Annotated in this window: 55 protein-coding genes (1 of these 55 running past the window's edge); 18 read left to right on the top strand and 37 right to left on the bottom strand. The window is 66.0% G+C overall.

Features of this window, described 5'->3' with window-relative positions:
* The 4 genes from ATE64_RS02525 to ATE64_RS02510 form a co-directional block, all read left to right on the top strand.
* Nucleotides 1-551 carry the 3' portion of a hypothetical protein gene (locus ATE64_RS02525; RefSeq protein WP_058454495.1) on the top strand. 10 nt of this gene lie to the left of the window's left edge, so only the last 551 of its 561 coding nucleotides appear in the window; its start codon lies off the left edge, out of view; the stop codon is at nt 549-551.
* A 183-nt stretch (nt 552-734) separates the two neighbouring features.
* A complete protein-coding gene (locus tag ATE64_RS02520; RefSeq protein ID WP_058454496.1) occupies nt 735-1,292 on the top strand; it encodes a hypothetical protein in 558 nt (185 codons plus the stop codon).
* Nucleotides 1,293-1,385: 93 nt separating this feature from the next.
* Nucleotides 1,386-2,705 carry a M28 family metallopeptidase gene (locus ATE64_RS02515; RefSeq protein ID WP_082657545.1) on the top strand — a complete coding sequence of 440 codons (1,320 nt, stop codon included), beginning with the start codon at nt 1,386-1,388 and terminating at the stop codon, nt 2,703-2,705.
* A 106-nt stretch (nt 2,706-2,811) separates the two neighbouring features.
* Nucleotides 2,812-3,246, top strand: a complete 435-nt coding sequence (locus ATE64_RS02510) for a PilZ domain-containing protein (RefSeq protein WP_058454497.1) — start codon at nt 2,812-2,814, stop codon at nt 3,244-3,246.
* 89 nt (nt 3,247-3,335) lie between these two features.
* On the opposite strand, the gene ATE64_RS02505 is transcribed toward ATE64_RS02510, so the two are convergent.
* The 5 genes from ATE64_RS02505 to ATE64_RS02490 form a co-directional block, all read right to left on the bottom strand.
* Entirely contained in the window at nt 3,336-5,150 is a 1,815-nt protein-coding gene (locus tag ATE64_RS02505) for an ABC transporter ATP-binding protein/permease (RefSeq protein ID WP_058454498.1), read from the bottom strand.
* A 394-nt stretch (nt 5,151-5,544) separates the two neighbouring features.
* Nucleotides 5,545-5,694 (bottom strand): hypothetical protein, encoded by a 150-nt coding sequence (locus ATE64_RS21465; protein ID WP_156416423.1) that lies wholly within the window; start codon nt 5,692-5,694, stop codon nt 5,545-5,547.
* A 103-nt stretch (nt 5,695-5,797) separates the two neighbouring features.
* Entirely contained in the window at nt 5,798-6,376 is a 579-nt protein-coding gene (locus tag ATE64_RS02500; protein WP_156416424.1) for an LptA/OstA family protein, read from the bottom strand.
* On the bottom strand, nt 6,373-7,014 hold the full coding sequence (gene lptC, locus ATE64_RS02495; protein ID WP_058454499.1) for an LPS export ABC transporter periplasmic protein LptC: 642 nt from the start codon (nt 7,012-7,014) through the stop codon (nt 6,373-6,375). Before lptC ends, ATE64_RS02500 begins: the two co-directional genes overlap by 4 nt.
* 16 nt (nt 7,015-7,030) lie before the next feature.
* The gene (locus ATE64_RS02490; protein WP_058454500.1) at nt 7,031-7,648 is read right to left on the bottom strand and encodes a ribonuclease H-like domain-containing protein; all 618 of its coding nucleotides are present in this window, start codon (nt 7,646-7,648) and stop codon (nt 7,031-7,033) included.
* A gap of 261 nt (nt 7,649-7,909) precedes the next feature.
* On the opposite strand from ATE64_RS02490, the gene ATE64_RS22310 reads away from it, so the two are divergent.
* Entirely contained in the window at nt 7,910-8,698 is a 789-nt protein-coding gene (locus ATE64_RS22310) for a cold-shock protein (RefSeq protein WP_058454691.1), read from the top strand.
* Between the two features lie 167 nt (nt 8,699-8,865).
* Here the strand turns inward: ATE64_RS22310 and rpsU are convergent, their stop codons facing one another.
* A complete protein-coding gene (rpsU, locus tag ATE64_RS02480; RefSeq protein WP_003047635.1) occupies nt 8,866-9,072 on the bottom strand; it encodes a 30S ribosomal protein S21 in 207 nt (68 codons plus the stop codon).
* 272 nt (nt 9,073-9,344) lie between these two features.
* Between rpsU and ATE64_RS02475 the strand changes: the two genes are divergently transcribed.
* From ATE64_RS02475 to ATE64_RS02460, 4 genes are all read left to right on the top strand, one after another.
* Nucleotides 9,345-10,109 (top strand): class II aldolase/adducin family protein, encoded by a 765-nt coding sequence (locus ATE64_RS02475; protein WP_058454501.1) that lies wholly within the window; start codon nt 9,345-9,347, stop codon nt 10,107-10,109.
* Between the two features lie 27 nt (nt 10,110-10,136).
* Nucleotides 10,137-10,682: a (2Fe-2S)-binding protein gene (locus tag ATE64_RS02470; RefSeq protein WP_058454502.1), complete on the top strand. Its 546-nt coding sequence runs from the start codon at nt 10,137-10,139 to the stop codon at nt 10,680-10,682.
* Nucleotides 10,683-10,814: 132 nt separating this feature from the next.
* Nucleotides 10,815-11,783: an RcnB family protein gene (locus tag ATE64_RS02465; RefSeq protein ID WP_058800237.1), complete on the top strand. Its 969-nt coding sequence runs from the start codon at nt 10,815-10,817 to the stop codon at nt 11,781-11,783.
* Between the two features lie 131 nt (nt 11,784-11,914).
* Nucleotides 11,915-13,186: an amidohydrolase family protein gene (locus ATE64_RS02460; protein WP_058454504.1), complete on the top strand. Its 1,272-nt coding sequence runs from the start codon at nt 11,915-11,917 to the stop codon at nt 13,184-13,186.
* A 7-nt stretch (nt 13,187-13,193) separates the two neighbouring features.
* On the opposite strand, the gene ATE64_RS02455 is transcribed toward ATE64_RS02460, so the two are convergent.
* Nucleotides 13,194-15,794 (bottom strand): EAL domain-containing protein, encoded by a 2,601-nt coding sequence (locus tag ATE64_RS02455; protein ID WP_156416425.1) that lies wholly within the window; start codon nt 15,792-15,794, stop codon nt 13,194-13,196.
* 192 nt (nt 15,795-15,986) lie between these two features.
* On the opposite strand from ATE64_RS02455, the gene ATE64_RS02450 reads away from it, so the two are divergent.
* Complete coding sequence (locus ATE64_RS02450; protein WP_058454506.1) at nt 15,987-17,018, top strand: fatty acid desaturase family protein; 1,032 nt, start codon at nt 15,987-15,989, stop codon at nt 17,016-17,018.
* Here the strand turns inward: ATE64_RS02450 and ATE64_RS02445 are convergent.
* The 9 genes from ATE64_RS02445 to ATE64_RS02405 all read right to left on the bottom strand — a co-directional run bounded on the left by ATE64_RS02445 (nt 17,015) and on the right by ATE64_RS02405 (nt 23,360).
* Nucleotides 17,015-17,785: a DNA-binding domain-containing protein gene (locus ATE64_RS02445; RefSeq protein WP_058454507.1), complete on the bottom strand. Its 771-nt coding sequence runs from the start codon at nt 17,783-17,785 to the stop codon at nt 17,015-17,017. The two genes, ATE64_RS02450 and ATE64_RS02445, sit on opposite strands and share 4 nt — an antisense overlap.
* Nucleotides 17,778-18,629 carry a DUF692 domain-containing protein gene (locus tag ATE64_RS02440; protein WP_058454508.1) on the bottom strand — a complete coding sequence of 284 codons (852 nt, stop codon included), beginning with the start codon at nt 18,627-18,629 and terminating at the stop codon, nt 17,778-17,780. Before ATE64_RS02440 ends, ATE64_RS02445 begins: the two co-directional genes overlap by 8 nt.
* A 60-nt stretch (nt 18,630-18,689) precedes the next feature.
* Complete coding sequence (locus ATE64_RS02435) at nt 18,690-18,998, bottom strand: hypothetical protein (RefSeq protein ID WP_058454509.1); 309 nt, start codon at nt 18,996-18,998, stop codon at nt 18,690-18,692.
* A 171-nt stretch (nt 18,999-19,169) separates the two neighbouring features.
* Entirely contained in the window at nt 19,170-19,454 is a 285-nt protein-coding gene (locus ATE64_RS02430) for a hypothetical protein (protein ID WP_058454510.1), read from the bottom strand.
* A gap of 94 nt (nt 19,455-19,548) precedes the next feature.
* Nucleotides 19,549-20,034 carry an asparaginase domain-containing protein gene (locus tag ATE64_RS02425; protein ID WP_058454692.1) on the bottom strand — a complete coding sequence of 162 codons (486 nt, stop codon included), beginning with the start codon at nt 20,032-20,034 and terminating at the stop codon, nt 19,549-19,551.
* Nucleotides 20,031-20,516 (bottom strand): DUF3291 domain-containing protein, encoded by a 486-nt coding sequence (locus tag ATE64_RS02420; RefSeq protein WP_058454511.1) that lies wholly within the window; start codon nt 20,514-20,516, stop codon nt 20,031-20,033. The genes ATE64_RS02425 and ATE64_RS02420 overlap by 4 nt, the downstream gene beginning before the upstream one ends.
* A gap of 120 nt (nt 20,517-20,636) precedes the next feature.
* Nucleotides 20,637-22,238 carry a lysine--tRNA ligase gene (locus ATE64_RS02415; protein WP_058454512.1) on the bottom strand — a complete coding sequence of 534 codons (1,602 nt, stop codon included), beginning with the start codon at nt 22,236-22,238 and terminating at the stop codon, nt 20,637-20,639.
* 70 nt (nt 22,239-22,308) lie between these two features.
* Nucleotides 22,309-22,845 (bottom strand): DUF4199 domain-containing protein, encoded by a 537-nt coding sequence (locus ATE64_RS02410; protein ID WP_058454513.1) that lies wholly within the window; start codon nt 22,843-22,845, stop codon nt 22,309-22,311.
* 98 nt (nt 22,846-22,943) lie between these two features.
* Entirely contained in the window at nt 22,944-23,360 is a 417-nt protein-coding gene (locus ATE64_RS02405) for a response regulator transcription factor (protein ID WP_197410096.1), read from the bottom strand.
* Nucleotides 23,361-23,454: 94 nt separating this feature from the next.
* Between ATE64_RS02405 and ATE64_RS02400 the strand changes: the two genes are divergently transcribed.
* The 3 genes from ATE64_RS02400 (at nt 23,455) to ATE64_RS02390 (ending at nt 27,349) form a co-directional block, all read left to right on the top strand.
* Nucleotides 23,455-23,823: a PilZ domain-containing protein gene (locus tag ATE64_RS02400; protein WP_082657544.1), complete on the top strand. Its 369-nt coding sequence runs from the start codon at nt 23,455-23,457 to the stop codon at nt 23,821-23,823.
* Nucleotides 23,824-24,000: 177 nt separating this feature from the next.
* Nucleotides 24,001-26,745 (top strand): ATP-dependent DNA helicase, encoded by a 2,745-nt coding sequence (locus ATE64_RS02395; protein WP_058454514.1) that lies wholly within the window; start codon nt 24,001-24,003, stop codon nt 26,743-26,745.
* A gap of 52 nt (nt 26,746-26,797) precedes the next feature.
* Nucleotides 26,798-27,349 (top strand): histidine phosphatase family protein, encoded by a 552-nt coding sequence (locus ATE64_RS02390; protein WP_058454515.1) that lies wholly within the window; start codon nt 26,798-26,800, stop codon nt 27,347-27,349.
* Between the two features lie 173 nt (nt 27,350-27,522).
* Here ATE64_RS02390 and ATE64_RS02385 read toward each other — a convergent pair whose 3' ends face one another.
* Nucleotides 27,523-28,053, bottom strand: coding sequence for a hypothetical protein (locus tag ATE64_RS02385; RefSeq protein ID WP_231728990.1), 531 nt, complete (start codon nt 28,051-28,053; stop codon nt 27,523-27,525).
* Nucleotides 28,054-28,143: 90 nt separating this feature from the next.
* On the opposite strand from ATE64_RS02385, the gene ATE64_RS02380 reads away from it, so the two are divergent.
* Nucleotides 28,144-28,947, top strand: coding sequence for an SDR family oxidoreductase (locus ATE64_RS02380; protein ID WP_058454517.1), 804 nt, complete (start codon nt 28,144-28,146; stop codon nt 28,945-28,947).
* Between the two features lie 180 nt (nt 28,948-29,127).
* On the opposite strand, the gene ATE64_RS02375 is transcribed toward ATE64_RS02380, so the two are convergent.
* The 4 genes from ATE64_RS02375 to argH are packed head-to-tail and all read right to left on the bottom strand — an operon-like array spanning nt 29,128 to nt 32,813.
* A complete protein-coding gene (locus ATE64_RS02375) occupies nt 29,128-29,904 on the bottom strand; it encodes a bifunctional precorrin-2 dehydrogenase/sirohydrochlorin ferrochelatase (RefSeq protein ID WP_058454518.1) in 777 nt (258 codons plus the stop codon).
* Between the two features lie 2 nt (nt 29,905-29,906).
* On the bottom strand, nt 29,907-31,166 hold the full coding sequence (gene lysA, locus ATE64_RS02370) for a diaminopimelate decarboxylase (protein ID WP_058454519.1): 1,260 nt from the start codon (nt 31,164-31,166) through the stop codon (nt 29,907-29,909).
* 19 nt (nt 31,167-31,185) lie between these two features.
* Nucleotides 31,186-31,437, bottom strand: coding sequence for a hypothetical protein (locus ATE64_RS02365; protein ID WP_058454520.1), 252 nt, complete (start codon nt 31,435-31,437; stop codon nt 31,186-31,188).
* Nucleotides 31,437-32,813 (bottom strand): argininosuccinate lyase, encoded by a 1,377-nt coding sequence (argH, locus tag ATE64_RS02360; protein WP_058454521.1) that lies wholly within the window; start codon nt 32,811-32,813, stop codon nt 31,437-31,439. Before argH ends, ATE64_RS02365 begins: the two co-directional genes overlap by 1 nt.
* Between argH and ATE64_RS02355 the strand changes: the two genes are divergently transcribed.
* Nucleotides 32,812-33,438 carry a TlpA disulfide reductase family protein gene (locus tag ATE64_RS02355; RefSeq protein ID WP_231728991.1) on the top strand — a complete coding sequence of 209 codons (627 nt, stop codon included), beginning with the start codon at nt 32,812-32,814 and terminating at the stop codon, nt 33,436-33,438. The genes argH and ATE64_RS02355 overlap by 2 nt on opposite strands.
* 1 nt (nt 33,439) lies before the next feature.
* Here ATE64_RS02355 and ATE64_RS02350 read toward each other — a convergent pair whose 3' ends face one another.
* The 10 genes from ATE64_RS02350 to zwf form a co-directional block, all read right to left on the bottom strand.
* Nucleotides 33,440-34,441, bottom strand: coding sequence for an NAD(P)H-dependent glycerol-3-phosphate dehydrogenase (locus tag ATE64_RS02350; RefSeq protein ID WP_058454522.1), 1,002 nt, complete (start codon nt 34,439-34,441; stop codon nt 33,440-33,442).
* A gap of 69 nt (nt 34,442-34,510) precedes the next feature.
* Entirely contained in the window at nt 34,511-35,446 is a 936-nt protein-coding gene (locus tag ATE64_RS02345) for an alpha/beta fold hydrolase (RefSeq protein ID WP_058454523.1), read from the bottom strand.
* Between the two features lie 116 nt (nt 35,447-35,562).
* Entirely contained in the window at nt 35,563-36,408 is an 846-nt protein-coding gene (locus tag ATE64_RS02340; protein ID WP_058454524.1) for an alpha/beta hydrolase, read from the bottom strand.
* Between the two features lies 1 nt (nt 36,409).
* Nucleotides 36,410-37,858 (bottom strand): DUF3336 domain-containing protein, encoded by a 1,449-nt coding sequence (locus tag ATE64_RS02335; protein WP_058454525.1) that lies wholly within the window; start codon nt 37,856-37,858, stop codon nt 36,410-36,412.
* Between the two features lie 165 nt (nt 37,859-38,023).
* A complete protein-coding gene (locus tag ATE64_RS02330; RefSeq protein WP_058454526.1) occupies nt 38,024-39,628 on the bottom strand; it encodes a wax ester/triacylglycerol synthase family O-acyltransferase in 1,605 nt (534 codons plus the stop codon).
* Nucleotides 39,629-39,750: 122 nt separating this feature from the next.
* Complete coding sequence (locus ATE64_RS02325) at nt 39,751-42,093, bottom strand: glycerol-3-phosphate 1-O-acyltransferase (RefSeq protein ID WP_058454527.1); 2,343 nt, start codon at nt 42,091-42,093, stop codon at nt 39,751-39,753.
* Nucleotides 42,094-42,215: 122 nt separating this feature from the next.
* The gene (locus ATE64_RS02320; protein WP_058454528.1) at nt 42,216-43,784 is read right to left on the bottom strand and encodes an HAD-IB family hydrolase; all 1,569 of its coding nucleotides are present in this window, start codon (nt 43,782-43,784) and stop codon (nt 42,216-42,218) included.
* A 62-nt stretch (nt 43,785-43,846) separates the two neighbouring features.
* On the bottom strand, nt 43,847-44,467 hold the full coding sequence (gene eda / locus ATE64_RS02315) for a bifunctional 4-hydroxy-2-oxoglutarate aldolase/2-dehydro-3-deoxy-phosphogluconate aldolase (protein ID WP_058454529.1): 621 nt from the start codon (nt 44,465-44,467) through the stop codon (nt 43,847-43,849).
* A complete protein-coding gene (gene edd, locus ATE64_RS02310) occupies nt 44,464-46,305 on the bottom strand; it encodes a phosphogluconate dehydratase (protein ID WP_058454530.1) in 1,842 nt (613 codons plus the stop codon). Before edd ends, eda begins: the two co-directional genes overlap by 4 nt.
* 95 nt (nt 46,306-46,400) lie before the next feature.
* Nucleotides 46,401-47,804 (bottom strand): glucose-6-phosphate dehydrogenase, encoded by a 1,404-nt coding sequence (gene zwf, locus ATE64_RS02305; RefSeq protein ID WP_058454696.1) that lies wholly within the window; start codon nt 47,802-47,804, stop codon nt 46,401-46,403.
* Between the two features lie 183 nt (nt 47,805-47,987).
* On the opposite strand from zwf, the gene glpD reads away from it, so the two are divergent.
* Nucleotides 47,988-49,505 (top strand): glycerol-3-phosphate dehydrogenase, encoded by a 1,518-nt coding sequence (gene glpD, locus ATE64_RS02300; protein WP_058454531.1) that lies wholly within the window; start codon nt 47,988-47,990, stop codon nt 49,503-49,505.
* Here the strand turns inward: glpD and ATE64_RS02295 are convergent.
* Nucleotides 49,502-50,242, bottom strand: coding sequence for an SDR family oxidoreductase (locus ATE64_RS02295; protein ID WP_058454532.1), 741 nt, complete (start codon nt 50,240-50,242; stop codon nt 49,502-49,504). The two genes, glpD and ATE64_RS02295, sit on opposite strands and share 4 nt — an antisense overlap.
* Before the next feature lie 96 nt (nt 50,243-50,338).
* Here ATE64_RS02295 and ATE64_RS02290 point away from each other — a divergent pair, with 96 nt between their 5' ends.
* A complete protein-coding gene (locus ATE64_RS02290) occupies nt 50,339-51,238 on the top strand; it encodes an AraC family transcriptional regulator (protein WP_058454533.1) in 900 nt (299 codons plus the stop codon).
* Here the strand turns inward: ATE64_RS02290 and ATE64_RS22305 are convergent.
* The 3 genes from ATE64_RS22305 to ahpC form a co-directional block, all read right to left on the bottom strand.
* Nucleotides 51,235-51,363, bottom strand: a complete 129-nt coding sequence (locus ATE64_RS22305) for a hypothetical protein (protein ID WP_269433189.1) — start codon at nt 51,361-51,363, stop codon at nt 51,235-51,237. The two genes, ATE64_RS02290 and ATE64_RS22305, sit on opposite strands and share 4 nt — an antisense overlap.
* A gap of 251 nt (nt 51,364-51,614) precedes the next feature.
* Nucleotides 51,615-53,198, bottom strand: coding sequence for an alkyl hydroperoxide reductase subunit F (ahpF, locus tag ATE64_RS02285; RefSeq protein WP_058454534.1), 1,584 nt, complete (start codon nt 53,196-53,198; stop codon nt 51,615-51,617).
* A 131-nt stretch (nt 53,199-53,329) separates the two neighbouring features.
* Nucleotides 53,330-53,893 carry an alkyl hydroperoxide reductase subunit C gene (ahpC, locus tag ATE64_RS02280; RefSeq protein WP_058454535.1) on the bottom strand — a complete coding sequence of 188 codons (564 nt, stop codon included), beginning with the start codon at nt 53,891-53,893 and terminating at the stop codon, nt 53,330-53,332.
* Between the two features lie 253 nt (nt 53,894-54,146).
* Here ahpC and ATE64_RS21920 point away from each other — a divergent pair, with 253 nt between their 5' ends.
* Nucleotides 54,147-54,314: a hypothetical protein gene (locus tag ATE64_RS21920; protein WP_167541730.1), complete on the top strand. Its 168-nt coding sequence runs from the start codon at nt 54,147-54,149 to the stop codon at nt 54,312-54,314.
* A gap of 274 nt (nt 54,315-54,588) precedes the next feature.
* Here the strand turns inward: ATE64_RS21920 and ATE64_RS02275 are convergent, their stop codons facing one another.
* Nucleotides 54,589-54,981 carry a MerR family transcriptional regulator gene (locus ATE64_RS02275; RefSeq protein ID WP_058454536.1) on the bottom strand — a complete coding sequence of 131 codons (393 nt, stop codon included), beginning with the start codon at nt 54,979-54,981 and terminating at the stop codon, nt 54,589-54,591.
* A gap of 14 nt (nt 54,982-54,995) precedes the next feature.
* Nucleotides 54,996-55,289, bottom strand: a complete 294-nt coding sequence (locus ATE64_RS02270) for an integration host factor subunit alpha (protein WP_058454537.1) — start codon at nt 55,287-55,289, stop codon at nt 54,996-54,998.
* Between the last annotated feature and the right edge of the window lie 85 nt (nt 55,290-55,374).

Below are 55,374 nucleotides of genomic sequence, written 5' to 3'. Positions count from 1 at the left end.
TCACCGGCCTCGCCACCGCGACCGCGATCATCCTCACCTCGGTCGGCGTCAGCGCCACCCCCGCCGAAGCCCGCGACCGATATGGTCATGGCTATGGCTGGGGCCACCGTCACCGCGACAATATCGATGCCGGCGACGTCATCGGCGGCCTGCTGATCATCGGCACCATCGCCGCGATCGCCAGCGCCGCGAGCAAGGGCAAGGCCGAACGCCGCGACCGCGACGACCGCTATAGCCCGCCCTATCGCGAGCCGCGGCAGGATGCGCCCAACTATGATCCGCCCGCCGACGACGCGCGCCCCTATGGCGACGGCGCCACCCAAGTCCGCCCCTATGGCAATGGCGAGGCCGAAGCCCGCGCCGCCGACGCCTGCAGCTGGGCGGTCGAGGGCGAAATGGGCGATGACGCCCGCGTCGACAGCATCACCAAGACCGAGCCGAACAATGGCGGCTGGTACGTCACCGGCACCGCCTCGCGCCTCGGCGGCGAGGTGCGCAGCTTTGGCTGCAGCTTTCGGGGTGGCCGCGTCGTCGACGTCAGCTTCGGCTGAACCGGCGACGAGCGACGGACCGGGCCCTGTACCGCCGGTACGGGGCCTTTTCTTTATGAACGCCAGCAAAACCAAGGCTTAACGCCAGATAAGCGGCGGGTTCAGGGCCGCGTCACCGCCGACTCGGTAAAAGGATGACAACAGGCCGCACGGGTGCCGCCTGCGCTATCTGGAGACCGAACCATGGCTGTGAATACATCTTGGACCAAGGCCGCGATTGGTGCGGCCACCGCCGGCGCGATGCTGGTGAGCGCTGCCCCCGCCGCTGCGCGCGATCGCCACGACCGCGACGGCATCAGCGCGGGCGAAGTCATCGCGGGCGCCGTCGTCCTCGGCGGACTCGCCGCGATCCTGTCGTCGTCCAACAACGACCGCGACCGTTATGACCGCTACGACGACCGCTACGGCCGTTACGACGGTCGCTACGACCGCGGCCGCTACGACAATGACCCGCGCTACGGCTATGGCTATGACTATAACCGCTATGGCAACAGCCGCGGCGCCGTCAGCCAGTGCGTCAACGCCGTCGAGCGCGGGACGAGCCGCTATGGCCGCACCGACGTCACGCAGGTGACGAGCATCGACCGCAAGCGCGACGGCTATCGCGTCAAGGGCCGCGTCGTCGTCCGCGACGGCTACGGCGGCCGCTGGGGTCGCGGCGGCTCGTACGACAAGGGCAAGTTCAGCTGCGACGTCCGCTATGGCCGCGTCGTCGACGTCGACTATTCGGGCCTCGGTTAAGCCCGAAGCATAGAAGAGAGCCAACTGGCCCGCCGGCATCCAGGTGCCGGCGGGCCCTCTTGCGTCGGCGCGGGGCAGGCCGCATGAAGCATCATGCTCAAAGCCACTTTCGCCGCCGCGCTGCTCCTCGCCGCCCCCGTCGCCGCTTCCGCCGAGGACACCGCGCCCGCCCCCGATCCCGCGCGCCTGAAAGCGCTGGTCGAAAAACTCGTCTCGTTCGGCACCCGCCATACGCTGTCGTCGACGACCGATCCCAGGCGCGGCATCGGCGCCGCGCGCAACTGGGGCGCTGCCGAATTCCAGCGCATTTCAAAAGCGTGCGGCGGCTGCCTGACGATCGAGCGGATCAGCGACCGTTTCGAAGGACCGCGCGCGCCGTCGGGCGTGATCGTGCAGAATGTCCTCGCCATTCAGAAGGGCAGCGACCCCGACCGCGTGATCATGATCGCCGGCCATATCGACAGCCGCGTCAGCGACCCGATGAACTTTACCGCCGACGCCCCCGGTGCGAACGACGACGGCTCGGGCACCGCGCTGGTCCTCGAGGCAGCACGCCTGCTCTCGAAGGACAAGCATCGCGCGACGATCGTCTATGCGCTGCTCTCGGGCGAGGAACAGGGGCTCTGGGGCGGCAAGCTGCTCGCCGCCCATGCGAAGGAAAAGGGCTGGCAGGTCGCCGCGATGCTCAACAACGACATCGTCGGCGGCACCCGCGGCACCGACGGCACGGTCGTTGCGGACCGGGTCCGCGTGTTCAGCGAAGGCATTCGCGCCTCCGAGGATCTCGCGGCGCAGCTCGCGCGCCGCGGTATCGGCGGCGAGGATGACGGGCCGTCGCGCGCGCTCGCCAAGGCGGCGGTGCGCGCAGCCGCGGCCAATCCGGCAATCGGGCTCGACGTCCTCGCGGTGCGCCGCCCCGACCGCTTCCGCCGCGGCGGCGATCACCTGCCTTCACTCGAGCTCGGCTATCCCGCGATCCGCTTCACCGTCGGGATCGAGGATTATGATCACCAGCATCAGGATCTGCGGACCGAGAACGGCCGCAAATTTGGCGACACCGTCGACGAGATGGACTTTCCCTATCTGGCGCGCGTCACCGCGCTCAACGTCGCCCTCGCCCGCGAACTCGCGGACGCGCCGGCCGCTCCCGAGAGCGTCAGCATCGACGGCGCGGTCAGCTCCGACACCATCGTTCGCTGGTCGCCCGTTAAGGACGCTGCCACCTATCGCGTCCATTGGCGCCGCGCCGATCGCAACGACTGGTCGGATTCGCGCGTCGTTCCGTCGGACGCCGCTAACGAATTGATTTTGCCCGCGATCATCGTCGACGATAATTTCTTCGGCGTTTCCGCTATTTCGGCCGACGGGCATGAAAGCCTCGTCACTTTCGGCGGTCTGCCGCCGGCGAAATAATTAGAAAACAGCACAAACGAAAATTTACCTTCGCGCGTTATGGCAGCGATGGGACCAAAATGACCGCCTGGCGTGGGTGACGGGCGGTGAAGAATGTTGGTCGCCTATGTCGAGTCCCGAGGCCCCTACGGCCTCATCAGCGCCGGATGAAAAGCGCCAGCCGCGGCAGTCGCGTCTGGTAAAGGCGGCGCTCGGCTGCCAGCGGCTCGGCCGTTTCGATGTCACTATCCGCAATGTTTCCGAGACCGGAATCGGCGGGCAAGGCCCGCACAGCCTCAATATCGGCGAGCGGATGACGGTGTTCCTGCCCGGGCACGAACCGATGCTCGGCACGGTACGCTGGGTCTCGGGCAACCGCTTCGGGCTCGAAACCGACAAGCCGGTCGAGACGATGCGACTGCGCGCTTCGCACGGCGACGACCTGCGCACCGCCGACAGCGTCGCCGACTTCCAGATCGTGCCGGCGCCCAAGCTCGATACCTGGCGACCCGGCCTGACCCGCGCGACGTCGCTGCCCGGGCATTTCGGGCGGAAGCGGTAAAGCGGGCGGAAGGCGCCGTTGCGGGCGGGGAGCAGACGTTCCCGATCGCCCGGAAAACGTCATCACGACCTTTCCTGCGCCGCCGCGGCCTAAACCGTCCCCTCCTCGCGCTCGGCCTGCTGCCGCGCCCACATGTCGGCGTAGAGCCCGCGCATCGCGAGCAGCTGGTCGTGCGTCCCCGTCTCGGCGACTCGGCCTTTCTCGAGCACGACGATCCGGTCGGCATTCACCACCGTCGACAGGCGGTGCGCGATCACCAGCGTCGTCCGCCGCTCGGCGATGCGCTCGAGCGTGTCCTGGATCGCCGCCTCGGTGCGGCTGTCGAGCGCGCTCGTCGCTTCGTCGAGGATCAGGACCGGCGGATTCTTGAGCAGGGTGCGCGCGATCGCGACCCGCTGCTTCTCGCCGCCCGACAGCTTCAGCCCGCGCTCGCCGACCTCGGTCTCATAGCCCTGCGGCAGCAGTGCGATGAAGCCGTCGATCGCCGCGCCCTGTGCCGCCGCCGCGATCTCCTCGACGCTGGCGTCGGCGCGGCCATAGGCGATGTTATAGCCGATCGAATCGTTGAACAGCACCGTGTCCTGCGGGACGATGCCGATCGCGGCGCGCAGGCTTTGCTGCGTCACCGCCTTGATGTCCTGCCCGTCGATCGTCACGCGCCCGCCCTGCGGGTCATAGAAACGGTAGAGCAACCGCGCGATCGTCGACTTGCCCGCGCCCGACGGCCCGACGATCGCCAGCGTCTCGCCCGCGCCGACGGCGAAGCTGACGCCGTTCAGGATCGTGCGGTCGGGCTCGTAACCGAAGACGACATCGTCGAAACTCACCGCGCCGCCATTGACGACGAGCGCGGACGCGCCGGGCGCGTCGCTGATCTCGGGCGGGGTGTCGATCAGGCGGAACATCGCCTCCATGTCGATCAGCCCCTGGCGGATCGTCCGGTACACCATGCCGAGCAGGTCGAGCGGGCGAAAGAGCTGCGCGAGCAAGGTGTTCACCAGCACGACGTCGCCGACCTTGTACTCGCCGACCGACCAGCCCCAGACGGTATAGGCCATCGTCCCCGCCATCGCGGCGTTGGTGATGAAGCTCTGCCCGATGTTGAGCCAGGCGAGGCTGTTCTCGCTCTTCACCGCAGCGCGCGCATATTGGTCGGCGACATCGCGGTAGCGCGCGGCCTCGCGTTCCTCGGCGCCGAAATATTTCACCGTCTCGTAATTGAGCAGGCTGTCGACGCTGCGCCCGATCGTCAGCGTGTCGAGGTCGTTCATCCGCGTACGCAGCGCGTTGCGCCAGTCGGTCACCCGCCGCGTGAAGATGATATAGACGACAACCATCAGCGCGGTCGCACTGGCGAGGCCAAAGCTGAACTTGGTCCAGAAGATGATCAGCACCGCGGCGAGCTCGATGATCGTCGGCGCAATGTTGAACAGCAGGAAATAAAGCATCGTATCGATGCTCTTGGTGCCGCGCTCGATCACCTTGGTCACTTCGCCCGTCCGCCGCGCAAGATGGAAGCGCAGCGACAGCGCGTGCAAATGGGTGAAGGTCGCGATCGCCAGTTCGCGCGTCGCATCCTGCCCGACGCGCTCGAACACGACATTGCGGAGGTTATCGAACAGCACCCCGGCGAAGCGCGCGCCAGCGTACGCCAGCACCAGCCCGATCGCGAGCGCGACGCCGTCTTCCATCCCCGGCGCCATCCGGTCGATCGCGGCGCCATAAAGGAAGCCCATCGACAGCTGCACGCCCTTCGACGCGAGCACGATCAGCGCGGCAAGGACGATGCGGACCTTGTGCTCGGTCTGCCCCTCAGGCCACAGATAGGGCAGGAAACGCCCGAGTGTCGCAAGCACGGGCGGTTCGCGGTTGCGATCGGCGGAGGTAGCGGTATCGGGCGGCATGGTCGCCCCATGTAGGGACGCACGGGCCATCCGCCAAGCGTCCTGGCGCGGCGGGGGCGAATGACTGGTGTCGGGCTATACCCGCGACTCGTGCCGATCCCGATCGAATGACCGGAATCGACAGGAGGCCGCCCTAACCATCATCGTCATCCCGGACTTGATCCGGGGTCCATGACTTCAGCACTGCGGTGGATCCCGGATCAAGTCCGGGATGACGAATGACCGCATACGACCGGAGGTGGATATTGTGATCCCCGGCGAAAGCCGGGGCCCAGGGAGTTAGAGAGCTAGTGTCGCGTTGTGCCGCTCTGGGCCCCGGCTTTCGCCGGGGTGCACCAGAGCGAAGTCCGCTCGCCACCGCCAAACCGACCCGGGCCGAATCCGCCCCGCGCGCTCAGCGCGGTTTCGCCGACCCCATCAGCCGGACGATGCTTTGCACCAGCCGTCGTTCCTCTCGCGTCGGCTGCGCCGCGACGACCTCGGCTGCTTCGGTGCGGCGTCCGAACATCGGCCGCCGTCGGGGTAGGGAGGTTGCATAACGCATGGGGAACGCCTCGCTCGCGCGGCCGCCCCCCGGCACCGCAATGGGTCTGGTCCCCGCCCGCGATCCTCGCGCGGCGCGCTTGCCCAAATCTTAACGACTAAGGTTATTGCTTCCTTTGCGGCACATTGAAGGTGCCGGTGACGCGCCCGTTCGAGCCGCCCGTAATCGGATTGCCGTCGGGCCCGCGCGCGGCGCCGCGCCCGTCGACCGTCGCACGGCCGCTGGTGAGGTCGATCACCAGCCGCCCGCCCTGCAGGTGATTGGCGCCCTGCTGCAACTGGACGTTGCCGACCATCGTGATCAGCCTTTTGTCGAGGTCATAGATCGCGACATTGCCCTTGGCGGTCTCGTCGCCCTTGTTCACCGTCACGCCGCCGGTGGCGTCGAGCCGGTTGACGTCGGTGCCGCCGTCGCGTGTGTAGGCGACGGTCATCCGCGGCGCGCGCACCGTGAGCCCCGCCTGCGTTACCGTCACCCCGCCCGACAGCACGACGCGGTCGGCGCGATCCTGCACCTCGATGCTGCCGGCATTGAAATCGACCGGCGCGTTGCTGTTGTGATTCGCGAGCGCCTGCGCCTGGGCGGCGCTACCGCCCTGCCCCGTGCTCAGGATCGCAAGGCTGGTGAGTGCGAAGCCCGCGCCCGCGAGCAAGCCGCTCTTCATCGTCCAAAGCCCCTTCATTTACCCAGCGCTCCCTGGTTGATCCGCAGCCGCGCGTTGCCCGTCAGCCGCACGATGCGCTGGTCGAGATCGGCCGACAGCTGGTTGGCCGAAAATTGTCCGATATTCAATGCGCCGTTGACACCGCCGGTCCCTGCGAGGCTCCGGCTCTTGAGGTCGATTGCCACGTTGCTCGCGTCGAGCCGGTATCCGCTCGCGCTGCGTACCCGCACGGTCCCCGGCACCGACACCTTCTCGGTGTCCATATCATATTGCCCCTCGGCCGCGGCGATCGTCGCGGGGCCGTCATTGAGCTTGATTGCGCCCGACAGCTGGCTCATCCGCACGATCGGCTCGGCCGAACTCTTCTGTACGGCGCTCCCGGCGAGCAGCGCGAAGGGCTGGCCCTTCGAATCCTGGCCGCGATATTCGGCACGCGTCACCTTCATCCGCTCGCTCGCCATGTCGACCTTGTCCTTGGCGAGCAGGAAGCTGATTTCGGTGCGCTGGGTGAAGGGCGAAAAGACGAGCACCGCCGCGATCACCCCGATGACGAGCGGCAGACCAAAGCGCAATATGCGCACGACGCGGTCGTGGCTCGACCCGCTTGCGGCCCACATGCGGCGCATGGTGCGATCATGGTCGGCGCGTTCGGACATTCGCGAATCGCTCTTCTTACGTGTGCGCGAAAATGTCGATTTCGGGCCAGCCGGCGAGATCGAGCGCCGCGCGCGTCGGCAGGAAATCGAAACAGGCCTGCGCAAGGTGGGTGCGCCCTTCGCGCGCAAGCCGCACGTCGAGCACGTCCTTCATCGCATGCAGGAAGCGCACGTCGCTCGCCGCATAATCGCGCTGCGCGTCCGAAAGTTCCGCCGCGCCCCAGTCGCTCGATTGCTGCTGCTTCGACACATCCTGTCCCAGCAATTCGCGCACCAGCTCTTTGAGGCCATGGCGGTCGGTATAGGTACGGACCAGCTTCGAGGCGATCTTGGTGCAATAGACGGGCGCCGTCACGATCCCCAGCGCATGCTGGATCGCGGCGATGTCAAACCGCGCAAAATGAAAGATTTTCAGCCGGTTCGGATCGGATAGCACCGCCTTCAGCACCGGGGCGTCATAGGCGCTGCCGGGGCCGAAGCGCACGAGATGCTCGTCGCCCGACCCGTCGCTGATCTGGACGACGCACAGCCGGTCGCGGAGCGGGTTCAAACCCATGGTCTCGGTGTCCACAGCGACCGCGCCGGGTCCCAGCGCGCCTTCGGGCAGATCTTCTTCGTGGAAATGGACAGTCATGGACCCCGCCTTAGGCCAAGCGGCCCCGCCGCTCAATGACTGGTTTCCCCGCACCCACCCCCCTTGCTCAAGCGCGCGGTAAAGCGCGCAAAATTCTGCTTCGGCTTTTTGAATTTTCTGTTCGCAGCCTGTGGATAATTAGGTTATATCTTGCGCTGTGTGTGGCACGGGGCGAGTCTGTGCCTGTGGTGAGTTGCGTCCCCGTCCGGCGCAAGGAGCCGGGTAAATGGGGTGCGGACGACCGAAAGCGACTATCAAGCAATGAGTTTCAACAAGGATCGCCGTGGCCATCGCGGACGCGGCAAGCGCGATGACTTCGGCAATTTCGACAGCTTCGAACCTGCGCCCTATGGCGGCGACAGCTATGGCGGCGGGCGCGGCGGCTTCGGCGACCGCGATCGCGGCGGTTTCGGCGGCGGTGACCGTGGCGGCGGCTTCGGCGGCGGCGATCGCGGCGGCGGCTTCGGCGGTGGGGACCGCGGTGGCTTCGGCGGCGGACGCGGCGGCGGGATGCCTGCGCAGGTCGTCGGTGAAGGTCAGGGCCAGGTGAAGTTCTTCAACCCGTCGAAGGGGTTTGGCTTCATTGCGCGCGACGACGGCGGCGAAGACGTGTTTGTGCACATCAGCGCCGTCGAACAGGCGGGACTTCAGGGTCTCGCTTCGGGCCAGCCGCTCGGCTTCACGCTCGTCGAACGCAACGGCAAAGTGTCGGCAATCGACCTCAAGATCGAGGGCGAGCCGATGCCGGTCGAGGAATTCGCTCCGCGCCGCGACGATCGCGGCCCCAGCGGCGACCGTCCGGGCGGCGCCCGCGGCCGTCGCCAGTTGACCGGAGAGCGCACCTCGGGAACGGTCAAATTCTTCAATACGACGAAGGGCTTCGGCTTCATCGCGCGCGACGATGGACAGGCCGATGCCTTCGTCCACATCAGCGCGGTGCAGCGCGCCGGCATGGCGGGCCTCGAAGAGGGTGACCGCGTCGCCTTCGACATCGAGGTCGACGATCGCGGCAAGTTCGCCGCAGTGAACCTGCAGCCGTCGCAGGACTGATTCCCGATACAATCGATGCAGAAAGGGCGGCCTTCGGGCCGCCCTTTTTGTTTGGGCGCAAGGCCAGCGTCGGCGGGTGGCGGCCATCCGCGCCGCCCAAACGAAAAAGGGCGCCGCGTTGCCGCAGCGCCCTTTTCTCGAATCAGGATCCCGAACGGGAGACGGTCTTACTTGATACCGTCGCGCTCCATCCGCTTGCGCTCCATCTTGCGGGCGCGGCGGACAGCGGCGGCACGCTCGCGGGCGCGCTTTTCGCTGGGCTTTTCGTAGTGACGACGCAGCTTCATTTCGCGATACACACCCTCACGCTGCAGCTTCTTCTTGAGCGCGCGAAGGGCCTGGTCGACATTATTGTCGCGAACGATGATCTGCATACGCCGTGTCGTCTCCTGTTCGTCAAACGGCCTGTGTCCCCGGCTTTGTTCCGGTTCGCCATAGGTCGCCGATATTCGGGCAATAAGAGAAGCGCCGCAAAAGCGCGACGTTCCGATAGAGCGCCACTAGAGAGATTCGCGCCGAAATGCAAGCCCCAACGCGGCAAAGCGCGACAATCATGGCGCGGAAGGCCGTCAGGCGGGATTGTGCGCGCCCCTTTTGCTGTGGCATAGGTAGCAGGACGAAACCGATGGAGGAAGAGGACTGCCCCATGGCCACGCAGCTCAAGCGCAACAGCAAATATAGCGAAGCCGAATGGACCGCGCGACAGGAACTCGCCGCCTGCTATCGCATCTTCGCGATGATGGGCTGGGACGAGATGATCTTCAACCACATCACGGTGAAGCTCGAGGATCAGGAAGGCGCCTTCCTGATCAACCCCTATGGCATGCATTTCAGCGAAGTCACCGCGTCGAGCCTGATCAAGATCGACATCGACGGCAACAAGCTCGACGAGGATAATCCCTGGCACGTCAACAAGGCGGGCTTCGTCCAGCACAGCCTGTTCCACCGCGTGTTGCCCGACGCGCATGCGATCATCCACACCCATACGACCGCGACGATGGCGGTATGCGGGCTCGAAGGCGGGCTGCAGCCGACCAATTTCTATGCCTGCAATTTCATGGGCCAGCTCGCCTATCATGATTTCGAGGGCGTCACGGTGCGCGAAGAAGAAGGCGCGCGGCTGGTCGAGCACCTCGGCGACAAGCGCATCCTGATGCTGCGCAACCATGGCCCTGTCGTGATGGGCAAGTCGCTGACCGACGCCTTCATCAAATATTGGGCGCTCCAGCGCGCTTGCGAGATCCAGCTTGCGACGATGAGCATGGGCAAGCCGATCCTGGTTGGCGACGATGTGATCAAGGTCCACCAGCGCGACCTCTATATGGCGGCGATCCCGGGGCAGTCGGGCAAGGCCGAGTTCGATGCGATGGTGCGCAAGGTCGACAAGATCGACACGAGCTGGCGTGACTAATCGGGCGGGGTCGTTACTAGGGGCCCTATGACGCGCTTCTCGGTCAACGACCGTCCGGTCGAATATCGCATGGATCCCGAAACGCCCCTGCTGTGGGCGCTGCGCGACGCGTCGAACCTGACGGGCACCAAATATGGCTGCGGCACCGGCGACTGCGGCGCCTGCACCGTCGATATCGACGGCGAGGCGATCCGCAGTTGCCTCGTCACGATCGCCGAGTGCGAGGGCCGATTCGTCACCACGATCGAGGCGCTGTCGCGCGACCGCAGCCATCCGGTGCAGCAGGCGTGGGTCGCCGAACAGGTGCCGCAATGCGGCTTCTGCCAGTCGGGGATGATCATGGCCGCCGCCGCGCTGTTGCGGAAGAACAGCAACCCGAGCGATGCCGAGATCGATGCAGCGATGACGAACATCTGCCGCTGCGGCACCTATCCCCGGATTCGCACGGCAATCCGCCGCGCCGGCCGGGTCATGCGCGGCGAGGAACGGATCGCCGCCGCGCCGCCGCCGGGCATCCGCCCCGCCGACGCCGCACGCGCCGTGCCCGCGCTCAAAACCCCGCATGGCAACTAGCGGATTTTCCGTTCATGTAGCTGAACCGCAGGCAACAGCGATGTTCAGCCGCTAATCATCTTGCCTCCGGTAACTTTCGATTCATCTTCCCGATCGGCTGGGTGCCGGATGGGATTCTGGAGTGAAGCCGAGATGAAGAAGATGTTCGGAGGGCTGCTGATCGCAGCGACGATCCTCACCCCGATAGCGCCGGCCGCCGCCCAGGCGAATGGCGAGCGCATCCAGATCGCCCAGCGCGGCGATCGTGGCGGCGAACGCGGGCCGCGCGGCCCCGAAGCGCGCCGCGGCGACTGGAACGGCGGCGGCCAGCGCGTCGAGCGCCAGCGGGGCCAAAACGCACCGCAGACGCAGCAGGTTCAGCAGGCGCCGCGCGGTGACCGCGGCGGCAATGGCTGGAACGGCCAGCGCCAGCGCAGCGAAGGGCAGCGACAGTGGCAGGGCCAGGGCCAGCGCGGCGACGGCCAGCGTCCGAGCCAGCAGTGGCAGGGCCAGCGCGGCGATGCGCAGCGCCCGGTTGCGCAGCAGCAGCGCGTGCAGGGCCAGCGCGGCACCTATGACCGCAACAACAACGGCCGCACCGACCGTCAGTGGGATCGCAATCGCGACGGCCAGGTCGATCGTCAGTGGGACCGCAACGACAACAACCGCGTCGATCGCCGTTATGACCGCAATCGCAACGGCGATCTCGACCGCCGCTGGGATCGCAACAACGACAATCGCGTCGACCGGCGCTGGGACAATAACCGCAACGGATATGTCGACCGGCGCTATCGGGATGGCCGTCCGGGCAACAATTGGAACCGCGGCTGGCGCGACGACCGGCGCTACGACTGGCGAAGCTACCGCGACCGGAACCGCAGCTATTATCGTATGCCGCGCTACTACAACCCCTATCGCGGTTATGGCTACACGCGCTTCAGCATCGGCTTCACGCTCGGGTCGCTGTTCTACGGCCAGCGCTACTGGATCAACGATCCCTGGTATTATCGCCTGCCGCCGGCCTACGGGGACTATCGCTGGGTCCGCTATTATGACGATGCGCTGCTCGTCGACGTCTATAGCGGCCGCGTGGTCGACGTGATCTACGACTTCTTCTGGTAATATCCTTTCGGTTATCAGAGGCAAACTGAGGGGCCGGTCTTCCGGCTCCTCTTTTTATCGACCCGCGTTTACCGGCTTGCCCTCCCCCGCCCGCCGCGCCACGATCGCGTGGCAATATGAGGGGAGATATCATGCGCTCAATCCGACTGGTCGCGGCAGCGACGCTCGCGCTGCTGAGCGGCACCGCGATAGCCAAAACCACCGTCGTCTATGCAGGGCGCGTCATCACCGACGCGAGCAAGCCGGCGCTGGGGCCCTCGACCGTCGTCGTCACCGACGATCGCATCACCTCGATCGCGCCCGGTCGCGGCGAGGCGCCAGCGGGCGCCGAGATCGTCGATCTTGGTGACAAGACGCTACTCCCCGGCCTGATCGACCTCCACGTCCACCTGACCGGCGATCCAGGCGGCGATTATCGCAGCGAAGCAGTGGATCCCGACGAATGGGGCGTCGTCGTCGGCGCCAAGAATGCGCGCCTCACGTTGCGCGCGGGCTTCACTACCGTCCGCGAGGCGGGATCGGCGCAATATACCGCTTTCGCGCTGCGGCGCGGCACTGCCGAGGGGATGATCGAAGGTCCGCGGATCGTCGCGGCCGGCCCCCCGCTGTCGATCATCGGCGGGCATGGCGACGTCACCGGCTTTCGCGAGGACGTCCACGCCGTGCTCGATCAGGGCTATACCTGCACCGGCGCGATCGAATGCGCCGAGAAGGTGCGCAAGGCGTCGCGCGCGGGCGCCGACGTCATCAAGATCACCGCGACCGGCGGCGTGCTGTCGCAGCAGGGGCGCGGGCTCGAAGGGCATTTCTCGAACGCCGAACTCGTCAGCATCGCCGACACCGCGCATTCGCTGGGGCTGAGGGTGATGGCGCACGCACACGGCGCGCGCGGCATCGAGTCGGCCGCAGCAGCGGGGATCGACAGCATCGAGCACGGCACCTTCGCCGACGACGCAGCGCTCAAGGTGATGAAGGCGAAGGGAAGCTATCTGGTCCCCACGCTGATGGCGTTCGAGGGCATCAAGGAGCGCCTCGGCAAGGGCATCTATACGCCGACGGTCGAGGCCAAGGTGCGGATGACGATGAACGATGTCGGCAAAGCGGTAGGGCGCGCCAAGGCGCTGGGCGTCCCGATCGCCTTCGGCACCGACGCTGGCGTGTTCGAGCATGGCCGTAATGCAGGCGAATTCGCCCTGCTGGTGAAATATGGCCTGACCCCGCGCGAGGCGCTGGCGAGCGCAACGACGGTCGCCGCGAAATTGCTGTCGATGGAGGATCAGATCGGACGGATCGCGCCCGGCCTGTCGGCTGACATGATCGCCGTCGCGGGCGATCCGCTGAGCGATGTTGCAGTGCTGGAGAAGGTCGACTGGGTGATGGTGCGCGGCCGCGCGGCCGACTGACCGTCGCTCACGCGGCGCGGTGGACGCGCGGACGAACCGCCTTCGCCTTGACGGGGCGGACGAGCGCTCCCGTATCCACCGCCTCGGCAAACTGCACTCCGACGCGGCTTTCGGTCGACCAGCGGGCCTGACCGTCGACTCGCACCTCTGGCGTGAATTCGAGCGACAATAGCGTTCCCCCGGGCACATGCCACAGGCCTTCGAGCAGCGCGCCGCGCGACGACAGGTTGCGCACGATCGCTTCATAGCGATGTCCGCCGCTTTCGACCTGTATCGTGCGGAAGGTGCGGACGCGCGGCTCACGTGCGCTCTTGAACCCGCGCGCGATTACAAGGCCGCCCTGCTCGGCCAGCAGCGCCTCCACCTCATCGAGATCCATCGGCTTGCCGTAGATATAGCCTTGAACATGGCTGCACCCGAGCCCGCGGATCAGCGCGAGGTCGTCGTGCGTCTCGACCCCTTCCGCCGTGGTTTCCATCCCCAGCGCGTCGGCAAGTCCGACAATCGACGAGATGATCGCGGCGTTCATGCTGTTCCTGTCGGCCGCGCCGAGCACGAAGCTCTGGTCGATCTTGATCTTGTCGAACGGCGCCTTCTTCAGATAGCCGAGCGCCGAATAGCCTGTCCCGAAATCGTCGAGCGCGAGGCGGACGCCAGTGCGTTTCAACTTCTGGAACATCTCCAGATTCGCGGGGCTTTCGTCGAGGAAGACGCCCTCGGTAATCTCAAGCTCGAGCTGGCCGGGCTCGATCCCCGCTGCCGCAACAGCGTTCAGGATCGTCAAGGGCAGCTTCTCGTTCGCGAACTGGCGCGGCGAGACATTGACGGCGACGCGATAGTCGGGCCCCAGCCGCGCGATCGTCGCGCAGGCGGTCCGGATGATCCACTCGCCGATCGGGATGATCAGGTTCGATTCCTCGGCGATCGGGATGAACTTCGACGGACTGACGATCTCCGCCGACTCGCGGCGCCAGCGGATCAGCGCCTCGAAGCCCGAAATCCGCTCGCTCTTCACATCGACGATCGGTTGATAGAGCAACTGCAACTCGTCGTTCGCCAGCGCATCGCGCAGCGAATCCTCGATCGCCTTCCGCTCGCTCGCCTGATTGTGCATCGCGTCGGCATAGAAACGGTGGACGCCGCGCCCGGCGTCCTTCGCGGCATAGAGCGCGAGGTCGGCATTGCGGACCAGGGCCGACGCGGTCACGCCCCCGCCTTCCGACATCGCAATGCCGATCGACGACCCGATCCGCACCTGCTCATTCTCGATCGCGAAGGGCTTGGCGAGGCTGAGGATGATGGCGTTGGCGATTCCGGCCAGCTTCTCGGGCTCGACGATCTGCGGCAGCACGATCTGGAACTCGTCGCCGCCGAGACGGCCGACCTGCCCCTTGTCGCCGATGATCTGCGTGAGCCGGCCCGCGACCTGCTGCAGCAACTGGTCGCCCGCGGGGTGCCCCATCGTATCGTTGACCGCCTTGAAGCGGTCGAGATCCATCAAAAGCAGCGCGCAGGGCTGCACCTGTCCCATATGGTTGCGCAGCGCGCGTTCGAGCAATTCGGTGATATGCAGCCGGTTGGCGAGGCCCGTCAGCGTGTCGTAGCGCGCGAGCTGCTTGATCTCGCGTTCGGATTTCTTCTTGTCGGTGAGGTCGGTTCCCGAACCGCGAAAGCCCTGAAAATTACCGAGCTCGTTGCTGATCGGATGCCCCGAAATCGACCACCAGCGCTCCTCGCCCGGCACCGCCGCCAGCACCGTGAGTTCGTTGAAGGGCGTGCGCGACGACAGGCTGAAGCCCAGCGTCCGCTCCTCGCTCTCGTCATTGCCCAGCCGCTTGCGGATGATCTCGGTGAACGGACGGCCGAGGACGTCGGACAGCGAGAGGCCGAGTTTCGCAACGACCGTCGGGGAAATATAGACGAGGTGACCATTGCGGTCGGTCTCCCAGAACCAGCCACGCCCCGCGCGCTCGAAATCGCGCATCAGGCCGAGCGCGCGTTGCTGTTCACTGATCGTCGTCCTGCTGGCGCGCGTCGCGCGCATTTGCCGGCGGACATCGTGGCGAAGCATCACGATGAGCAGGCCGAGGAAGACGAGCCCGGCGACACCGAAGGGCCAGGACGCGATCCCGATCGCGCCGCCGACCGCGGTCGCGCCGGCGAAGGCGAAAAAGGCGGGGCGCTGGATCGCCGATGCCGCCGCCGCGACGAGGATCACGCCGAGCTGGACCGCCGAGAATGCGTCGAAATAGGGGCGCCCGTCGTGGACGGCGACTGCGGAGAAAGTCGCCGCCGAACCTAGCATCGTTCCCAATGTCACCAGCGAGAAACTAACGGCAAGAATGGCCTGGATGCGGTTCACGGGCAGCTTGCGCCAACCGCGCGACATCTGCCCGATGATCGTCAGCGCCAGGTCGCAGACCAGGCCCGCCCCCATGACGAACCATTGCGAAGGATGGCGGAGAAAACCCTCGACACCGGGGAAAAAGGCGAAGGAGAGGAAGGCGAGCGTGCGCGCGAAAAAGACATAATGCCAAAGCTGCGCGACGCGCAGCAGGCGCATCGCGAATTCGGGTGTCGCGAACGGCGACGCGCCCCCACCGGGCATATCGCGTTCGGCTGGCCGCAGGATATGATGCTTAACCCCCAAAAAAAACGCCCCAATCCGCTCAACTGCCCCCTCCCGTCTCTGTCGGGAAAGGGGTTTCCAAATCCTTACCGCCACCGCCCCCGTTTCCCCCGATCCTGTACCAAAACGGAAGGGGTTGGGTTTCGGATCGCAACGGGTTAGACTGGTCGCATGCCTGCCGTCCGCCTGCTGCCGCCCGACCGTTTTTTCGACCGCGCCGAATGGACCGCGATCACCGCGCCGTCGCGCTGGCGCGGGCCCTGGCTCGTGGCCCACGCATGGATCGTCAGCATCGCCGCGGTCGGCCTCGCCGCATGGAGCGGCAATCCGCTTGCCTGGCTGCTCGCCGTGATCATCGTCGGAGGGCGCCAGCTCGGCCTCGCGATCCTGATGCATGAGGCGGCGCACGGCTTGCTGCACCCCAATCGCAAGGTGAATAACTTCCTTGGTCAGTGGCTTACGGGCGCCGCGATCGGGTCGGACCTGATCGCCTATCGCACCTATCATCTTCAGCATCACAAATTCACGCAGCAACCCGAAGACCCCGACCTGTCGCTGTCAAAGCCTTTCCCCACCACGCGGGCCAGCCTCGGACGCAAGGTGCTGCGCGACCTGACCGGCCAGACCTTTTTCAAGCAGCGCATGGCGCAGTTCGGATTCGCCTTCAAAGGCCTGAAGGCGATGCTGCGCGGCGAAACGATTGAAAACGGCCGTGCGAGTACCAAGGCGGGCACGCCGTTCAACAAGCAGTCGGACGACGGCATGACGTCACCGACGATCGACGTCGCGGGCGCGATGGCGGTGACGCGTGCGGTGGGGCGTTTCCTCGCCGTGCAAGTGGTGCTGCTGACGGCTTCGCTCGCGCTCTATGGCTGGACGCCCTATCTGCTGTGGCTCGCCGGGCTGGCGACGACCTTTCAGCTTTACCTTCGCATTCGCAACATCGCCGAACATGCCTGCACGACCACCGGCAGTCAGGATCCCTTCACCCATGCGCGCACGACCTATGCCGGCTGGATCGCGCGCGCGACGGTCGCTCCATATTGGGTGAATTATCACGCCGAACATCATCTGTTCATGGGTGTGCCCTGCTATCGCCTGCCTGCCGTCCACGCGATGCTGGGGTCGCAGGACAAGCATCGGGCGATGACGATCGCGCCGAACTACCGCGCGGTGCTACGGCAGGTTACGGCAAAGGCCTAGTCGGCCAGGATCAGCACGCCGTCGGCGAGCCAGCGGCCGAGCCAGGCCGCGAGCGATTCCATCGCCCCCGCCTCCCCCATCGCGGCGATGACATGTGCGCTGAGGTCGGTGAAGCTGGAACCGGCTTCGAACTGCGCCAGCGCGTCGGCTTCCGCTTCCGGCAGGCTACGGAAACTCGGCTGCTGGCCGCTCCGCCAGACGAGCAACGCGACAGGCGACGCAAAGGCTACCGGTTCGGGCGGCTCCTGTTCGGCATCGAGCGCGCTCCACAACGCTGCGACGTTGAAGCGCACCCGAAGCAAACGCACAGAGGGATGCAGCACGAGGCGCTGCTCGATCCATGCGTCGCCAAGCGCGCCGACCGCCGCGGCATCTAGCATCGCGGTGTCGCGCGCATCGAAAGCATGACGGAGCGCCCAGTCGAGTGCGGCAAGCTCGGCAAGCTCGCCGTCGTCGGGAAAATGTTTGGCGAGGAACGCCGGCAACCCCTCGCCATAATAGCGCAGGTTCCGCGTCGTTGACGGGTGCGCAGTCACATAGGCTTGCGCGACGTTGTCGAACTGCTCGTCGCCCAGATAGGCGTGGAGCCGCTCATAGTGGTCGGCGAGGACGCCGGTCAGGCTGGCGCGGTAATTGTTGCGATAGATGTCGAGCCGTCGGCGGGCGTCGACGCGGTCGTCGTCGACGATCAGCGCCTCCGCCTCCCCATCGTCGCCGACAATGCCGGCAAGGAAGCGCCGCTGCATCTCCCGCAGCGTCTCAGGCATGCTCGGGCTCCAGCGCGCGTGCCGCAAGCGCCCGGGCGCAATCGAGTTCGGCGAGCACGTCGGCAAGCGGCGGAATGGCGTCGTCGCGCTCGATCATCGTTGCGACGGATCCGAACCGCCTGATCGCGCTCGCATAAAGATCCCATACCGCGTCGCAGACATCGGCATCGTGGGTGTCGATGACATAATCGCCCATGTCGCTGTGCCCGGCGAGGTGAATCTGCTGGATGCGGTCCACCGGCAGCCCCGCCAGATAGTCCTCGGGATCGAAGCCGTGATTGCGCGCGCTGACATAGATATTGTTGACGTCGAGCAGCAGCAGACAGTCGGCGCGCCCGGCCATTTCGGCGAGGAACTCCCATTCGCTGCGGTCGGACGAGCGAAAGGTCACATAGCTCGACGGATTTTCGATCAGGATGCGGCGGCCGAGATAATCCTGCACACGGCCGATATTCTCGACGACGCAGTCGAGCGCGGGCGCATCATAGGGGAGCGGCAGCAGGTCGTGCGTGTTATGCGCATTGATCCCGGTCCAGCAAAGATGGTCCGAAATCCAAAGCGGTTCAACGCGTCTTTCGAGCGCCTTCAACGCCGCGAGATAATCCATGTCGAGCGGCTCGTCGGACCCGATCGACAGCGACACGCCATGCATGACCATCGGATAATCGGCGCGGATCGCATCGAGCATCGCAAGCGGCTTGCCGCCCGGCACCATGTAGTTTTCGGAAATGATCTCCAGCCAGTCCACCGGCTGGGGCTCACGCAGGAAATCGGGGTAATGATCGGGGCGCAACCCCAGGCCAAAACCCGGCGAAGGCGCGGTCTTGCGATCGGGTTCAGTCACGCGTCGTCTCCATGGCGAACGAAGCGGTCCGGCGCGTAGCCGGACCCGCCCGTCTTCGCGTCAGACGCCGATTTTGCCGCCGTCCGTCAGGCATTTGCCCGCCGCAATCTTCTTGAAGCCCTTGCCCTTGCAGCTGTTGGCGCCAGCGCAGCTGTTGCCCGCGGTGCTGCAGCCCGAATCGCCGCTGCACGAGGCCGCTTCGGTCTTGCAATCGGACGAGCCCTTGCAGCTGTTGACGCCATAGCATTTCACCGTGTCGTTGGCGCCGATCTGCTTCGGCAGCGGCTTGTCGGCCGCGATCGCGGCGCTCGACAGCGCGAGCGCGGTGGCCGAGGCGGCAATCATACCGGCGAGTTTGTTGCTATTCATGTGATCGTCCCTTCCTTTGGTTGTCCAGATAAAGGTGGAGCGACTCGTCGCCCCCGTGCTTTTGTCACACGACCCGAGGGCCTTGTGGCATGATCTGGATCACAGGCGAAGGGATTTCCCGTGCGGCGGGACGGTTCGCCGCACGGGAAAGATTGGACGATCAGCGCGGGATCAGCCGAGGTCGCCGATCACGCCGCCGTCCGACAGGCACTTGGCCGCGGCCATCGCCTTGAAGCCGTGGCCCTTGCATTCGTTCTGGCCCTTGCATTCGTTCGACGCCGTCTTGCAGTCGGCGGTGCCCTTGCAGCTGTTGACGCCGTAGCAGTGGACGGTGTCCTTGGCGCCGACCGCGGCGCCCGAGCTGCCCGCGGGAGCGGGCGCGGCCATGGCGGCGCCGGCGAGCGCGAGGGCGGTGGCCGAAGCGGCGATGGCGGCGGCGAATTTGTTGCTGGTCATGATGATCTCCTCCGAAGACAGGATGGCGCGGCACGATACCGGTCCACGGAGGGATATTCGGATGCGCCGAAAGAAGGTTACAGCGCCGCCGCGTTTATCCGGCGCTCGACACGAAGCGCGCGCCTGCGCGGTCCTTCACCGTCGTTTCGGGGTCGAAGATCATGCCATTCATCGCGATATAGACGCCCGGAGGCAGCGTTTGCGCGGCGGCAAGCGCGAAACCCACATTGAATTCGGCATCGCTTGCGCGCACCGATGCGGGTTGCATCGCCCCGGTCATGACGATCGTTTTGCCTGGGATCCCTGCGAGAACGCGACCCGTAATGACCATCGTGTCCGTCCCGTGCGTCACGAGAATGCGGCCTGCATCGCTCGCGGCAACCGCGGCGCGGATCGTCTCGCGGTCGGCGTCGGTCAGCTCGAGGCTGTCTTTGCGCATCAGCTGGGTGACGCGGTGTGGAACAAGGACGTTGTTCTCGCGCAGCATGTCGGGGATCGCCGCGGGGCCGATCTGGAATTCCGACAAGGCATCGAAATAGACCTTGTCGATCGTCCCGCCCGTCGTGAAAATGTCGATCACGCGCATTCGTCCTGGACCGGCAGGGCCGGCGTGCCGTCGGGAGCAGCGAACGGCTGCTTGAAGGTGAAGGCTTCGGGACCCGCCCCGATCGCTTCGAGCATCGCAAGCCGCGCCATCCCCTCCGCCACCGTCGGACGGTGGCCCGCGGGCACCCACCACAGCACCTGATAGACGGCGATATGGTCGAACCATTCCTTGCGCCGCCGCATGATCGAAAGATGCTCGGGCTGGCGATAGACGAAGGCCGCGAGCGCATCGAGGTCGCGCCACACCGACATGTTCGGGATGACCAGCGGATCGTCGGTGACGGCCACATCGGTCGCGTCATTGCCCTCGCCGGTCAGCCGCCAGACGAAGCCGTCGCTCGCCTCGGCGATCGCGTTGACGCCGTCGAGCGCCGCCATGAAGTCGCGGTTCGCGACATGGTCGGCGGGCAGGCGGAAGCGCGCGATATTGATCTGCGCGAGTTCATAGTCCGCCATGTTATCCTCCCAATAAACGTCCGTTCGCATCGAGCGAAGTCGAGATGCCTTGGCTTGGCACTACGCCGCAACGTGTCTCGACTTCGCTCGACACGAACGGAATTTAACGTCGGCTTGCGTTTAAGCCAGCGCTTCGGCGATCAACCGCCGCGTGTTGTCGATCCCGAACAGCGCGATGAAGCTGCCCATGCGCGGACCCGCGCTGGAACCGAGCAGCGTCTCGTAGAGCGCCTTGAACCAGTCGCGCAGGTTTTCAAAGCCATAGGCTTCGTTCTTGCCGATCTCGTACACGATATTCTGGATATCGTCGGCCGAGGCGTCGGCGGGCAGCGCCGCGAGCTTCGCGTCGAGTTCGGCCAGCGCCGCGCCTTCGCCGCCCTGCGGCTTGCGACGGTTCAGCGTCGGCGCGACATAGTCGCGGTTATACGCCATCGCATTGTCGATCAGCCGGTCGAGTTCGGGATAGGTCTCGGCATTCGCGCCGTCGACATATTGGCCGAGGTAGCGCCAGATCTGCTCCTTCGACGCATCGGCGCCCATCACTCCGACGAGATTGAGCAGCAGCCCGAACGTCACCGGCAGCTCGGCCGACGGCATATCCTCGCCGCGCGCGACATGGACGTGATGCACCGGGTTGCCGAGCTTCTTGTCGGGCTCCTGCGCCGCATAGTTGCCGCGCATCTGCAGATACTCGTCGACCGCCTTCGGGATCACGCCGATGTGGAGCTGCTTCGCCGCCTTGGGCTCGCGGTATGCGAAGAAGGCGAGGCTCTCCTCGCTACCATAGCTCAGCCACTGCTCGAGGCTGAGGCCATTGCCCTTCGACTTCGAAATCTTCTCGCCCTTTTCGTCGAGGAACATTTCGTAGATCAGCCCCTCGGGCTTCTGCCCGCCGAGCGCGCGTGCGATCTTGCCCGACTGGATGCCGCTGTCGGTCAGGTCCTTGCCGTACATTTCGTAGTCGACGCCCAGCGCGACCCAGCGCATCGCCCAGTCGACCTTCCACTGCAGCTTCGCGCCGCCGCCAAGGATGCTGTGCGTGATTGTCTCGCCCTCGTCCTCGAACGACACCAGGCCCTTGTCGGCGTCAACGACGGTCACCGGCACCTGCAGCACGATCCCCGACTTGGGGCTGACCGGCAGGATCGGCGAATAGGTCGCGGCGCGCTCGGCGCGCAGCGTCGGCAGCATGATGTCGAGAATGTCCTGGTTATGGCGCAGGACATTCTTCAGCGCCTCGTCGAACGCGCCCGACTTGTACCGCTCGGTCGAGCTGACGAATTCATATTCGAAGCCGAAGCGGTCGAGAAACTCGCGCAGCATCGCATTGTTATGATGCGCGAAACTTTCATACTTGCCGAACGGATCGGGGATCGCGGTGAGCGGCTTGCCGAGATGTTCGCGCAGCATCTCCTGCTGCGGCACATTGTCGGGGACCTTGCGCAGGCCGTCCATGTCGTCGCTGAACGCGACGAGGCGGGTCGGTGCGCCGCCGGTGATCGCCTCATAGGCGCGGCGGACCATCGTCGTGCGCAGCACTTCGTTGAAGGTGCCGATATGCGGCAGGCCCGAGGGACCATAGCCGGTCTCGAACAGCACCGCCTCGCCGCCCGGCTTGCCCTGCGGATAGCGTTTGACCAGCTTGCGCGCTTCCTCGAACGGCCAGGCCTTGGACGTTTGCGCGGGCTCGCGCAGCGACGGGTGAAGGTGCAAGTCAGTCATGGCGCGCCCATAGCGGCAAGAAGCGCGGATGGGAAGAAGACCGGACGCGCCAGTCCCCTTCCCGCCCGGTTCAGCCGCGCGGCTGGACCGCCGGCATAAAGCTGCTCCGGCGCAGCAGCGCCGCCGACACGAGCGACACGATGAGCGCGACCGGCAATATCTCGGTCAACGTCAGCGCCATGCGGAACAGCGGGTTCTTGTACTGCTCGGCCATCGCGCCCATTTCCGACGAGAATTTCGCGATCTCCGCCGCCGATTTGCCGGCCGCGCGCATATCCTCGATGCTCGAGGCGATATATTCGGCCATGAAGGTCCCGCCGGTCCGCCACATATAAAGTTCCCAGCCGAGGACATAGAACAGCCCCGCGACGAGCCCGATCCCAATCCCGACGCCAAAGGCTTTCCAGAAGCCGATCACCCCGCCCAGATCGACGTCGCGATAGCGCTTCACGCCGACGAAGACGAAAATGAGCGCGACCAGCATCGACAGATAGCCGGCGACCATTCCCATCGCGCCATGGTCGGCGAGGAAGCCGATGTTGATGAACATCCCCGCGACGACGATGACGCCCGCAATGGCGCCGTAAACCGCGATGATCCTGCCCATGATATATCTCCCCGATGGATGAATGCCATGCGAGATGCGCCGGAACAACGGCCGAAATCCATCGCCCAAACGGGTGATTTTGGGCCTTTCGTCCGAAACTACGGCAGGATGTCGAGCGTCCGCGCCTTCTGCACCGCCTGCGTCCGGCTGGCGACCTCCAGTTTTTCATAAACCCGCGCGACATGCGTCTTCACCGTGTTGGGCGAAATATCGAGCTGGCGCGCGATGACCTTGTTGGCGTGCCCCGCCGCGAGCATTTCGAGCACCTCGCACTCGCGCGCGCTGAGCCCGAGCGCGGCGATCGCCGCGTCGTTGCGCGCGAAAGCCTGCCGCGGCCGCGCGGTCAGCCGGTTGCCGACCCAGATGCCGAGCGTGACGCAAACGGCGGCAATGCAGACGATATAGAATTCGGCCGACCAGCGATGCATGACATGGCGATAATTCAACCATTCGAGCAGGAACGCCACCGCGGCCAGCGCAATGCCATAGAGGATGATCGACCGCGCCACGATCATCGGTAAATCATTGTCCGCAATTGCTTGCAATATGGCACCGTCAGTCGGGTTATCGTTACCGGAAAATTTACCATGTTGGGCTTAGCTTCCCTGCATGACGAATTTTCGTTCCCCCACGGCGCGCAGCCACAACCGGACGCCGGTTTCGATCGAGGTCATGGTCAATGGCGTCCTCAATTTCGTCGAGGGGCGCATCGTCGACTTGTCCGAAGGCGGCGCGCGCATCGACGGCGCGAGCATGCCCGCGCGATCGCGCTGCGAAATCCATTATGCCGGCGAGGTCACCTACGCGATCGTGATGTGGTCGGAATTCGACCGTATGGGCGTGCGCTTCCCTTACGAGTTGACGCATGGCGCGCTCTACAACGCGCTCCGGAACGCACGCAGGGTCAAACCCACCGACGTGTCGCCGGCCTTTCTGAGCCAGCGCACCGCGGGCTTCGGACGCCGCGGGCTCAGCTAGTCCTTCCATCCTCCCTGTGCCGAAGGCATGGGGCGGTGGCAGCGCGAAGCGCTGACGGAAGGGCCGGTGCCTCTCGCCCCTCCACCGCCTTCGGCGGTCCCCCTCCCCATCGCCTTGCGACAGGGAGGATTGGTATGCCGCCTTGCCGCGTTCGCCTTTTGTCCCTAGCGTATCCCGATGCTCCCCCGCGTCGATCCCCTTGCCCTGCCCGCGCTCCACGCAAGCCATGTCGGCATCTGGATCGCCGATCCCGCAGGGCGCGTACAGCGCGTCGGGCGCGGCGAAGCCATTGCCGCCGTCGCTGCGACACCGCACCTGCTCCTCAATGCAACGCTGACCGGCGACCGGCTCGGCTACCCCGAATTGTCGGGGCTCGACCTGCTCGAACTCTTCGCCTTCCTCTACCCGGCGCGCTTCGCGGTGCCGACGCCCGCCGGGATCGCCGCATCGATCGGCCTCGAAGCGCCGAAGGCCGAAGAGGACATCGCGCCCTTCCTCCGCCTCGCCGCCGCTGCGATGCTCGCCAGCCTAGATGAGCCCGACTGGCCCGAGCGCGAAGGCGCCTGGCACGGGCTGCAAGCGCTCGGACGCCAGCGCTGGCCGTGGGCGTCGCTCATGCAATCGCGCCTCGGCCCGCCCGACAAGGCCGACCGCTGGCTCTTCGCGCGGCTGCCCGAATGGGAAGAAGCGCCGCCGCGCCCGCAACCGCGTCAGGTGACGGTCAATCCCGACGACGTCCGCGCGCGGCTCGACCGGCTGACCGGCGACGGCGCCGAACGGCGTTCGGGGCAGCAGGATTACGCCCGCGCGGCCGCCGCGATCTTCGCGCCGCGCGAGCGCAAGGACATGCCGCAGATGCTCGTTGCAGAGGCTGGCACGGGGATCGGCAAGACATTGGGCTACCTCGCCCCCGCCAAGCAATGGATCGACCAGTCGGCGGGCGCGGTCTGCATCTCGACCTTCACCAAGGCGCTGCAACGCCAGCTCGCGCGCGAGACCGAGAAACTCTATCCCGATGCCGCGACGCACCGCGAGAAGGTGGTGGTGCGCAAGGGCCGCGAAAATTACCTCTGCCTGCTCAACCTCGAGGATGCCTTGCAGGGCGGCTTTTCGGGCCGCGCCGCGATCCTGGCGCAGCTCGTCGCGCGCTGGGCGGCCTATACGCGCGACGGCGACATGGTCGGCGGCGACCTTCCTGGCTGGCTCCCCGCGCTGTTCCGCCGCAACGGGACGACCGCGCTCAGCGACCGGCGCGGCGAATGCATCTATGCGGGCTGCCCGCATTTCCGCAAATGCTTCATCGAGCGCTCGGCGCGCGCCGCAGGCCAGGCCGATATCGTCATCGCCAACCATGCGCTGACGATGGTGCAGGCGGCGCGCCCGCGCCCAAGTTCGCAAGGTGGGGGCGGCGCCCCCGCAACGCGGCTGATCTTCGACGAGGGCCATCATTTGTGGGATGCCGCCGACAGCATGTTCGCTGCGGCGCTGACCGGGCAGGAAGCGGTCGAAATCCGCCGCTGGGTGCTCGGGCCCGAAGGCAAGTCGCGCGGACGGCGGCGCGGGCTGGCGGCAAGGCTCGCAGACGTCGCGAGCTATGACGAGGCGGGCGACAAGGCGATCCAGGCCGCGATTCAGGCTGCGGGTGAGCTGCCCGGCGAAGGCTGGCTAGGGCGCATTGCCGAGAGCGCACCATGGGGTGCGATCGAGCGGCTGCTCGTCGCGGTGCGCGCGATGACCTATGCGCGCAGCATCGACACGCGCACCGGCGACAGCGGCTACGGTCTCGAAACCGAACTCGCCGATCCCGATCCCGAGCTGGTCGCCGCCGCCGCCGGCGCGAGCGACGCGATCGAGGCGCTGCTGCGCCCGCTGATGGCGCTTGGCAAACGGCTCGACGCGCTGGTCGAGGATCCGCCCGACTGGCTCGACGGACAGGCGCGCGCGCGCGTCGACGGCGCGCGCAACAGCCTTGGCACGCGCATCGACACGCTCGGCGGGTGGCTCTCCTTGCTCGGGCGCGTCGGCGGCCCGGCAGATCCCGACTTCGTCGACTGGCTCGCGGTCGACCGCTTCGACGGACGCGAGTTCGATATGGGGCTGCACCGCCACTGGCTCGACCCGGCGCGGCCGGTCGCCGAGATCGTCTATCGGCCCGCGCAGGGGGTGCTCGTGACCTCGGCGACCTTGCGTAGCGGAAGCGGATGGACCGATGCCGACATCCGCACCGGCGCACGGCACATGGACGGCGGGGTCCAGCATTTCGCCGTGCCGAGCCCGTTCGACTATGCGCGCCAGTCCGAGGTGCTGATCGTCACCGACATCCCGCGCGGCGACCTGCCTGCGCTCGCCGGCGCGTACAGCCGGCTGATCGAGGCATCGGGCGGCGGCGCGCTCGGTCTGTTCAGCGCGATCCGGCGGCTCCGCATCGTCCACGCGCGCATCGCCGACCGCCTCGCCCGCGCCGGCCTGCCGCTCTATGCCCAGCACGTCGATCCGCTCGACACCGGCACGCTCGTCGACATCTTTCGCGCCGATCCGCACGCTTCGCTGCTCGGCACCGATGCGCTGCGCGACGGCGTCGACGTGCCCGGCGAGTCGCTACGGCTCGTCGTGATGGAGGGCGTGCCCTGGCCGCGCCCGACGATCCTCCACGCCGCGCGCCGTGCGGCGCAGGGCGGCAGCGCCTATGACGACAGCGTCATCCGCGCGCGCATCGGCCAGGCGTTCGGGCGGCTGATCCGCCGCGCCGACGATTTCGGCCAGTTCGTGATGCTCTCGCCCAGCTTCCCGTCAAGGCTGCTCGGCGCCTTTCCCGACGGGACGCCGGTCAGACGCCTGCCGCTCGACGAGGCGGTGAACCATGTCGCGGCGGCGAATGTCGAACGAAGAAAAAGCGCCTTTCCCGCCTTTTCACCGTCATAAGTTTCCGGCAGAGAGCGAGCGAGGGGATCACAGGGCAACGCGGGGAGCGATTTTGAAAAGTTTGACGATCCTGCGGCACGCAAAGTCGGGCTGGGACGTACAGGTCGAACGCGATTTCGACCGGCCGATCAACGCCCGCGGCCGCCGCGGCGCCGAGCTCATCGGGCAATATGTCAAGCGGCAGGGCCTGCCCGTCGACCGCATCATCGCCTCGCCCGCGGTGCGCGTGACCGAAACGCTCGACCTGTTCCAGCCGGCGGCGGCGCTCGATGCACTCGAACCGCATTGGGACCGGCGCATCTATCTCGCGTCGGCGGCGACGCTGATCGACGTCATCCGCGACATGGGCAAGGACGCGGAGCACCTGCTGATCTCCGGGCACAATCCGGGTCTGGAGGATCTGGTGCTCGAACTCGTTCCGTCGGACAGCGGCGGCCCGCTTCGCGAGCAGGTCGAGGAAAAGCTGCCGACCTCGGCGCTCGTGCGGCTCGAACTCGACATCGCCGACTGGCACGATCTCGACGTCAACAAGGCGCGGATCACTGCGTTCGTCCGTCCGCGCGACCTCGACCCGGCGCTGGGACCGGCGATGGATAACGACTGACGCGGATTGCGGCTTTCGGGGCGGATTCCAGACCGTCCCCTATTTCCGTTCGTGTCGAGCGAAGTCGAGACACCCGGCAGCCTTGCGCCTAGCCCGAGGGGCATCTCGACTTCGCTCGATGCGAACGGACTAGGTTGGGCGTACGTCCGCTTCCGGTCGCAACCGGTCGTTCGTCACCCCAGCGCCGGGTTCAGCTCTCTGACTTCGATCAGGAAGGTCTTGGGTTTCTTGAAATATTTGCTCTTGCGATTGACCTTGAGCCCCACGACCTCGGCGAGTTCCATGACGAAATGGACGCAGTTCGCCTTGTTCAGGCTGTAGCTTGGCTGCTTGCGGTCCTGCCATTCGCGGACCTTAGCGATCAGCCGCGCATAGGTCGCATCGTCGATGGTGACGCTGAACTGTCGGTCGCTCTTCGCGATATAGTCGGGCTGCGACGTCTGGACATAGCCCTTCACCGAACCGAGCAGGATCGCGGGGCTGACATTTTTCGCGGTGAAGCCGAAATTATTGTCGACCGCCTGCCCGCTGCCGTCGAGCCGTCCCTTCACGACGATGAAGGCGTGCGGGAAACGGTCGCCGAAATCGTGGCTGTAGAAGCTGACCGTGACCGCGGCCGATGCGGGAACCGCAGCGCCGAGACAGAAAGCCAGGAGGGCGAGGAGCATCAGGCGCAGGCGGAACATCGGCGCCCTGATAGCCATCCCCCACGCCGATTGCCAAGCCACCTTTGCGCTTGACGTGTCCGTCAAGCTGGCCTCTTCTCGCACTGACAAGGATGTAAGGAGACGAGGGTGGCACGGAAGGCGATTTTCATCACCGGCGGCGGATCGGGCATCGGCCGCGCGACGGCACGCCATTTCGCCGCGCAGGGCTGGTTCGTCGGAATCGCCGACGTCAATTCGGCGGGGATCGACGAAACCGCCGCATTGCTGCCCGTGGGCGCGTCGTCACGCCATGTCATGGACGTCCGCGACCGCGACCAGTGGAAGGCCGCGCTCGATGATTTCGCAAAGGCCAGCGGCGGGCGGCTGGACGTGCTGTTCAACAACGCAGGGATCGGATCGGGCGGCCAGTTCATCGACATGGCGCCGGAAGAGGCCGACCGGTTGATCGCGATCAACTTCGGCGGTGTGGTCAACGGCGTCTATATGGCGCTGCCGCTGCTTCGCGCGACGCCGGGTTCGACGATCCTCAACACCGGATCGGCCTCGGGCTTTTATGGCGTCGCGGGGCTTGCGGTCTATTCGGCGACAAAATTCGCGGTGCGCGGCCTGACCGAAGCGCTCGAAATCGAATTCGCCAAGCACGACATCAAGGTGCGCTCGCTGATGCCGGGCTTCATCGACACGCCGATCCTCGACCAGGTCAGCGCCGACAGCAACGAGCCCGCGCGCGGCCGCCTGTCGGCCGCCGGTTTCGAAATCTCGCCGGTCGAGCGCGTGGCCGAAGCGGCGTGGGAAGCGGTTCACGGCACCAAGGTGCATGTCACCGTCGGCAAGATGGCCAAGCGCCTCTCTCGCCTCGCGCGCTTCTTTCCCGGCCTGATCGCGAAGCAGTCGAAGAAGATCGACGGGCTGGGAACCGCGGGACATTGATGCCGCGAGGATGGTGGCAGCTTGGGGGGTGGAGAACTGCCGTTCCGTTTCACCCCTTCCTCATCTCGGCCTCACCATTTTCGTCACCCCGGACTTGATCCGGGGTCCATGACTTCAGCGCTGCCGTGGATCCCGGGTCAAGCCCGGGATGACGATATTATGCATATCGCCTTCCGTTCGTCAGCTACCGCTCTCCGAAATCCACAGCGACAGCCCCGGCGGCGGATCGCCGGGCGGCGCATCGGCGACATGCCGCACCGCATCGGCGCGCGCGCGGTCGAGGACCGCGGCCGGGACGGCAGGCGAATGGAAGATATGGTCGGCCTCGCCGAGCAGCCGCGCGGCGCGTAGCGTCAGATCGTCGGGGTCATCGCCGGTGAGGCGGATGATTTCGAGGCGCGGAGGGACAGTTTCTGCCGCACCGTCAAGCCATTCGCCGACCTTGTCGGCCGCCGCGGGATCGAGCGGGTCCAGCGCGCCTCCCGCCGCAAGCGCCGCGTCGATCGCGCGGCGGCGGTCGGCAGCCGCCGGCCAGCGCGCCTTCATCGCACCGCGCGCGGCATGGAGCGCCGATGCGAGTGCACCGAGCCGCGACGGCAGCAAGGCTTCGATCCGCTGGCGCACCGCCTTGGCGAGCCCGGCCGACGCACCGCCCGTCCCGATCGCGATTGTCACCGGCGCGCGGTCGACGATCGCCGGGGTCGTGAAGTCGCAGAGATCTGGCCGGTCGACGACATTGACGAGCAGACCGCGCGCGCGGAGGTCGGCCGCCGCCGCGCGCGCCGCTTCGTCATCGGCGAGCGCGACGAAGGCGATGGTTGCGCCTTCTTGCCACACCGGGACGATCCGCCCGCCCGCTCGCGTCACCAGCCGTGCCTTCGCTTCGGCCGCCTCGCCTTCCCCGACCAGCACGACCGTGCGGCCGGCAAGGTTGAGGAAGACGGGAAGCTGCTGCATCGTCAGTCGATCCAGTCGGGAACGCGCTCGGCGGCCATGATCGTGCCCGCGGCGATGCGGTCGGCGACGACGATATAGCGGTCGCCGTCGACCAGCACCTCGGGAACGAGGCTGCGGCTGTTGTAGGTCGACGCCATCGTCGCGCCATAGGCGCCCGCGGTACGAAACACCGCGAGATCGCCCGACTCGACCTTGTCGATCACGCGGTCGCGCGCGAACGTGTCGCCCGTCTCGCACACCGGTCCGACGATCGACGCGGTCATCGTCTCGCCCGTCGGCCTGACCGCAACGAAGTCGTGATACGCGTCGTAAAGCGCCGGACGCGCGAGGTCGTTCATCGCGGCGTCGACGATCACGAAGGGATTGGTCGCGCCGGGCTTCACCCACAGCACCTCGGTGAGCAGGACGCCGGTATTCCCCGCGATCACGCGGCCGGGTTCGAACATCAAGGTGACGTCCCAGTCCTTCGTAACGCGCGCGACCATCGCGCCATATTCCGCCGGGCTCGGCGGATTGTCCTCGGGTCGGTAGGGCACGCCGAGGCCGCCGCCGAGGTCGACGTGGGTGATGCTGTGCCCCGCGGCGCGGAGGTCGGCGACAAGGCGGCCGACGCGCTCGAACGCGGCCTCCAGCGGCGCGAGGCTGGTGAGCTGGCTGCCGATGTGGAGCGCGATGCCGCGCATCTGGAGCCCCGGCAGCGCGGCGAGGCGGCCGAAGATTTCGGGCGCGACGTCGATGCCGACCCCGAACTTGTTCTCGGCCTTGCCGGTCGAGATCTTCGCATGCGTTCCCGCATCGACGTCGGGATTGACGCGCAGCACCGCGGGCGCGGTCATGTCCTTCGCGAGCGCGATTTCGGCGAGCGCGACGCCCTCGGGCTCATGCTCGATGTTGAACTGGCCGATGCCGCGGTCGAGGCCCTGCGCCAGCTCGGCGCGCGTCTTGCCGACCCCCGAAAAGACGATGTCCTGCGGCGCCATGCCCGACGCGAGCGCGCGTTCAAGCTCGCCGCCCGAGACGACGTCGGCGCCATAGCCCTGCCGCGCGAGGACGCGCAGCACGCCGAGATTGGGGTTGCACTTGATCGCGAAGGCGATGTGCTTCCTGGGAATATCCTTGAGCGCCTCGGCGAAAACCTGCGCATGGCGTTCGAGCGTCGCGCGCGAATAGACATAGACGGGGGTGCCGATTTCGGCGGCGATGCGCGGCAAGGGAATGTCTTCGGCGTGGAGGACGCCGTCGCGGTATTCAAAATGGTCCATGGGTCGAAAGTCCTGAAGCTCAGCCCGGAGGCGGCAAATCGAAATCGTCGGGTTCGCGGCGTTCGGACCGTTTGAGAAGTTCGTCGCTGCGCGCGGGCCGGGCCTGCGCGTCAGGCGTCGTGAGCTCCTCCGTGGTCGGGGCGCTTGTCGCGCCGACGGGAACGACCGGCGCGGGCTGGTTCGCCGCCGGCTTCAGATCTTCCTTTGCACCGCACGCGCCGAGCAGCGCGGCGGCAGCGATCATGGTCGCGATGAGGCGCTTCGTCGCCATCAATCCTGTCCTTCCAGCGCGGCGCGGGCCGCGGCAATGGCCTGCCTTACCCGTTCGGGCGCGGTACCGCCATAGCTGACGCGGCTCGCCACCGATGCCTCGACGGTCAGTGCCGCAAGCGCATCGGGCGTGACCGCGGGGTGGATCGCGGCGGCCTCGGCGGCGGGCAGCATCGACAGCTCAACGCCAAGCTCCTCGGATCGTTTCACGCAGGCACCGACGATATGATGCGCGTCGCGGAAGGGCACCCCCGCCGCGCGCACCAGCCAGTCGGCAAGATCGGTTGCGGTCGAGAAGCCCGAGGCGGCGAGCGCGCGCATCCGGTCGGTGCGGAAGGTCAGCGTTTCGACCATGCCGGTCATCGCGGCGAGCGACAGCGCAAGCGCGTCGAAGGCGCCGAACACCGTTTCCTTGTCGTCCTGCAGATCCTTCGAATAGGTGAGCGGCAGGCCCTTCACGATCACCGACAGGCGCTGGAAGGCGCCGAGCAGCAGGCCCGCGCGGCCGCGCACGAGCTCGGCGGCGTCGGGGTTGCGCTTTTGCGGCATGATCGAACTGCCGGTCGACCAGGCATCGGGCAGGCTGACGAACCCGAAGGGCTGGCTCGCCCAGATCACGATTTCTTCGGCTAGGCGCGACAGATGGATCGCAGCGATCGAGGCCGAGGCACAGAATTCGAGCGCGAAGTCGCGGTCCGACACCGCGTCGATGCTGTTCGCCATCGGCCGGTCGAAGCCGAGCGCCGATGCGGTCGCGTGGCGATCGAGCGGAAAGCTGGTCCCCGCGAGTGCGGCGGCGCCGAGCGGCGATTCGTTGAGGCGGCGGCGCGCATCGGCGAAACGTCCGCGATCACGGGCGAACATCTCGACATAGGCGAGCAGGTGATGGCCGAGCGTCACCGGCTGCGCGACCTGCAGGTGCGTGAAGCCCGGCATGATGCTGTCGGCATGGTCTTCGGCGCGCGCGAGCAGCGCGGTCTGCAGCGCTTTAAGCCCCGCGTCGATGCGGGTGCACGCGGTGCGCACCCACAGGCGGAAATCGGTCGCGACCTGGTCGTTGCGCGAGCGCGCGGTGTGCAGGCGCCCGGCCGCTTCGCCGACCAGTTCCTTCAGCCGCGATTCGACCGTCATGTGGATGTCTTCGAGGCTGAGGTCGACCGGCACGCCCCGTTCGGCGAACTCGTCGGCGATCAGCGCGAGACCGCGGTCGATCTGCGCCGCATCGTCGGGGTCGATGATCCCGCAGGTGCCCAGCATCGCCGCATGGGCCCGGCTGGCGGCGATATCTTCTTCCCACAATCGCTTGTCGACGGGGATCGAGGCGTTAATTTCTTGCATGATCGCCGCGGGTCCGCCACCGAAGCGGCCGCCCCACATGCTGTTGCTGTCCGGAGTATCCGCCATTCGCCGCGCCCTGACCAAATTGCCGATGATCCTGCCGCTGATGCTCGCCGGATCGCTGATCGCGGGCTGCGATAGGGAAAAGCAGGCCGACGGGCAAGCCGCGGCGCCCCAAGCAAATATTTCATCCGGCGAAGCGAGGGACGTCGGCGCCTTCAAGCATATCGTCGACCGCACCAATGCGGGCAAAGCCGCCCCCGCGGTGAGCTTTACCGGGCCCGACGACGCGCCGGTGACGCTCGCGTCGTTCCGCGGCAAGCCGCTGCTCGTCAACCTGTGGGCGACCTGGTGTGCGCCGTGCGTCGCCGAAATGCCGACGCTCGACGCGCTGGCGGCGCAGCAGGGCGAGCGCATGACAGTGATCGCGGTCGCGCAGGATCTGCAGGGCGCCGCCGTTGTCGATCCCTGGTTCCAGAAGGCAGGCCTCAAGGCGCTGCAGCCTTATCTCGATCCGAAGAATGGCCTGCTCGACGCCGCGGCCAGTGCGCTGCCGACGAGCATACTCTATGACGCGCGGGGCAAGGAAGTCTGGCGCGTCGTCGGCGCGATCGACTGGCAGGGAGACGAAGCGAAGGCGTTGCTGGCCGAGGCGGGGGCCTAGCTCACCCCGGGTGCGCTTCGTCGCCGACGCTCGATTTCAGGAGGCCGCGAAACACCTCGCGGGCGTCGCGCTTGCCCTGCGTCACGTCGAACACGTCGCGCGCGATCGGCATCGCCAAGTCATATTTGTCGGCGAGCGCCATCACCGTCGGGGCGCTCTTCACCCCTTCGGCGACCATGTTCATCCCCGCGATGATGTCGTCGATATGGCGGCCCTTGCCGAGTTCGACCCCGACATGGCGGTTGCGGCTCAAGGGGCTGGTGCAGGTCGCGATCAGATCGCCCATGCCGGTGAGCCCCGCGAAGGTTTCGGGCCGCCCGCCCATCGCGACGCCGAGCCGCGTAATCTCGGCCAGCCCGCGCGTCATCAGCCCGGCGCGCGTATTGTCGCCGGCGCCGAGCCCGTCGCCCATGCCGACCGCGATCGCGATGATATTCTTGAGTACGCCGCCCAGCTCGCAGCCGAGCAGGTCGGTGTTCGTGTAGACGCGGAACAGCCCCGAGTGGAACACCGGCTGGAGCGCGCGGACGACAATCTCGTCTTCCATGGAGAGTACGCTCGCCGCCGCCTGCCCCGTCATGATCTCGCGCGCGAGGTTCGGGCCGGTGAGGACGCCGACGGGATGGCCGGGCAGGATTTCCTCGATCAGTTCGGTCATCCGCTTGCCCGACGCAAGCTCCAAGCCCTTCGTGAGGCTGATCACCGGCACCCACGGGCGGAGATGGTTGCGCGCTTCCTCGAGGACGCCGCGGAAGCTGTGCGAGGGGACGCCCATGACCAGCACATCGGCACCGGCGACGACCTCGGCCATGTCGTTCGTCGCGCGGAGCGCCGCGGGCAGCTTGATGCCCGGCAGATATTTGCGGTTCTCGCTGGCGCCGTTGATGCTCTCGACGGTTTCGGCATCGCGCGCCCAGAGCGTGATCGGCGCGTTGCGCGACACGACCGAGGCGACCGTCGTTCCCCAGCTACCCCCGCCGAGCAGGCCTACTTTGAGGCGCATATGTCTCTCCCTGTTTCGGGCGAGAGTGGCGCGGGATTAGGGGGTTGGCAAGGCGTTTGCCCTATTCGTTCAGGAGTGCTCGCCCAGAAACGCGCGCTGGACCTCGGCCGTCGCTTTCGGGTCCTCGATCATCGGGACGTGCGCGACATGCTCGAAGATATGGCTGTTGCTGCGCGCGATCCCCTTTTCGAGCACCGCGACGCAGCTGACATCGATCAGCTTGTCGTGGCGGCCCCAGATGATCAATGTCGGCACCGTCACCTTGTGAAGCTCGTCGTTGAGCGGCTTCGCCTCCATCTCATCGGCGATCGCCCAGAAGATCTTGTCGAGCAGGTCGCGATGTTTCAGCGCATCCGCGTAGATTACCGGCTTGAGCCGTGCAGGCACATAGGTCGGCTTGCGGACGACGAAGGCGATCAGCCGGTCGGCGTCCTGAAGATTGGCGATGACCAGCGGATTATAGTCGCGGTTCGCCGCGAGCTTCTGCAACTCGCTTTCGTCGGCGCCGAGGATGCCCGCATTGTTCATCAGCGTCAGCGTGCGGAGCGCATCGGGATAATCGATCGCGAAGCGCAGCGCGATCCAGCCGCCCATGCTGTTGCCGCCGAGATGCGGGCGGTCGATGCCGAGCGCATCCAGAAAACCCTTCAGCCGCGCGGCCTGACTGCCGACGTCGAAGGGCAGCTCGCCGTCGCGGTCATTCTCGCCGAAGCCCGGCAGGTCGGGCGCGATCAGACGATAATCGTTGGTCAGCCATGGCGCATAAAAGGTCCAGTGATCCTTGTCGGCGCCAAAGCCGTGCACCATCACGAGGGTCGGCTTCGACGGATCGCCGCCCTCCAGATAAGGCCAGGTGCGGCCGTCGACCGTCACCGTCTTCCGTTCGACGCGGGCGCGCTTGCGCATCAGCCAGCGCATCAGCAGCACGATCTGCTCGGGAAAGAAGAGATAGAGCAGCGTCAGGAAGACGATGGCCGAAATGAGGACGATGATGAAAAAACTCATAACTTTAAACGGTTCCCTGATTTCCGTTCGCATCGAGCGAAGTCGAGATGCCCCTAGATGTTGCGCCGTCCAAATGGGTGTCTCGACTTCGCTCGACACGAACGGGTAGGGTTGATTCAGCTCTGCGCAACACGCCCATCGAACCAGCCGATGAGATCGTCGAGGACGGCATCGCGCTCGGGCTCGTTGTAGATCTCGTGGAAGAGGCCCGGATAGATCTCGAGCCGCTTGTCCACCGACGACACATGCTCGAACAGATAGCGCGATCCCGCAGGCGCGGTCAGCCGGTCGGCCTCGCCATGCTGGATCAGGATCGGCAGCCGGATCTTCGGCGCGTCGGCCTGCGCGACCGCCATCGCGTCCATGAACTCCTTGCCCAGCCGCGCGCCGATCTTGCCGCCATAGACGAGCGGGTCGGCCTGATAGGCGGCGACCACCGCGGGATCGCGGCTGACGCCATTGGCGTCCAATGACAGCACGCCGAGACGCGGGAAGAAACGCGAAAGGAAGCGGCTGATCCAGACGGTGAAGCGCGACGGCGGCTCGGCGGGCAGGATCGCGGGGCCGGAAAGCGCAGCCGCGACGAACGCCTGTTGGCGCTCGATCAGGAATAGCGTCGCGATCAGGCCGCCCATGCTGTGGCCGAGGAGCAGGCGCGGCGTGTCGCCATGATTGACCTCGACGAGCGTCAGCAATTCGCTCATGCCATCGAGGAAGGCCGAGAAGCGCGGCACGAAACCGCCCTCGCCGTCCGAGGCGCCATGGCCCCAATGGTCGACCGCATAGATGGCGTAGCCGGCGTCGGTCAGCCGCTTCGCCACATAGGCATACCGCCCGGCATGTTCGGCATAGCCGTGCGCCAACAGCACCACCGCCTTTGGTCGCCCTTCGGGAAGCCAGTGGGTGACATGCAGCTTCGCGCCGGCGCCGGCCGATCCGGCAGGCAGCGTCAGCGCGGGCATGTTAGCGGACCGCTTTCTTCAGCGCCGAGCTGCGGTGGCCGGGGCCGTCGTCGCCGGCCTTGTCGATCTTGGCGAGGATCGCGTCGAGCGCGCGGCTGATCGCGGTCTGGGTGCGCACCATCTCGACCTTCGGCCAGGCGGTGCGCTGGCCGGTGTCGATCAGTTCGTCGATGTCGTCCTGTGCAAGGTCGCTCAGGATCTTCGTCGGCGACCAGAATTTGGGCGGGCGGATGATGTTGATGTCGCCGGTATATTCCTGATTGATCACCGAGCGCGCCATATTCGCAAGGCTGTTGAGCGGCGGCACGAGTTCGAGCGGCTTCTGGAAGATCACCATGTTCGCGTTGAGCCACGCCTTGAAGGTCGCGATCGACGCGTGCTGGATGGCCTCGATCGGCGCCATCTGCTTGCGCGTGTCGGTTGCGAAGGGCAGCGCGAGCGGGTTTGCCTGGCTGACGATATGGTGGTTGACGCCATAGAGGCGTTCGAGCCGCTTGGTGGGAATGTCGTGCGTCACCGATCCGTCGACCCAGCGCCGGTCGGGCTGATAGGCGACGCGGTTGCCGTCCTCGTCGCGCGCCATCAGCATGACCGGCGGGAAGACGCCGGGCACCGCGCACGACGCCAGCACCGCTTCGCGGATCAGCACGTTCGGCGCGGTGATCGCGTTCAGGAGGCGGCCGTTCTGATACTTCTCCGCGGGAGCGACCGAGACATTGAGGTGGCGGCCGCTGATCTCATAGGCTTCCTGAAAGGTCAGGTCGGGAATCAGTTCGGCGAGGCGGTCGCGCACCTCGTCGGGCGCTAGCCGCTTCATCTCGGGATCGCGCGCGGGGTTGGCGAGGCGCTTGCTGTCGAGGAAGGGGCCGATGTCGGCGTCCTTGCGCGTGCAGACGATCGCCGCGACGATCGACCCCCCGCTCGATCCCGCGAGAATGTTGGGTAGCACGCCCTGTTCCCAGAGCGCCTTCACGACCCCGACGTGGAAGAAGAGGAAGCTCCCCGAACCCGAGAGCAAGAGCGCCGAGCGGCCGTAGCAATGCTGCGCGCGGCGGAAGAAGTCGCGCTTCTCCTCGCGCGGGATCGAGCGCGATGCGGCGATCTTGTCGAGCGCGGCGACAACCTCGGCGACATAGGCCTCGATCAGCTTCTTCGTGCCGAAGCGCGCCTTCTGGTAGAGGCGCTCGGCGCCCATGCCGTCGATATTGCCGTGGATGCCCTCGTTGAGGACGAAGAGCAGCCCCTTGACGTCACCCGCCGCCGAAAGCTTGCGGAGCTTTTCCAGCCTTGCCCGAATGGCCTTGTAATCGAAATGCCGGCTCTCGTCGGAATCGCGCCACGCCTGCATCCCCGATTTTACGTCCGCGGCAAGCGCCGCTTTCGACCAGGCGGCATAGTCGGATGCGCGTACAAGCTCGGCGTCAGCGCTGAGCGTCGGGGCAAAAATCATTCGGTCATCCTGCATTGTTTCTATTTTTAGCGATTCTTGCTGGTTACGTTGTCTTTGGCAACTGTTTTGACATCGCTGTCCCGCTCCCGTCGACCCGGATACCCACTGTCGTCATCCCGGACTTGATCCGGGATCCATCACGCCGGCGCAGACGTGGATCGCGGATCAAGTCCGGGATGACGAAGAAGGAGGGGGCCTCTTCTTCCCCTTCACAAGGGCCTTATCTTTCGCCTTCGGCTTGGTGGCAGGTTTCGGGGCAGGCTTCGCTTTTGCCTTGGGTTTCGTGGCCAGCTTGGGCGCCGCTTTTGGCTTTGCCGTGGCGGTTTTCGGTGCGGCGGGCGCCTTCTCCGCCTTCGGCGTCGCCGCCATCAGGTCGGCGAAACTTTCATCGATGCACTCCCTGAAAAAGGCGATGTCGGGCATGATCGCGCGCTCGCTGATGATCGAGAAGGCGATGCGGCCGTTGTAGCTTGGGGTCGCGACGAACAGCCCCATATTGTTCGCGAGCGGCGCCATGCCGTGCTGCTGCACGAGCTGCGCGCCCGCGAGGTAGAGCGGCACCTGCGCGCCGGGCACGTTCGAGATGAACAGGTTCGTCCCGCGCACCGCGAACCGCTCGCTGGTGATAATGCGCGCGACCGCGGCCATCGTCGCGCCGGGAATATGCTGCGACAGGTCGGTCATGATCCGCGCGCTGACGCCCGCCTTCGCCTCTTTCGCCTCGACCGTATAGTCGCGGATCGCCGCGAGGCGCGCGAGCGGGTCGGCGATGTCGGTGCGCACCGGCACGCTCATCGCGGAGACCTGATTGCCGGGCGTGCTCGCTTTCCCCGCGCCCTTTTCCTTGCCGCGCAAATTGATCGGCGCGACCGCGACAAGGCTCTCTTTCGGCAGCTCCTTGTGCTTCGCGAGATATTTGCGCAGCGCGCCGCCGACCGTGGTCAGGACGACGTCGTTGACCGTCGCACCCGGCACCTTCTTGCGGATTTCGGCGACGTCAGAGAGTGCCACCGTCGTTCCGTCGAACATCTTGTGCGGGCCGACGGGGGCGTTGAAGCGCGTTTCGGGAACGCCGGCGGTCATCCCGCCCTCGGCCATCGACTTGCGCGCCGACGCGACGATCGCGGGCGAAACCTTGAGCAGGGCGTTCATGAACTTCACCGGCGACTGCATCGACGCCGACCAGGCGCGTGTCACCGTTTCGGCGCTCGACGGCGGACGGCCGAGCTCTTCGGCCGGCGGCGGCTCGGCAATCGCAGGGGTGCCCTTCGCGTCGATGTCGCTCATCGCGATGAAGGCGTGCGCGCCCGACGCGCCGTCGACCGCGGCATGGTGGACGCGGTGGAGCATCGCGAAGCTGCCCTTCGGAATCCCCGTTATGCGGTCGAGCCCCTCGATGATGTAGATGTCCCAGAGCGGCCGGTTCATATCCATCGGCTTCGAGAAATAGCGCGCGACCGCGATGCAGAACTGCCGCCAGTCGCCCGGCTCGGGCAGGCGCGCGTGGCTCATGTGCGCTTCGATGTCGAAATGCTCGTCCTCGACCCAATAGGGATGGTCGAGATCGAACGGTAGCCGGTGGAGGCGGCGCTTGAACAGCGGCGAGGTGTGCACGCGGCTTTCGACGTGGCGGATGATGTCCTTGAAGCGCACGAAGCCGCCCGGCGCGGTCGAGGGGTCGTAGATATAGACCCCCATGATGTGTGTCAGATTGTTCGCGGTCTGCGTGTAGAGGAACTGGGCATCCTGCGCGCTGAGCTGTTTAAGCATGTCGGGTTCCTTTGCAGTTCCACAATATCGTCATCCCGGCGAAGGCCGGGATCTCGCCCTCGCAACTGGACGCAACGGCGAGATCCCGGCCTTCGCCGGGATGACGAGAATAAGGCGGCAGCTTATGCATCACCTGCCCCCGGTAGTTTGTCGGCAAGCGCCGTCGTCGACAGGCGCATCGATTCCATGGCGCCCGCGAGCCCGCGAAGTTCCGCGAGCAGCGCGCGCCGTGCGGCGAGGCTGTCGGGGGTCGCGGTCTCGGCAAGGCCCATATGCCGCATCAATGACAGCCCGTTTTCAAAGAGCAGCTTGCCGATCGCGGCCTCGCTGCTGATCCGGCGGAGCAGATAGGCCTGCCGCCCTTCAACGAGCGCTGTGTCGAGCAGCGCCTTCGCATCGACCTCGTCGCCCGGCCGGGCGCGCGTCAGCAGCTCGGCGACGACCGAATAGGCCTCGGCGAACGGCAGCAGTATCGCGTGTCCGACGACGGGCTGGCAGCGGTGGATAAGCTGCGCGACGCCGCGGTCGCCGCTCGCGAGGCGGCGGTCCCAGACGGGGTCGATGCGCGCGAGTTCGGCCTCGATCGCGGCGCGATGCTCGTCGCGCGGGGGATAGAAGAATTCGAATTTGAACAGATCGCGCAGGCGGTCGATCTTTGCCCAGAAGGCTGCGGTCGCGTCGCCCTCGCCGCTTTCGCGCAGCTGGAACAGCGCCAGCTCGATCATCGCGCGATCGAGGAAATGATGCGCGATGATGTTGCGGTAATAGCTCGCCATCGGATGCTTGGCGGGGTCGATCGAATAGACATTCTCGCTGCCCGCCTCGTAGCGGGTGAGCAGACCGCTCTCGACGAGCGTGTCGACGGTGGCCGACAGCGCGGTGTCGTCGCGGCTTTCGAGCTCGCTGCTGAGACGGATGCCGCGCTCGCGCGCCCAGTCGGTGACCGCCGCAATCGCCGCGAGCAGTTCGGCCGCGGTCGCGCCGCGCGGGGCGAGGCCGAGCAGGATCAGACACATCACCGAGGTGACGGTCAGCGGCGTCACACGATTGGCCTCGACCGCGACCGCGAAGGCGATCTTCTCGAGCGCGCGCTTGTCGTCGGGGCCGGGGGCTTCGTCGATGATAACGGGATTGCCGATGTCGAGGCGGATGCGGCCCGAGGGCTCCTTGAGGCTCTTCATATAGCCGAGGAACCACGACAGGCTTTCGGGCTTCTTGTTCCGGCCGGTCTGCTCCGCGGCATATTCCTCGACGTCGCGGATCAGGTCGAAACTGGTGACGAAAGGGACGAAATGGACGTCGCGCGTCCCCGTCGCGTGCGCCGCGTCGAGGACATATTTCATCAGGCCATATTTGGGCGGCATCAGCTTGCCGAGGCGCGAGCGCGTCCCCTCGAACGCCCAGCTCAAGGGGAAGCGCTTGGCGAGCAGCCAGGCGATATAATGGCGCAGCACGAGCTTGTAGACCGGCTGGTCCTGAAAGCTGCGGCGGATGAAGATCATCCCCGAGCGTCGGAAGAATTCGCCCATCACCGCGAAGTCGAGGTTCGCGCCGCCGAAGCTGTGCAGCATCGGCATGTCGTTCTCGTAGGTCAGCCGGCTCGGCGTCGCGCCGTCGATATAGGTCTTGTGCGTGAAGAGGATCGCGGTCGGATGCTCGCGTAAAATACTACGTAATTTCAATAGCTCAGCAGCATCGACCTCCATTTCGGGCGCGTAGCCGCCGAACATCATGCGGTCGAGACGTGCGCGAAGATCGAGAAAAAGCGCCGACGGCCGCGCAATGACCTCCTTCATCAGCGGCCGCGCTTCGCGGTAAAGGTCGCCGACCGGACGCCCCGTCTTCTCCGCAAGATCGGCGAGCGCGGCGCGGAATTTCGGGCTGGTGCGCAGACCGTCGGCAACGAAGCGCGGCACCTTGTATCGTGTTCCCCGGATTCCGCGCTCGGCCACGTCGAGAGCGAGCGCCGCCTGCCGCGCGACGAAGCCCGCGAATTCGGGGCTGTCGGTTCCCTCGCCGTCGCCACCGCCGGTCTGGCGGCAGAAACGGTCGCGGAGCCTATCGAGCGTCGCGGCCTCGCCGACCAGGATCTGGGCGCGGCGCCGGTCGCGGAGCAGTATCAACCGCGCGCGCAGCGAGCCCGGATGGCGCGGGTCGCCGAAGATCAGGTGGCGGAGCTTGAGCGCCCGGTCGCGGTCGAAGCCCGGGATGCGCCAGGCGACGCGCAGCGGCACGACCTGCCGCGACGCCGCCCCGCCGAGCCGCGCGCGCAGCACGTCGACGGGCAGCGCATGATCGCCGTCCTCGATGTCGAGGCTCGCCCACTGCGGTTCGCTGTCGCCCGACGTCGAATGGATCCAGTCGAGCAAGATGCGCCGCTCGACCCCGTTGCGCGCGTCGATGATGTAGAGCCGGTCGGCCGCCTCCTCCGCCACGATTCCGGTGCGGGGCGTTCCGTCGGCCACCGCTCAATAAAGCTCCGCCACAGACCCGTTCGTGTCGAGCGAAGTCGAGACACCCCGATGGCGAGCGTCAAGCCGATGGGCATCTCGACTTCGCTCGATGCGAACGGAAAGGAGATAAACGCTCATCCCTTCGCCGCCTTTCCAGCCGCCTTTTTCCTGGAGGCAGGCTTCTTCTCGGCGGCCTTCTTCGGCTTGGTCTTTTCGGCCTTCGGCTTGGGCGGCGGGGCCTCGGCTGCAACCGATTCCGCCGCGCTTTCCTCCGGCTGGCCGAGCGTGCGCAGGAACATGTTCCGTACGTCGCGGACATGGTCGTTCAGCGTCTTGACGCTCCACTGCGACGTATCGACCGGCGGCAGCACGGTGACGCGCACCGTCGCTGGGCGCATCACGAACTCGTTCTTCGGCGCGACGTCGGTGGCGTTGTGAATCACGATCGGGACGATCGGCACCCCCGCCTGCATCGCGAGGTGGAACGCACCCTTCTTGAACGGCGCGAGCTTCGGGGTCAGCGTGCGCGTGCCCTCGGGGGAGATGCAGATCGACTTGCCCTCGTGGCGGATCGCATCGACCAGCGGTTCCATCGCCTTGATCGCGCTCTTGCCGTCGGCGCGGTCGACGAAGACGGTGCCGCCCCATTCCATCAGCTTGCCGAGGATCGGGATATCCCTGATCTCCTTCTTCCCCACCCCGCCCATGTCGCGGCGGATGAGCTTGGCGAGGATCATCACGTCCGCCTTGCTCTGGTGGTTGAAGATGAAAATGCACGGGCGCGACGACCAGAGATGGCGCTCGTCCTCGACCTCGAGCTCGACGCCGGTGATCGCGGTCGCGAAATCGCCGAACAGGCCGATCGAGAAATTCGCCGCCTCGCGCTGCGAGCGGGTGAGCGCCCAGATCGGAAGGCCAGCGGCGAAGGCACCGACGAGCGAGCCGGTCGCATAGATGGTGCGCGTATAGTCGATCCACGACGGCGTGCCCCGGCTTGCGAAACGCTGGACCGGCCAGCCCCGCTCGTCGGCGATGCCCTTGAGCTTCATGTTCGGGTTGAGCGGGCGCGGCTTGCCGACGCGCTCGAGCAGTTCGATATCGTCGTCGCTGTCCGAATAGAAAAAGCTCTGGTCGAGATCGAGGCCATATTCTGCGGCGAGTTCCTCCGCCGCGAGCACCTTGCCCTCGCCGAAGCAGAGCGGGCGGATGATTTCGCCGGTGAAGACGCCATCCTCGATCTCATAGGCCGAGCATTTGATGTCGGTGATGCCAAGGTCGCGCGCGGTCGGTTCGATCTGGTAGATCGTCGCCGACGAAATGATCGCGACACGGTGGCCCTTCGCCTGATGCGCCTCGATGATCGCGCGCGTCTCGGGATAGATTTTGCGCGCGATATGCTTCTTGTAGAGTTCCTCGCCGAACTCGACGAAGCTTTCCTCGTCGACGCCCTTCATGAATTTGGCGGCGGCGGACATCAGCCCCGAGAAACCGATCTGGCCGAGGCTGTGCTGCGCGACGACCTGCGCGGTCTCGGCAATCTCCTCCATCGACATTTCGCGGCGCTGGAATTTCTCGCGCAGCATCGCGGTCGCGGAGTAGCCCGAGATGATCGTTCCATCGAAATCGAAGAGCGCGGCAATATGCGATCCGGGTTCGGACGCGAGAACTTCTTCCAAATGCGGCTGCGGCCTCGGCACGCGCATCTCCCCACCAAACGGCTATGTTGCCGCTTTCCCCTGCACGATGGCAGTAAAGATGGCGTTTATCAATGGCGCGAAAGCGTCGATGCCTCGCGAGCAAGTGCCTCGATCCGGGCCGGGTCGAGCGGCCCCGACGGGACGATCCAGCTACCGCCGACGCAGAGTACCGCATCGAGCGCGAGCCATTCGGGTGCGGTCGCGGCGCTGATCCCGCCGGTGGGACAGAAGCGCGCGGTTCCGAAGGGTCCGGCGAGCGCCTTGAGCGCCGGGATGCCGCCGCTCGTTGCCGCGGGGAAGAATTTGAAGCGCGAGAGGCCAAGGTCCATGCCGCGCATGATGTCGCCGGCGTTGGCGGTGCCGGGCAGGAAGGGAATGCCGCTTGCGACCGCAGCCTTGCCGAGAGTGTCGGTGAGGCCCGGCGAGACGATGAATTCTGCGCCCGCGTGGATCGCACTGTTCAGCATCGCGGGGTCGAGCACGGTGCCCGCACCGACGAACGCGCCTTTCACCGCCTTCATAGCCGTCAGTGCGTCGAGCGCGGCGGCGGTGCGCAAGGTCACCTCGAGTACCGGCAATCCGCCCGCGACGAGCGCTTCGGCCATCGGCACCGCATCTTCGACCCGGTCGATCACGATCACCGGGATGACGGGGGCGAGGCGCATGATCTGGTCGATCGACTGGCTCAAATGACGGACTCCATGGCAGCAAGGATGGCCGACCCGCCCTTTTCGGCTTCGTCGGCATGATGGCGGAACAGGGCAAACAGCTCGCGGCCGACGCCGAGAGCGGGCGGCGGGGCGGCGGCGGGGGTGCGTGCGGCCCAGGTGGCGGGATCGACGAGCGCGAGCACCTCGCCGTTGCGGGCGCAGACGCGGACGATGTCGCCATCCTTCAGATATGCGAGCGGACCGCTGATGCCATCAACGCCCGGCAGCGCTTCGGGCGAGAGGTGGATCACCGCAGGCACCTTGCCACTCGCGCCCGACATGCGCCCGTCGGTGAGCAGCGCGACGCGGTACCCCTTGTCCTGCAGCACGCCGAGCGCCGGGGTCAGCTTGTGCAATTCGGGCATGCCGTTGGCGCGCGGCCCCTGGAAGCGGACGACGACGACGACATCGCGGTCGAGCTCGCCCGCCTTGAACGCGGTCAGCACCTGATTCTGGTCGTCGAAGATGCGGCACGGCGCCTCGATCGTCCAGCGATCCTCGGCCACCGCGCTCGTCTTGATGATCGCGCGCCCGAGATTGCCCGCGAGCAGCCGCATCCCGCCGTCGGGCGAGAAAGGCGCCGAAACGGGGCGCAGCATCGTATCGTCGCGGCTCTCGACAGGGGCGGCCTGCCAGTGAAGTTCGTCGTTCACAAGCACGGGCTCGGCGGCATAGTCGGCCATCGTCCCGCCGACGGTCAGCACATCGCCATGGAGCAAGCCCGCCCCGAGCAATTCGCGCACGACATAGCCGATCCCGCCGGCGGCGTGGAAATTGTTCACGTCGCCCGCGCCGTTCGGATACACGCGCGCGAGCAGCGGTACTGCGTGGCTCAATTCGTCGAAATCCTGCCAGTCGATGATGATCCCCGCTGCGCGCGCAATGGCGGGCAGGTGGATCGCATGATTGGTCGAGCCGCCGGTGGCGAGCAGGCCGATCGCGGCGTTGACGATCGCCTTTTCGTCGATGCAGCGCGCCAGCGGCCGGTAATCGTCGCCGTCCCAGCCAATCTCGGCGATCCGGTGCGTCGCGGCGCGTGTCAGTTCCTGACGGAGCTTGGTGCCGGGGTTGGTGAAGGCGCTGCCGGGGATATGCAGCCCCATCAGCTCCATCATCATCTGGTTGCTGTTCGCGGTGCCGTAGAAGGTGCAGGTGCCGGCGCCATGATAGCTCGCCGCCTCAGCCTCCAGTAGCTCGTCGCGGCTCGCCTTGCCCTCGGCATAGAGCTGGCGGACGCGCTGTTTTTCCTTGTTCGCAAGGCCCGAGGGCATCGGTCCGGCGGGAATCAGGATTTGCGGCAGGTGGCCGAAGCGCAAAGCGCCGATGAGGAGGCCGGGGACGATCTTGTCGCAGATGCCGAGCAGCAGCGCGCCCTCGAACATTGCATGGCTGAGCGCGATTGCGGTGCCCTGCGCGATATTGTCGCGGCTGAAGAGCGACAGGTCCATGCCCGCCTGCCCCTGCGTCACGCCGTCGCACATCGCGGGAACGCCGCCCGCGACCTGCGCGGTGACGCCGACCTCGCGCGCGAAGAGTTTGATCTGCTCGGGATAGCGGCCATAGGGCTGATGCGCCGAGAGCATGTCGTTATAGGCGGTGACGATGCCGATGTTCATCGCGGCGCCCGCGCGGATGATGGGCTTGTCGTCGCCCGCGGCGGCGAAACCGTGGGCGAGGTTGCCGCAGGAGAGGCTGCCGCGGTTCGTCCCCGCTTCGCGCTGTCGCTCCATCAGCTCGAGATAGGCTGCGCGGCGGGGTTTGCTGCGCTCTATGATGCGGTCGGTGACCTGGACGATGGTTGGGTGGAGATCAGTCATATATTTCCTAGTCGCCCCCGCGAAGGCGGGGGCCGCTATAGGCACAGCGCAAGGTTGCCAGCGGCCCCCGCCTTCGCGGGGGCGACGTGTATGCCTCAGTCATGCCAACTCGCTCCGTCGCGCTCGATCAGCGCGATTGCACTCGACGGCCCCCAGCTTCCCGCCGTGTAATTCTGCGGCGCCATGTCGACCGCCGCCCAGGCATCACGGATCGAATCGATCCACTGCCACTGCGCCTCGACCTCGTCGCGGCGCACGAAGAGGGTCTGGTCGCCCTCGATGAAATCGAGCAGCAAGCGTTCGTATGCGATGCGGCGGCGCTCGCCCTCGAAGCTGTGCGAGAGCGACACGTCGAGCGTGACCTCTTTGAGCTTCACGCCGTCGCGGTCGAGCCCCGGCTGCTTCGCCATCACCTTGACCCGGATATTTTCTTCGGGCTGCAGATTGATGATCATGCTGTTGGCGTCGAGCTTGCCCGCGCCCACGCGCGCGAAGATATTGTGCGGCACCGGCTTGAACTGGATCAGCACCTCCGACTTGCGCTGCGGCATCCGTTTGCCGGTGCGCAGGTAAAAAGGCACGCCCTTCCAGCGCCAATTGTCGATGAAAGCCTTGATCGCGACGAAGGTTTCGGTGTTCGACGGATGCCCGAGTTCGTCGGCATAGCCCGCGACCGCGGCGCCGTTCACCGCCCCGCTCGTGTACTGGCCCTTCACGCTGTGTGCCTTGACATCCTCGGCATTCAGCTTCCGCAAGGAACGCAGCAGCTTGACCTTTTCGTCGCGCACCGCGGTCGACGACACGCTCGACGGCGGCTCCATCGCGATGATCGCGAGCAGCTGGAGCATATGGTTCTGGACCATATCCTTGAGCGCGCCGACCCCGTCATAATAGGAGACCCGGCCTTCGAGCCCGACGGTCTCGGCGACGGTGATCTGGACATGATCGATCGCCTGCGCGTTCCACAGCGGTTCGAAGAGCATGTTCGCGAAGCGCAGCGCGAGAAGGTTCTGGACCGTTTCCTTGCCGAGATAATGGTCGATGCGGAATACATGGTCCTCGGCGAAGGCGTCGCCGACCTGTTCATTCACCTCGCGCGAGGAGGCGAGATCGTGGCCGATCGGCTTTTCCATCGCGATACGGCATTCGGCGCAAGCGATGCCCGCAGCTTTCAGCCCCTGCGCGATGGGACCGAACATCGACGGCGGGGTCGAGAGATAGGCACCGATCGTCCGGCCGAGCCGGTCGCCGAGCTGCGCCGCGAGCGCGTCATAACCGGTCCCCGCACCGGCATCGACCGAACAATAATCGATGCGCTCGAGGAAACTCGCGACGTGACCGTCATCGAGCCGGTCGGCGGGAAGATGGTCGACCAGCGCTTCGCGTACCATCGCATGACAGCCGCTACGCTCCATCTGCGACCGGCCCGAGGCGATGATCGTCAACTCGTCGGCAAGCAGCCCGTCGACGTGAAGGTTATAGAGCGAGGGAAAGAGCATCCGCTGCGCAAGGTCGCCCGTTGCGCCGAACAGGATCAGGGTCTCGACTTTCACGCTCACTTGGGTCCCCTTGGATAGCTTTTCAGAATTGGAGGATGCCCCCAGCGAATGCAACGCGCATACGTAAGCCGCATACGATGTCTGCGCTTGGCAAAATCGCCACACTTGCCTTAGGGAGCGGCCATGCCCGACAGCGCCCTCCCCTATGATGTCATCGTCGTCGGCGGCGGTGTCAATGGCGCGGGGGTCGCGCGCGACGCCGCGGGGCGCGGCGCACGCGTGCTGCTGCTCGAAGCGGGCGACCTCGCGCGCGGTACCTCGTCGGCCTCGACCAAGCTGATCCACGGCGGGCTGCGCTATCTCGAACATTATGAATTCGGACTGGTGCGCGAGGCGCTGAAGGAACGCGAAATCCTGTGGAGCATCGCGCCGCACATCATTTGGCCGCTGCGCTTCGTCCTGCCCTATCGCGAGGGGCTGCGCCCGCGCTGGCTGCTGCGGCTCGGCCTGTTCCTCTACGACCATATCGGCGGACGCAAGAAGCTGCCCGCGACGCGTTCGGTCGATCTGCGGCGCCATGTCGCCGGCGAACCGTTGCAATCGCAATATGTGAAGGCCTTCGAATATTCGGACGGCTGGGTCGACGATGCGCGGCTGGTGCTGCTCAACGCACGCGATGCCGCCGATCGCGGTGCGCGGGTCAAGACGCACACCCGCGCCGACCTGATGCGCGTCGAGGACGGGCTGTGGGTGGTCGAGGCGAGCGACGATCGCGGGCACAGCTATCGCTTCACGGGCAAGAGCCTTGTCAATGCAGCGGGCCCGGCGGTCCTCGACGTGCTCGGCCGCGCCTCGGCACCGCCCGACTACAAGATGCGGCTGGTGCGCGGGTCGCACATCGTCGTGCGCCGGAAGTTCGAGCACGACTATGCCTATTTCTTCCAGCTTCCCGACGGGCGCATCTTCTTCGCGATTCCCTATGAGCGCGATTTCACATTGATCGGCACCACTGACCAGGACCATGACGGCGCGCTCGCCGATATTCACGCAAGCGCCGACGAGATCGAATATCTCTGCGAGGGCGCGAGCCAATATTTCGAAGTGCCCGTCGTCCCGACCGATGTGGTCTGGAGCTATTCGGGGGTGCGGCCGCTGATCGAGGACGGGTCGGGCAAGCCCGAGGCGGCAACGCGCGGCTACCGGATCGACCTCGACACCGACGAGGGCGCGCCTTTGCTCACCATTTATGGGGGCAAGATCACCAGCTGCCGCCATGTCGCCGAACATGCGGTCGACAAGCTCGCGGAGCATTTGGGCGTGCTGTCGGGCAAACGCTGGACCGCGAAGGCGCCGCTGCCGGGCGGAACCTTCCCGACCAGCGGCGCCGCTGCGTTGCGGGCCCGCTACAAGCTCGCCCACCCCTTCCTGTCCTCGGCGACCGTCGACCGGATCGTCAAGGCCTATGGCACCGACGCGGCCCAATGGCTCGGCAAGGCCGAGGATTGGGACGCGCTCGGCGGCGAGATCGCCCACGGCCTCAGCGCCGCCGAGGTCGAGTGGATGATGACCCACGAATGGGCGCGCGACGTCGACGATATCCTCTGGCGGCGCAGCAAGCTGGGGCTGCTGTTCAACGAGGCGGAGGTGGCGAAGCTGGCCGCCTGGCTGGAGGCCAAGCGGCCGCTCTCGCAGCCGGCCTAGGCCGCCACCAGCGCCAGTGCGTCGGCGCCCGCCGGGAAGTGTGACCTGCCGCTCGTGTCATGCACCGCCGCCCACACCGCTTCGGCGACATCGCCCTCGGTCGTGAACAGCGCCGGTTCGGCCATTCCGGCGAGGATCGGCGCGGCATAGCTGCCATAGGGTTCGGGCAGCACATCCTCGAGCTTGATGTCGGTGTTCGCCGCGAACGCGGTCGTCGGGCCGTAGCCCGGCTCGACGAGCTTCACCGACATGCCGAGTGGCGCGAGTTCATGGGCGAGGCTGCCGGTGAATCCCTGGATCGCGGTCTTGCTGCCTGTGTAGGCTGCCGCGAGCGGGAACGGCGCGAGCGTCGCCGACGACGTCACGTTGATGATCGTCCCCGAGCCCCGTTCGCGCATCTGTGGGATCACCGCCTGCGTCATCGCGATCGTGCCGAGCGTGTTCGTCGCATAGACGTCGCGGATCTTCGCCATCGGCGAATGCTCGAGCGCGCCGAACAGGCCGATGCCGGCATTGTTGACGAGCACGTCGATAGGTCCCGCAAGCTCGATCGCCAACGCGATGCTGTCGACGTCGGTGACGTCGAGCGCCAGGACGCGGAGACGGTCGGACGTGTCGAAGAGGTCGAGACGCGGGGTGCGCATCGTAGCGACAACATTCCAGTCCCTGGCAAGGAAGTGGCGGGCGGTTTCGAGGCCGTAGCCCGACGAGCTGCCGGTGATCAGGATGGTTTTCATCTTTCGTCCTTTCAGATGGCGATGAAAAGCATCTAGTCAGCGCCATCCAGACTATCTATAATATGCAATCCATATTTCATTATAGATCGTCCTGATATGCTCGACCCCTTGTCCGATCTCATCGCGCTGCTACGCCCGAGTACGGTCTTTTCCAAAGGGATCAGCGGCGCGGGCCGCTGGGCGGTGCGCTATTCGGCGTTCGGGCATCCGAGTTTCTGCACCGTGCTCGAAGGATCGTGCCGCCTCGCGGTCGACGGCGCGGAACCGATCACGCTCGAAGCGGGCGATTTCGTTCTGCTGCCCGCGACTCCCGGCTTCACCCACTCGGGCTTCGAACCCGTCGAGCCGGCAACCTTCGACCCTCATGCGAGCATCGGCGTGACCGGCGAGGTGCGCCACGGGCGGCAGGACGGGCCGCCCGACGTACGGATGCTCGGCGGCTATTTCCTGTTCGCATCGCCCGACGCCGGGATGCTGGTGTCGCAGCTTCCGGGGATCATCCATTTGCGCAGCGCCGAACGGCTTTCGGCGCTCGTCCAGATGGTGCGCGACGAAACCGGCGAGGAGCGGCCGGGACGCGACCTTGTGCTCGCGCGGCTGGTCGAAGTGCTGCTGGTCGAGGCGTTGCGCGCGGTCGGCAGCGACGATGCACCGCCGGGATTGCTGCGCGGGCTGGCCGATGCGCGGCTGGCCGGCGCGATCCGCTGTATCCATGAAGAACCCGCGCGGCCGTGGACCGTCGCGGCGCTGGCGAAGGAAGCGGCGCTGTCGCGTTCGGCATTCTTCGACCGCTTCGCACGCATCGTCGGGGTGCCGCCGATGGAATATGTTCAGGGCTGGCGGATGAGCATGGCCAAGGACATGCTGCGCCGCCGCGCGGGCAAGCTCGACGTGATTGCCGAACGCGTGGGTTATGGGTCGGCGAGCGCGTTCAGCACGGCGTTCACGCGGCAGGTCGGGATGCCGCCGAAACGTTATGCGATGATGGCGGGTTAGCCGGATTTGCGCGCGGGCTTCTTCGGCTTGCGCGCCGCTTCCTCGCGCAGCCGGTTCTCGCGCTCGGCCAGTTCCTCGAAACGGCAGCGCGGGATCGGGGCGGGTGGGTTCTTCTTTTCGGCCATTACAACCTCGTCTCCCTCGAACGAGCCAGGTGGCTCGTGAGACTTGATCCGGGGCCCACGCGACATTGCGCCGCAAATGGATGCCGGATCAAGTCCGGCATGACGATAAAAGAAAATCCTCCCTGTGCCGTAGGCATGGGGAGGTGGCAGCGCGAAGCGCTGACGGAGGGGCCATTACGCGACGTACGCCCCTCCACCACTCGCCTTGCGAGCGGTCCCCCTCCCCATGGCTTCGCCACAGGGAGGATTTATCAGGCCGCCTCGGCTTCGGCTTCCACCGGCAGGCGGATCATGTAGTCGAACGCCGACAGCGCCGCCTTCGACCCCTCGCCCATCGCGATGACGATCTGCTTGTAGGGCACGGTCGTGCAGTCGCCCGCGGCGAAGATGCCGGGCTGGCTCGTCTCACCGCGATGGTCGACCTCGATCTCGCCGTGGCGCGAGAGGGTGACGCTGTCTTTCAGCCATTCGGTGTTGGGGACGAGGCCGATCTGAACGAACACGCCTTCGAGTTCGACCTGGTGCAGTTCGTCCTTGTTGCGGTCCTTGTAGCTGAGGCCCGTGACCTTCTCGCCGTCGCCGAGCACTTCGGTAGTAAGCGCCGAGGTGATGATCTTGACGTTCGGCAGGCTCGCAAGCTTGCGCTGGAGCACCGCGTCGGCGCGAAGCTGGCTGTCGAACTCGATCAGCGTGACGTGCGCGACCAACCCTGCGAGGTCGATCGCCGCCTCGACGCCGCTGTTGCCGCCGCCGATCACCGCGACGCGCTTGCCCTTGTAGAGCGGGCCGTCGCAGTGCGGGCAGTAAGCCACCCCCTTGTTGCGATACTGGTCCTCGCCCGGCACGCCGAGCTGGCGCCAGCGCGCGCCGGTCGAGAGGATGACGGTGCGCGCCTTAACCGACGCGCCGCTCGCGAGCCTGATCTCGTGGAGGCCGCCCTCGGTCTTCGCGGGGATCAGCTTTTCGGCGCGCTGCAGGTTCATGATGTCGACGTCATAGTCTTTCACATGCTGTTCGAGCTGCGCGACGAGCTTCGGGCCTTCGGTGTGCTGGACCGAGATGAAATTCTCGATTCCCATCGTGTCGAGCACCTGCCCGCCAAAGCGTTCGGCGGCGAGCCCGACGCGGATGCCCTTGCGCGCGGCATAAATGGCGGCCGCAGCGCCCGCGGGACCACCGCCGACGACGAGCACGTCGAATGCGTCCTTCGCCGCGATCTTCTCGGCGGCCTTCGCTTCCGCGCCGCTGTCGAGCTTCGCGATTATCTGTTCGAGCTCCATGCGGCCCTGCCCGAAGGTTTCGCCGTTGAGGAAGATCGTCGGCACCGCCATGATCTTGCGCTCCTCGACCTCGGCCTGGAACAGCCCGCCGTCGATCGCGGTGTGGGTGATGCGCGGGTTGACGACGCTCATCAGATTGAGCGCCTGCACGATGTCGGGGCAATTCTGGCACGACAGCGAGAAATAGGTTTCGAAGTGGAAGTCGCCGTCGAGCGCGGCGACCTGCTCGAGAACCTCGGGCGCGACCTTCGGCGGGTGGCCGCCGACCTGCAGCAGCGCGAGGACGAGCGAGGTGAATTCATGCCCCATCGGGATGCCGGCGAAGCGCACCGCGACGTTAGCGTCGCTAGCGCGGCGGATCAGGAAGCTGGGGCGGCGCGCATCGTCGTCCGACTGCGTTACGCTGACCATGTCCGAGAGCGCGGCGATGTCGTCGAGCAGGGTCGCCAGCTCGGCCGACTTGGCATCGTCGCCGAGCGACGAGATAAGTTCGATCGGTTCACGAAGGTTCGTGAGGAGGCCTTGAAGCTGCTGCTTCAGATTGGCGTCGAGCATGGGGAGAGCTCCTGTTCGATTAGAAAATCCGTGTGCACCCGCGAAGGCGGGTGCCCATCCCCGGACGGTGCAAAATAGAGCCGGCCGGAGATGGGCCCCTGCTTTCGCAGAGGCCCACCGGGTTTTGTTATTTAGATCTTGCCGACGAGATCGAGCGAGGGCGCAAGCGTTTCGGCGCCCTCTTCCCACTTCGCGGGGCAGACTTCGCCCGGGTGGCTGACCCAATACTGCAGCGCCTTGATCTTGCGCAGCAGTTCGGCGGCGTTGCGGCCCACACCTTCGGGGGTGATTTCGAGCAGCTGGATTTCGCCATTGGGGTCGAGCACGAAGGTGCCGCGGTCGGCGAGGCCGACGCCTTCGCGCAGCACCTCGAAATTCTTCGACAGATTGTGGTTCTGGTCGCCGACCATGTAGTAGTTGATTTTGCCGATTGCCGGCGAGGTGTCGTGCCAGGCCTTGTGGCTGAAATGCGTGTCGGTCGACACGGCATAAACCTCGACATCCATCTTCTGGAGCGTCGGGTAGATGTCGGCGAGATCTTCGAGTTCGGTCGGGCAGACGAAGGTGAAGTCGGCAGGGTAGAAGAAGAAGACCGCCCACTTGCCCTTCACGCTCTCGTCGCTGATGTCGACGAACTTACCGTCCTTGTAAGCGGTGGCTTTGAATGGCTTCAGGGTCGTGTTCAAAACGGACATTAGGGAGAGCTCCTTTGTTGTTGGAGGCTCCCCCTAGCCATGTTTGCTGCAGTGCGAAAAGCGAAAATATCGTGAGCTTTGATCGAAAATATCGATCACGGAGCGATTGTGATGCGGTGGCGGCGACGGCGCCCGTCGATGTCGGAGAAATTCCGACACGGCCCCCTCCACCGTCGCGGCTGCCCCGAATCGGGATAAAAGCGGCGGAATTGCGTTAGACCCTTTGTGACAGCATCGTGATACCTGTCCCCGAATGGACCAGATTCGCGATTCGATCTATTATGAGCAGCTTGCGCGGGTCGCGCGGCTGAAGGCGAACGCATCCGACGATCCCTTCCTCGCGCGCCGCCTGCGCGAGGCCGCGGTCAAGCACGAGCAGAAGGCGCGCAAGCTGAAGCGGGCAGAGCAGGCGACCGAATAGTCACGCGAAAATGGCGCGCCGCAACCAGCGAAGATGAGCCAGAGCGTTTCGCTACCGCGCCCTAGATTGCGCCTCGCGCTCGGGCGCCACCATTGGGATGTCGGCTTGGGGGTGGTTTCCAGCCTTTCAATTCTCGTCATGCTGAACTTGTTTCAACATCCATGGCCGGGCATCCGGCGCCGCGCCCAAGGAAACGACAGACCATGGACCCTGAAACAAGTTCAGGGTGACGATGAAAGATAGGTCAGCTTCCTGTCGATAGCCGCCGCGCGCCTCAGCCCAGCGCGGCGGCGAGCCGTTGACGTAGCGCGATCAGGGCTTCGACCGGGATGCCGTCGCCAGCCGCTGCCGGCGCGACGGGAATGGCAACGGTCGGCGAAATCGGTTCGGCGCGCACTGCCCCGCCCGTCTCCGACAGCGCCTTGCGCGCGCCCTCGACGGTAAAGCCCTTCTCGTGCAACAGATGATGGATGCGCTCGGCAAGCGCGACGTCCTCTGCGCGGTAATAGCGCCGCCGTCCCGACCGCTGGAGCGGGCGAAGCTGCGGGAAGCGCGTTTCCCAATAGCGGAGCACATGCGTCGGAACGCCAATGCGGTCGGCGAGTTCGCCGATGGCAAGCATCGCACCCGATGCCTTGCCAGCGGTTTCGGTCTCGAAATCAGCCATAGGCGGCGCCCGGGTTATTTGCCGGCAACGCGCGCACGCATCGTCTGGCTGGCGCGGAAGGTCATCACCCGCCGCGGCAGGATCGGCACCTCGATGCCGGTCTTGGGATTGCGGCCGATCCGCTGCGCCTTGTCGCGCAGAACGAAGGTGCCGAAGCCCGAAATCTTCACATTCTGTCCGCCCGCCAGCGCATCCGACATGTGATCGAGAATCGATTCGACGATCGCGGCCGATTCGTTGCGCGACAGGCCGATCTGCTGGTTTATCTTCGCCGCGATGTCCGCCCGCGTAAGTGTCCCGGCTGTCATGATGTTCCCTTCCCCTCCTGAAGCAGATGCAAACAAAGGTTCCCGGAAGGCCCCCACCATCACGAGTCCCGGACGCATATGTAAC

The organism is Sphingopyxis sp. H073 (assembly GCF_001468395.1).
Taxonomy (GTDB): Bacteria; Pseudomonadota; Alphaproteobacteria; order Sphingomonadales; family Sphingomonadaceae; genus Sphingopyxis.
Note: the sequence above shows the minus strand (reverse complement) of the source record. Positions and strands in the feature narration are given on the sequence as shown.

Excerpts from the sequence above, each read along its gene's own strand:
- ATE64_RS02520 (WP_058454496.1), top strand. The coding sequence starts at position 735 with ATGGCTGTGAATACATCTTGGACCAAGGCCGCGATTGGTGCGGCCACC.
- ATE64_RS02515 (WP_082657545.1), top strand. The coding sequence starts at position 1,386 with ATGCTCAAAGCCACTTTCGCCGCCGCGCTGCTCCTCGCCGCCCCCGTC.
- ATE64_RS02510 (WP_058454497.1), top strand. The coding sequence starts at position 2,812 with ATGTCGAGTCCCGAGGCCCCTACGGCCTCATCAGCGCCGGATGAAAAG.
- ATE64_RS02505 (WP_058454498.1), bottom strand. The coding sequence starts at position 5,150 with ATGCCGCCCGATACCGCTACCTCCGCCGATCGCAACCGCGAACCGCCC.
- ATE64_RS21465 (WP_156416423.1), bottom strand. The coding sequence starts at position 5,694 with ATGCGTTATGCAACCTCCCTACCCCGACGGCGGCCGATGTTCGGACGC.
- ATE64_RS02500 (WP_156416424.1), bottom strand. The coding sequence starts at position 6,376 with ATGAAGGGGCTTTGGACGATGAAGAGCGGCTTGCTCGCGGGCGCGGGC.
- lptC (WP_058454499.1), bottom strand. The coding sequence starts at position 7,014 with ATGTCCGAACGCGCCGACCATGATCGCACCATGCGCCGCATGTGGGCC.
- ATE64_RS02490 (WP_058454500.1), bottom strand. The coding sequence starts at position 7,648 with ATGACTGTCCATTTCCACGAAGAAGATCTGCCCGAAGGCGCGCTGGGA.
- ATE64_RS22310 (WP_058454691.1), top strand. The coding sequence starts at position 7,910 with ATGAGTTTCAACAAGGATCGCCGTGGCCATCGCGGACGCGGCAAGCGC.
- rpsU (WP_003047635.1), bottom strand. The coding sequence starts at position 9,072 with ATGCAGATCATCGTTCGCGACAATAATGTCGACCAGGCCCTTCGCGCG.
- ATE64_RS02475 (WP_058454501.1), top strand. The coding sequence starts at position 9,345 with ATGGCCACGCAGCTCAAGCGCAACAGCAAATATAGCGAAGCCGAATGG.
- ATE64_RS02470 (WP_058454502.1), top strand. The coding sequence starts at position 10,137 with ATGACGCGCTTCTCGGTCAACGACCGTCCGGTCGAATATCGCATGGAT.
- ATE64_RS02465 (WP_058800237.1), top strand. The coding sequence starts at position 10,815 with ATGAAGAAGATGTTCGGAGGGCTGCTGATCGCAGCGACGATCCTCACC.
- ATE64_RS02460 (WP_058454504.1), top strand. The coding sequence starts at position 11,915 with ATGCGCTCAATCCGACTGGTCGCGGCAGCGACGCTCGCGCTGCTGAGC.
- ATE64_RS02455 (WP_156416425.1), bottom strand. The coding sequence starts at position 15,794 with ATGCCCGGTGGGGGCGCGTCGCCGTTCGCGACACCCGAATTCGCGATG.
- ATE64_RS02450 (WP_058454506.1), top strand. The coding sequence starts at position 15,987 with ATGCCTGCCGTCCGCCTGCTGCCGCCCGACCGTTTTTTCGACCGCGCC.
- ATE64_RS02445 (WP_058454507.1), bottom strand. The coding sequence starts at position 17,785 with ATGCCTGAGACGCTGCGGGAGATGCAGCGGCGCTTCCTTGCCGGCATT.
- ATE64_RS02435 (WP_058454509.1), bottom strand. The coding sequence starts at position 18,998 with ATGAATAGCAACAAACTCGCCGGTATGATTGCCGCCTCGGCCACCGCG.
- ATE64_RS02430 (WP_058454510.1), bottom strand. The coding sequence starts at position 19,454 with ATGACCAGCAACAAATTCGCCGCCGCCATCGCCGCTTCGGCCACCGCC.
- ATE64_RS02420 (WP_058454511.1), bottom strand. The coding sequence starts at position 20,516 with ATGGCGGACTATGAACTCGCGCAGATCAATATCGCGCGCTTCCGCCTG.
- ATE64_RS02415 (WP_058454512.1), bottom strand. The coding sequence starts at position 22,238 with ATGACTGACTTGCACCTTCACCCGTCGCTGCGCGAGCCCGCGCAAACG.
- ATE64_RS02410 (WP_058454513.1), bottom strand. The coding sequence starts at position 22,845 with ATGGGCAGGATCATCGCGGTTTACGGCGCCATTGCGGGCGTCATCGTC.
- ATE64_RS02405 (WP_197410096.1), bottom strand. The coding sequence starts at position 23,360 with ATGATCGTGGCGCGGTCGATCATCCTCTATGGCATTGCGCTGGCCGCG.
- ATE64_RS02400 (WP_082657544.1), top strand. The coding sequence starts at position 23,455 with ATGACGAATTTTCGTTCCCCCACGGCGCGCAGCCACAACCGGACGCCG.
- ATE64_RS02395 (WP_058454514.1), top strand. The coding sequence starts at position 24,001 with ATGCTCCCCCGCGTCGATCCCCTTGCCCTGCCCGCGCTCCACGCAAGC.
- ATE64_RS02385 (WP_231728990.1), bottom strand. The coding sequence starts at position 28,053 with ATGGCTATCAGGGCGCCGATGTTCCGCCTGCGCCTGATGCTCCTCGCC.
- ATE64_RS02375 (WP_058454518.1), bottom strand. The coding sequence starts at position 29,904 with ATGCAGCAGCTTCCCGTCTTCCTCAACCTTGCCGGCCGCACGGTCGTG.
- lysA (WP_058454519.1), bottom strand. The coding sequence starts at position 31,166 with ATGGACCATTTTGAATACCGCGACGGCGTCCTCCACGCCGAAGACATT.
- ATE64_RS02365 (WP_058454520.1), bottom strand. The coding sequence starts at position 31,437 with ATGGCGACGAAGCGCCTCATCGCGACCATGATCGCTGCCGCCGCGCTG.
- ATE64_RS02355 (WP_231728991.1), top strand. The coding sequence starts at position 32,812 with ATGCTGTTGCTGTCCGGAGTATCCGCCATTCGCCGCGCCCTGACCAAA.
- argH (WP_058454521.1), bottom strand. The coding sequence starts at position 32,813 with ATGTGGGGCGGCCGCTTCGGTGGCGGACCCGCGGCGATCATGCAAGAA.
- ATE64_RS02350 (WP_058454522.1), bottom strand. The coding sequence starts at position 34,441 with ATGCGCCTCAAAGTAGGCCTGCTCGGCGGGGGTAGCTGGGGAACGACG.
- ATE64_RS02345 (WP_058454523.1), bottom strand. The coding sequence starts at position 35,446 with ATGAGTTTTTTCATCATCGTCCTCATTTCGGCCATCGTCTTCCTGACG.
- ATE64_RS02340 (WP_058454524.1), bottom strand. The coding sequence starts at position 36,408 with ATGCCCGCGCTGACGCTGCCTGCCGGATCGGCCGGCGCCGGCGCGAAG.
- ATE64_RS02335 (WP_058454525.1), bottom strand. The coding sequence starts at position 37,858 with ATGATTTTTGCCCCGACGCTCAGCGCTGACGCCGAGCTTGTACGCGCA.
- ATE64_RS02330 (WP_058454526.1), bottom strand. The coding sequence starts at position 39,628 with ATGCTTAAACAGCTCAGCGCGCAGGATGCCCAGTTCCTCTACACGCAG.
- ATE64_RS02320 (WP_058454528.1), bottom strand. The coding sequence starts at position 43,784 with ATGCGCGTGCCGAGGCCGCAGCCGCATTTGGAAGAAGTTCTCGCGTCC.
- edd (WP_058454530.1), bottom strand. The coding sequence starts at position 46,305 with ATGACTGATCTCCACCCAACCATCGTCCAGGTCACCGACCGCATCATA.
- zwf (WP_058454696.1), bottom strand. The coding sequence starts at position 47,804 with ATGCTCTTTCCCTCGCTCTATAACCTTCACGTCGACGGGCTGCTTGCC.
- glpD (WP_058454531.1), top strand. The coding sequence starts at position 47,988 with ATGCCCGACAGCGCCCTCCCCTATGATGTCATCGTCGTCGGCGGCGGT.
- ATE64_RS02295 (WP_058454532.1), bottom strand. The coding sequence starts at position 50,242 with ATGAAAACCATCCTGATCACCGGCAGCTCGTCGGGCTACGGCCTCGAA.
- ATE64_RS02290 (WP_058454533.1), top strand. The coding sequence starts at position 50,339 with ATGCTCGACCCCTTGTCCGATCTCATCGCGCTGCTACGCCCGAGTACG.
- ATE64_RS22305 (WP_269433189.1), bottom strand. The coding sequence starts at position 51,363 with ATGGCCGAAAAGAAGAACCCACCCGCCCCGATCCCGCGCTGCCGTTTC.
- ahpF (WP_058454534.1), bottom strand. The coding sequence starts at position 53,198 with ATGCTCGACGCCAATCTGAAGCAGCAGCTTCAAGGCCTCCTCACGAAC.
- ahpC (WP_058454535.1), bottom strand. The coding sequence starts at position 53,893 with ATGTCCGTTTTGAACACGACCCTGAAGCCATTCAAAGCCACCGCTTAC.
- ATE64_RS21920 (WP_167541730.1), top strand. The coding sequence starts at position 54,147 with ATGGACCAGATTCGCGATTCGATCTATTATGAGCAGCTTGCGCGGGTC.
- ATE64_RS02275 (WP_058454536.1), bottom strand. The coding sequence starts at position 54,981 with ATGGCTGATTTCGAGACCGAAACCGCTGGCAAGGCATCGGGTGCGATG.
- ATE64_RS02270 (WP_058454537.1), bottom strand. The coding sequence starts at position 55,289 with ATGACAGCCGGGACACTTACGCGGGCGGACATCGCGGCGAAGATAAAC.